46 protein-coding genes, 3 tRNA genes, 1 pseudogene and 1 riboswitch (2 of these 51 cut by a window edge) are annotated in these 56,306 nt (G+C 69.1%); of the genes and pseudogenes, 21 read left to right on the top strand and 29 right to left on the bottom strand.

Annotated features, from left to right (window positions below):
- The 7 genes from AC1DB8_RS09280 to AC1DB8_RS09250 all read right to left on the bottom strand — a co-directional run.
- Positions 1-813 carry the 5' portion of a DNA-formamidopyrimidine glycosylase family protein gene (locus AC1DB8_RS09280; RefSeq protein ID WP_476892841.1) on the bottom strand. It extends 24 nt beyond the left edge of the window, so the window shows 813 of its 837 coding nt (coding positions 1-813); the start codon lies at positions 811-813; the stop codon falls past the left edge of the window.
- Positions 806-5,875 carry an Lhr family helicase gene (locus AC1DB8_RS09275; RefSeq protein ID WP_476892840.1) on the bottom strand — a complete coding sequence of 1,690 codons (5,070 nt, stop codon included), beginning with the start codon at positions 5,873-5,875 and terminating at the stop codon, positions 806-808. Before AC1DB8_RS09275 ends, AC1DB8_RS09280 begins: the two co-directional genes overlap by 8 nt.
- A gap of 94 nt (positions 5,876-5,969) precedes the next feature.
- On the bottom strand, positions 5,970-6,632 hold the full coding sequence (locus tag AC1DB8_RS09270) for a DUF4232 domain-containing protein (RefSeq protein ID WP_476892839.1): 663 nt from the start codon (positions 6,630-6,632) through the stop codon (positions 5,970-5,972).
- A 103-nt stretch (positions 6,633-6,735) separates the two neighbouring features.
- Positions 6,736-7,413, bottom strand: coding sequence for a YcnI family copper-binding membrane protein (locus tag AC1DB8_RS09265; protein WP_476893030.1), 678 nt, complete (start codon positions 7,411-7,413; stop codon positions 6,736-6,738).
- Positions 7,414-7,623: 210 nt separating this feature from the next.
- Complete coding sequence (locus tag AC1DB8_RS09260) at positions 7,624-8,274, bottom strand: hypothetical protein (RefSeq protein WP_476892838.1); 651 nt, start codon at positions 8,272-8,274, stop codon at positions 7,624-7,626.
- A gap of 186 nt (positions 8,275-8,460) precedes the next feature.
- A complete protein-coding gene (ppsA, locus tag AC1DB8_RS09255) occupies positions 8,461-10,863 on the bottom strand; it encodes a phosphoenolpyruvate synthase (RefSeq protein ID WP_476892837.1) in 2,403 nt (800 codons plus the stop codon).
- Between the two features lie 144 nt (positions 10,864-11,007).
- Positions 11,008-11,826, bottom strand: coding sequence for a pyruvate, water dikinase regulatory protein (locus tag AC1DB8_RS09250; RefSeq protein WP_441418983.1), 819 nt, complete (start codon positions 11,824-11,826; stop codon positions 11,008-11,010).
- A gap of 115 nt (positions 11,827-11,941) precedes the next feature.
- Between AC1DB8_RS09250 and AC1DB8_RS09245 the strand changes: the two genes are divergently transcribed.
- On the top strand, positions 11,942-12,145 hold the full coding sequence (locus tag AC1DB8_RS09245; protein WP_069950597.1) for a hypothetical protein: 204 nt from the start codon (positions 11,942-11,944) through the stop codon (positions 12,143-12,145).
- Between the two features lie 19 nt (positions 12,146-12,164).
- Here the strand turns inward: AC1DB8_RS09245 and AC1DB8_RS09240 are convergent, their stop codons facing one another.
- The gene (locus AC1DB8_RS09240) at positions 12,165-12,632 is read right to left on the bottom strand and encodes a universal stress protein (RefSeq protein WP_476892836.1); all 468 of its coding nucleotides are present in this window, start codon (positions 12,630-12,632) and stop codon (positions 12,165-12,167) included.
- 156 nt (positions 12,633-12,788) lie between these two features.
- Here AC1DB8_RS09240 and AC1DB8_RS09235 point away from each other — a divergent pair, with 156 nt between their 5' ends.
- A complete protein-coding gene (locus tag AC1DB8_RS09235; RefSeq protein WP_476892835.1) occupies positions 12,789-13,643 on the top strand; it encodes a carbohydrate kinase family protein in 855 nt (284 codons plus the stop codon).
- Between the two features lie 57 nt (positions 13,644-13,700).
- On the opposite strand, the gene AC1DB8_RS09230 is transcribed toward AC1DB8_RS09235, so the two are convergent.
- Positions 13,701-14,321 carry a hypothetical protein gene (locus AC1DB8_RS09230; protein WP_476892834.1) on the bottom strand — a complete coding sequence of 207 codons (621 nt, stop codon included), beginning with the start codon at positions 14,319-14,321 and terminating at the stop codon, positions 13,701-13,703.
- Between the two features lie 432 nt (positions 14,322-14,753).
- Here AC1DB8_RS09230 and AC1DB8_RS09225 point away from each other — a divergent pair, with 432 nt between their 5' ends.
- Positions 14,754-14,900, top strand: coding sequence for a lmo0937 family membrane protein (locus tag AC1DB8_RS09225; RefSeq protein ID WP_441418987.1), 147 nt, complete (start codon positions 14,754-14,756; stop codon positions 14,898-14,900).
- Positions 14,901-15,101: 201 nt separating this feature from the next.
- Here the strand turns inward: AC1DB8_RS09225 and AC1DB8_RS09220 are convergent, their stop codons facing one another.
- Positions 15,102-15,851 carry a polysaccharide deacetylase family protein gene (locus tag AC1DB8_RS09220; protein ID WP_476892833.1) on the bottom strand — a complete coding sequence of 250 codons (750 nt, stop codon included), beginning with the start codon at positions 15,849-15,851 and terminating at the stop codon, positions 15,102-15,104.
- A 324-nt stretch (positions 15,852-16,175) separates the two neighbouring features.
- A tRNA-Ser gene (locus tag AC1DB8_RS09215) sits at positions 16,176-16,265 on the bottom strand.
- 148 nt (positions 16,266-16,413) lie between these two features.
- Here AC1DB8_RS09215 and AC1DB8_RS09210 point away from each other — a divergent pair.
- The 4 genes from AC1DB8_RS09210 (at position 16,414) to AC1DB8_RS09195 (ending at position 20,236) form a co-directional block, all read left to right on the top strand.
- Positions 16,414-17,439 (top strand): zinc-dependent alcohol dehydrogenase, encoded by a 1,026-nt coding sequence (locus AC1DB8_RS09210; RefSeq protein WP_476892832.1) that lies wholly within the window; start codon positions 16,414-16,416, stop codon positions 17,437-17,439.
- A 3-nt stretch (positions 17,440-17,442) separates the two neighbouring features.
- Positions 17,443-17,841: a 6-pyruvoyl trahydropterin synthase family protein gene (locus AC1DB8_RS09205; RefSeq protein WP_441418990.1), complete on the top strand. Its 399-nt coding sequence runs from the start codon at positions 17,443-17,445 to the stop codon at positions 17,839-17,841.
- 7 nt (positions 17,842-17,848) lie between these two features.
- Positions 17,849-18,931, top strand: a complete 1,083-nt coding sequence (locus tag AC1DB8_RS09200) for a glycosyltransferase (RefSeq protein ID WP_476892831.1) — start codon at positions 17,849-17,851, stop codon at positions 18,929-18,931.
- Between the two features lie 63 nt (positions 18,932-18,994).
- The gene (locus AC1DB8_RS09195; RefSeq protein ID WP_476892830.1) at positions 18,995-20,236 is read left to right on the top strand and encodes a DNA glycosylase AlkZ-like family protein; all 1,242 of its coding nucleotides are present in this window, start codon (positions 18,995-18,997) and stop codon (positions 20,234-20,236) included.
- 75 nt (positions 20,237-20,311) lie between these two features.
- Here the strand turns inward: AC1DB8_RS09195 and AC1DB8_RS09190 are convergent, their stop codons facing one another.
- Complete coding sequence (locus AC1DB8_RS09190) at positions 20,312-20,815, bottom strand: nucleoside deaminase (protein WP_476892829.1); 504 nt, start codon at positions 20,813-20,815, stop codon at positions 20,312-20,314.
- Positions 20,816-20,914: 99 nt separating this feature from the next.
- Between AC1DB8_RS09190 and AC1DB8_RS09185 the strand changes: the two genes are divergently transcribed.
- From AC1DB8_RS09185 to AC1DB8_RS09175, 3 genes are all read left to right on the top strand, one after another.
- Entirely contained in the window at positions 20,915-21,730 is an 816-nt protein-coding gene (locus tag AC1DB8_RS09185) for a phosphatase PAP2 family protein (RefSeq protein ID WP_441419060.1), read from the top strand.
- A gap of 24 nt (positions 21,731-21,754) precedes the next feature.
- Complete coding sequence (upp, locus tag AC1DB8_RS09180; RefSeq protein ID WP_441418994.1) at positions 21,755-22,390, top strand: uracil phosphoribosyltransferase; 636 nt, start codon at positions 21,755-21,757, stop codon at positions 22,388-22,390.
- Between the two features lie 96 nt (positions 22,391-22,486).
- Complete coding sequence (locus AC1DB8_RS09175) at positions 22,487-22,864, top strand: VOC family protein (protein WP_441418995.1); 378 nt, start codon at positions 22,487-22,489, stop codon at positions 22,862-22,864.
- A gap of 117 nt (positions 22,865-22,981) precedes the next feature.
- Here the strand turns inward: AC1DB8_RS09175 and AC1DB8_RS09170 are convergent, their stop codons facing one another.
- The 5 genes from AC1DB8_RS09170 to AC1DB8_RS09150 form a co-directional block, all read right to left on the bottom strand.
- Positions 22,982-23,710, bottom strand: a complete 729-nt coding sequence (locus AC1DB8_RS09170) for an aggregation-promoting factor C-terminal-like domain-containing protein (protein ID WP_476892828.1) — start codon at positions 23,708-23,710, stop codon at positions 22,982-22,984.
- Positions 23,709-23,889: riboswitch (cyclic di-AMP (ydaO/yuaA leader) on the bottom strand. It overlaps the preceding gene by 2 nt.
- A gap of 149 nt (positions 23,890-24,038) precedes the next feature.
- Entirely contained in the window at positions 24,039-26,075 is a 2,037-nt protein-coding gene (locus AC1DB8_RS09165; protein ID WP_476892827.1) for a glycosyltransferase family 39 protein, read from the bottom strand.
- Positions 26,076-27,509, bottom strand: coding sequence for a bifunctional glycosyltransferase family 2/GtrA family protein (locus AC1DB8_RS09160; protein WP_476892826.1), 1,434 nt, complete (start codon positions 27,507-27,509; stop codon positions 26,076-26,078).
- A gap of 112 nt (positions 27,510-27,621) precedes the next feature.
- Positions 27,622-29,166, bottom strand: coding sequence for a HAMP domain-containing sensor histidine kinase (locus AC1DB8_RS09155; protein ID WP_476892825.1), 1,545 nt, complete (start codon positions 29,164-29,166; stop codon positions 27,622-27,624).
- 21 nt (positions 29,167-29,187) lie between these two features.
- Positions 29,188-29,928 (bottom strand): response regulator transcription factor, encoded by a 741-nt coding sequence (locus AC1DB8_RS09150; RefSeq protein WP_476892824.1) that lies wholly within the window; start codon positions 29,926-29,928, stop codon positions 29,188-29,190.
- 244 nt (positions 29,929-30,172) lie between these two features.
- Between AC1DB8_RS09150 and AC1DB8_RS09145 the strand changes: the two genes are divergently transcribed.
- From AC1DB8_RS09145 to AC1DB8_RS09120, 6 genes and pseudogenes are all read left to right on the top strand, one after another.
- Complete coding sequence (locus AC1DB8_RS09145) at positions 30,173-31,024, top strand: hypothetical protein (RefSeq protein ID WP_476892823.1); 852 nt, start codon at positions 30,173-30,175, stop codon at positions 31,022-31,024.
- Between the two features lie 550 nt (positions 31,025-31,574).
- Positions 31,575-32,441: a winged helix-turn-helix domain-containing protein gene (locus AC1DB8_RS09140; protein WP_441419001.1), complete on the top strand. Its 867-nt coding sequence runs from the start codon at positions 31,575-31,577 to the stop codon at positions 32,439-32,441.
- A 321-nt stretch (positions 32,442-32,762) separates the two neighbouring features.
- Positions 32,763-32,966 (top strand): dodecin family protein, encoded by a 204-nt coding sequence (locus AC1DB8_RS09135; protein WP_146335814.1) that lies wholly within the window; start codon positions 32,763-32,765, stop codon positions 32,964-32,966.
- A 57-nt stretch (positions 32,967-33,023) separates the two neighbouring features.
- Entirely contained in the window at positions 33,024-33,551 is a 528-nt protein-coding gene (locus AC1DB8_RS09130; RefSeq protein WP_138767460.1) for a SixA phosphatase family protein, read from the top strand.
- 115 nt (positions 33,552-33,666) lie between these two features.
- Positions 33,667-34,191, top strand: coding sequence for a hypothetical protein (locus AC1DB8_RS09125; RefSeq protein WP_476892822.1), 525 nt, complete (start codon positions 33,667-33,669; stop codon positions 34,189-34,191).
- Positions 34,192-34,221: 30 nt separating this feature from the next.
- Positions 34,222-35,095: pseudogene (locus tag AC1DB8_RS09120) on the top strand (EamA family transporter); the annotation flags it as partial.
- 721 nt (positions 35,096-35,816) lie between these two features.
- Here the strand turns inward: AC1DB8_RS09120 and AC1DB8_RS09115 are convergent.
- The 4 genes from AC1DB8_RS09115 to AC1DB8_RS09100 form a co-directional block, all read right to left on the bottom strand.
- Positions 35,817-36,458 carry a TetR/AcrR family transcriptional regulator gene (locus AC1DB8_RS09115; RefSeq protein ID WP_476892821.1) on the bottom strand — a complete coding sequence of 214 codons (642 nt, stop codon included), beginning with the start codon at positions 36,456-36,458 and terminating at the stop codon, positions 35,817-35,819.
- Positions 36,455-38,500: a YhgE/Pip family protein gene (locus AC1DB8_RS09110; protein WP_476892820.1), complete on the bottom strand. Its 2,046-nt coding sequence runs from the start codon at positions 38,498-38,500 to the stop codon at positions 36,455-36,457. Before AC1DB8_RS09110 ends, AC1DB8_RS09115 begins: the two co-directional genes overlap by 4 nt.
- Positions 38,497-39,174, bottom strand: coding sequence for an ABC transporter ATP-binding protein (locus AC1DB8_RS09105; protein ID WP_476892819.1), 678 nt, complete (start codon positions 39,172-39,174; stop codon positions 38,497-38,499). Before AC1DB8_RS09105 ends, AC1DB8_RS09110 begins: the two co-directional genes overlap by 4 nt.
- A gap of 131 nt (positions 39,175-39,305) precedes the next feature.
- On the bottom strand, positions 39,306-40,763 hold the full coding sequence (locus tag AC1DB8_RS09100; protein WP_476892818.1) for a dihydrolipoyl dehydrogenase family protein: 1,458 nt from the start codon (positions 40,761-40,763) through the stop codon (positions 39,306-39,308).
- A gap of 100 nt (positions 40,764-40,863) precedes the next feature.
- On the opposite strand from AC1DB8_RS09100, the gene AC1DB8_RS09095 reads away from it, so the two are divergent.
- Entirely contained in the window at positions 40,864-41,670 is an 807-nt protein-coding gene (locus AC1DB8_RS09095) for a FadR/GntR family transcriptional regulator (protein WP_476892817.1), read from the top strand.
- A 152-nt stretch (positions 41,671-41,822) separates the two neighbouring features.
- Here the strand turns inward: AC1DB8_RS09095 and AC1DB8_RS09090 are convergent.
- Positions 41,823-41,896 (bottom strand) — tRNA-Arg (locus AC1DB8_RS09090).
- 278 nt (positions 41,897-42,174) lie between these two features.
- Between AC1DB8_RS09090 and AC1DB8_RS09085 the strand changes: the two genes are divergently transcribed.
- Both AC1DB8_RS09085 and AC1DB8_RS09080 read left to right on the top strand, forming a co-directional pair.
- Positions 42,175-44,007 carry a phosphoenolpyruvate carboxykinase (GTP) gene (locus tag AC1DB8_RS09085; RefSeq protein WP_441419009.1) on the top strand — a complete coding sequence of 611 codons (1,833 nt, stop codon included), beginning with the start codon at positions 42,175-42,177 and terminating at the stop codon, positions 44,005-44,007.
- Between the two features lie 366 nt (positions 44,008-44,373).
- Entirely contained in the window at positions 44,374-45,753 is a 1,380-nt protein-coding gene (locus AC1DB8_RS09080) for an FAD-binding oxidoreductase (RefSeq protein ID WP_476892816.1), read from the top strand.
- A 105-nt stretch (positions 45,754-45,858) separates the two neighbouring features.
- Here AC1DB8_RS09080 and AC1DB8_RS09075 read toward each other — a convergent pair whose 3' ends face one another.
- From AC1DB8_RS09075 to AC1DB8_RS09060, 4 genes are all read right to left on the bottom strand, one after another.
- Positions 45,859-47,019 (bottom strand): globin domain-containing protein, encoded by a 1,161-nt coding sequence (locus AC1DB8_RS09075; protein ID WP_476892815.1) that lies wholly within the window; start codon positions 47,017-47,019, stop codon positions 45,859-45,861.
- Positions 47,020-47,214: 195 nt separating this feature from the next.
- Positions 47,215-47,664 (bottom strand): RrF2 family transcriptional regulator, encoded by a 450-nt coding sequence (locus AC1DB8_RS09070; RefSeq protein WP_441419012.1) that lies wholly within the window; start codon positions 47,662-47,664, stop codon positions 47,215-47,217.
- Positions 47,665-47,678: 14 nt separating this feature from the next.
- The gene (locus tag AC1DB8_RS09065; RefSeq protein WP_476892814.1) at positions 47,679-48,188 is read right to left on the bottom strand and encodes a hypothetical protein; all 510 of its coding nucleotides are present in this window, start codon (positions 48,186-48,188) and stop codon (positions 47,679-47,681) included.
- 5 nt (positions 48,189-48,193) lie between these two features.
- Positions 48,194-49,612, bottom strand: a complete 1,419-nt coding sequence (locus tag AC1DB8_RS09060) for a phosphomannomutase/phosphoglucomutase (protein WP_476892813.1) — start codon at positions 49,610-49,612, stop codon at positions 48,194-48,196.
- Positions 49,613-49,735: 123 nt separating this feature from the next.
- Here AC1DB8_RS09060 and AC1DB8_RS09055 point away from each other — a divergent pair, with 123 nt between their 5' ends.
- A complete protein-coding gene (locus AC1DB8_RS09055; RefSeq protein ID WP_476892812.1) occupies positions 49,736-51,925 on the top strand; it encodes a RecQ family ATP-dependent DNA helicase in 2,190 nt (729 codons plus the stop codon).
- A 53-nt stretch (positions 51,926-51,978) separates the two neighbouring features.
- Here the strand turns inward: AC1DB8_RS09055 and AC1DB8_RS09050 are convergent, their stop codons facing one another.
- The 3 genes from AC1DB8_RS09050 to AC1DB8_RS09040 form a co-directional block, all read right to left on the bottom strand.
- Positions 51,979-53,631, bottom strand: coding sequence for a phytoene desaturase family protein (locus AC1DB8_RS09050; protein WP_476892811.1), 1,653 nt, complete (start codon positions 53,629-53,631; stop codon positions 51,979-51,981).
- Between the two features lie 119 nt (positions 53,632-53,750).
- A tRNA-Ser gene (locus tag AC1DB8_RS09045) sits at positions 53,751-53,838 on the bottom strand.
- 141 nt (positions 53,839-53,979) lie between these two features.
- The gene (locus tag AC1DB8_RS09040) at positions 53,980-56,220 is read right to left on the bottom strand and encodes a prolyl oligopeptidase family serine peptidase (protein ID WP_476892810.1); all 2,241 of its coding nucleotides are present in this window, start codon (positions 56,218-56,220) and stop codon (positions 53,980-53,982) included.
- 74 nt (positions 56,221-56,294) lie between these two features.
- On the opposite strand from AC1DB8_RS09040, the gene AC1DB8_RS09035 reads away from it, so the two are divergent.
- Positions 56,295-56,306, top strand: the 5' portion of a protein-coding gene (locus AC1DB8_RS09035; protein WP_476892809.1) for an FAD/NAD(P)-binding protein. 1,953 nt of this gene lie beyond the right edge of the window; the window shows 12 of its 1,965 coding nt (coding positions 1-12); its start codon is at positions 56,295-56,297; the stop codon falls past the right edge of the window.

The raw sequence follows: 56,306 nt of genomic DNA, 5'->3' as shown, positions 1-56,306 counted from the left end.
GCTGGGGCAGAAGTAGATGTCCCGTTCCTCGGTGCCGGTGGCCTTGGCCAGGACGCCGCGCCGGATGGGGGTGCCGCATTTGAGGCAGGGCTGGTGCTCCCGCCGGTACACCCAGTAGCCCGGCCGCCCCGCCGTCCTGCCGACCGGAACGCCGCGAGCGTTGAGCACCGTGACGCGGCGGCCCGGGCCGAGGTTGGCTGTCAGCAGGACCTTCGCGTCGGTGATCATCGCCGCCAGGTCCGGGACCGCCGAGACCGGCGACGCCGGGTGGACGTCGGACAGGAAACACGCCTCGCAACGGTAGATGTTGCCGATGCCGGCCAGGTTGCGCTGGTCCAGGAGCGCGACGCCGATCGGCACCTCGGGTGCCGCGAGCAGGCGGCGTTCGGCTTCCGCCATGTCCCAGTCCGGGCCGAGCAGATCCGGTCCGAGGTGGCCCACGACGCTGGCCTCCTCCGCCGTCGGGATGACCTCCAGCAGCCCGAGCGAAAATCCGACGGCGTCCGCCGACGCCGTGCGGAGCACACAGCGGGCGGTGAAACCGGGCTTGCGCCAGCGCCCGCCGGGGGGATAGACCTGCCAGTTCCCCTCCATCTTCAAGTGTGAGTGGATAGTGAGCCGGTCCTTCGGGGCCGGTCCCGTCACGCGCATCAGCAGGTGCTTGCCGCGGGGGACAACCTCCTGGACGGTCCAGCCGCCCAGCTTCAGCGTGGCGAAGCGCGGCACCCGGAAATCGGACGCCAGCAACTCCTTGCCGGCCAGCGCGGCGTGCAGCTGCGCCGCGGCGCGGAAAACGGAATCGCCCTCAGGCACGGATCCTCAGTCCCTTCGGGGTGGAGTAGGCGCCGGCCTGGGCCAGGGCGGCGGCAACGGGGGTGTCCAGGATGCCGTGGCCGTTGACCTTTTCCATGATGAGCTTGTCGACGGCGCCCCGGGTCACGACTCCCACGAGGGCTGCGCCGGCGGCGGCCAGGACTTCGGCGTCGGTGCTGAACGCCAGCAGGGTCTTCCCGCCGCGTTCGACGTAGAGGACCAGGGCTCCGTCGACCAGCACCACCAGGGCACCTGCCTTCCGGCCCGGCCGGTGGCCGGTGCCTGCCTCCTCATTCACGGCCGGCCACGGCAGCGCGGCCCCGTACGGGTTCGCGGGGTCCGTGGCGGCGAGTGCCAGGGCGACCGGCTCGGTCTTGTTCAGCTGGGCGTCCTCGACGTAGGAGCGCAGCCTGTCCACCGTGGCCGGCACGGCGAACTGGGCTGCGCCGAGGTGCTCGATGAAGTAGCCGCGGCGGCAGCGCCCGGCTTCCTCGAGCCGGGCCAACACCTTGTACATCAGGCCGAAGCCGCCCACGATGTTCTCCGCCATGACCGATCCGCGGGTGACCACGCCGTACCGGTCGAGCAGGAGTTCGGCGGTGGCGCGGGCGTGGATGGTGGCGTCGAGTTCGGGGGCCGGGAGTGCGGACCAGCGCCCCGCAGCCAGGGGAGGCGTGGGGGCGGCGCCGCTGACGGAGCCGTAACGGCCGCCGGTAAGGCCCGGCGATCCGAGCAGGCCGGTCCCGTGGGCGCGTCCCAGCCGGCTGAGCCTGGGCGCACGGGCCCGCGGGGCGCGCCCGACCTGCCGGTGCGCGGTGTGCCCGCCCGCGATCAGCGCCCGGACCGGAGCGAACGTATCGCCGGTGATCCGGCCCGCCCAGGCCAAATCCCAGAGTGCGGACACGACGTCCTGGTCGCTGAGCACCGAATCCATCCCGCCGGCAATGTCGGTTAGCTGCCGGAAGAAGTAACCGCCGCCGTTGTTCCGCAGGTGGTCCAGGAGCCGCTGCTGCGCGTCGCCGGGTTCGAAGTCCAGGGCCGGGTTCAGCGTCAGTTCGGCGGAATCGGCCAGGTGCAGGCTTACCCAGCCGTCGTTGCCGGGCAGTGAGCCGGCTCCGGACCAGAGGACCTCGCCGGCGGCCATGAGCTCGTCGAGCATGGCCGGCTGGTAGTTGGAGACGCGGCTGGCCAGGACCAGCGGTTCCCAGGCGGAAGCCGGAATCGGCACGCCGGAGAGCTGGTCGATGGCGGTGATGATGCCGTCCAGCCCGCGCAGCGCCGACTGCCCCCGGGCGCCGGGTGTCCGTACGTTTTGCCAGGCCGGGAGGAACCGCCCGTAGGCGGACATATCCACGGGCTCGACCTCGGCGCGCAGCGCGGCCAGGGAGCGGCGGCGGAGCTTGCGGAGCACCTCGGCGTCGCACCATTCGCTGGCGCCTGCCGAAGGCATAACGATCGCCGGGGTCGCCGGGGTCGCCGGAGCCGTCGGTGCAGGCGCGTCCGCCGTCTCCCCGGCTGACCCGCTTTCCGGTGCCGTGACGTGGGGCCGGAACTCGCCCTCGACGGCGCGCCCATCCGCGGCCAGCCGCTTGAGCGCCGTGCCGACGACGGCGACGCCGAGTCCCAGCCGGGCGGCGGCCTCGGCGGCGGTAAAGGGCCCGTGAGTCCGGGCGTACCGCGAAACGAGGTCGCCCAACGGGTCCGCGACGGGTTCGATGAACGCCAGCGGCACGCCCATCGGCAATGGAACCCCGAGGGCATCGCGTAGCCTGGCGGCGTCCTCGACAGCGGCGAACCGCTCGGCGCCGCCGATGTTGACCTTGATCGCACGGTTGGCCCGCTGTAGCGCGGCCAGATGCGCCGCGGCCTCGGGGCTGCCCGCCGCGATTTTGGCGGGCTCCGGCCCCGCATCGGGCACGCCGTCGACGGCGCCCTCTCCTGCTGCAGCGTCGGCAAGCTCCGTTCCGGACGCGGCCTTGGTTGCGGCGGGCTGGATCTCGGCCTCCAGCCGGGCGGCGACTTCGTCGGGGGTGAGCGGGCCCAGCAGCCGGAGCAGGTCGGCCACGCCCTCCAGCCCGCGCATTCGGCGGTCCGGCGCGAGGCGCTGGAGTTCAAGCTCGGTGGCCTCGATGACCTTCGCGTCGAGCAGTTCGCGCAGCTCCACCCGGCCCAGCAGTTCGTTGAGCAGGGTGGAATCCAGCGCCAGGGCGGCGGCCCGGCGCTCGGCCAGCGGCGAATCGCCCTCGTAGAGGAACTGCGCCACGTAGCCAAAGAGCAGGGACTTCGCGAACGGCGAGGGCTGCTGCGTGGTGGTCTGCAGGATCCGCAGTTCGCGCCGCTCGATCGAGGCGGCAATGTCCTTCAGAGCCGGAAGGTCGTAGACGTCCTGCAGGCATTCGCGCACGGTTTCGAGCACGATCGGGAAGGTCGGGTACTTCCGGGCGACGTCCAGCAGCTGGGCCGAGCGTTGCCGCTGCTGCCAGAGCGGCTGCCGCTTTCCGGGGGTCTGCCGGGGCAGCAACAGGGCGCGGGCGGCGCACTCCCGGAAACGGGAGGCAAACAGAGCGCTGCCGCCGACCTCTGCGCTGACAATCTGTTCCAGCTCCTCGGGCTCGAAGAGGAACAGTTCGGCGCCGGGCGGTTCGTCCTCCATCATCGGCACCCGCAGCACGATGCCGTCGTCGGCGGCCATCGCGGAGCCGTCCATCCCGTAGCGCTGTTGCAGCCGCTGGCCCACGGCGAGGGCCCACGGCGCGTGCACCGGCATGCCGAAGGGGCTGTGCAGCACCACCCGCCAGTCGCCGAGCTCGTCGTGGAAGCGCTCGACCACGAGGGTCGTGTCGCTGGGGACCACCTCGGTGGCGAGCTTCTGCTCGGCGAGGTACTGGATCAGGTTGTTGGCGGCGAAGTCGTCCAGGCCGGTGGCCTTGCAGCGCTCGGTGGCCGGGCCGACGTCGGACGCCGAAAGTTCGCGCATGAACGCGCCGAGGGCCCGGCCCAGGTCCACCGGCCGGCCGAGCGAGTCGCCCCGCCAGAACGGCAACTTGCCCGGCTGGCCGAAGGCGGGGGAGACAAGGACGCGGTCGTGCGTGATGTCTTCGATCTTCCAGCTGGTGGCGCCGAGGGCAAAGATGTCGCCAACGCGGGATTCGTAGACCATTTCTTCATCGAGTTCACCCACCCGGCGGCCGCCCTTGGCCGTGGATGCCTGGCCCGCGGCCTTGCCGTCGCCGGTGCTGCCGGGGGAGCCGGTGCCCTCCACCTCCGTGCCGATGATGTACACCCCGAACATGCCGCGGTCCGGGATGGTGCCGCCGGAGGTCACGGCCAGCCGCTGCGAGCCGGGGCGTCCTTCGATGGTGCCGGCGTTGCGGTCCCAGACAATCCTGGGCCGCAGTTCGGCGAATTCGTCGGACGGATAGCGTCCGGCCAGCAGGTCCAGGGTGGCCTCGAACGCGGAGCGCGGGAGCGAGGCGAAAGGTGCGGAGCGGCGGACGGTGGCGAACCACTCCTCGACGTCGATCGCGCCGAGCGCGGTCGCGGCAACGGTCTGCTGGGCGAGGATGTCCAGCGGGTTGGCCGGGACGTAGAGCCGTTCGATCTTGCCGTCCAGCATGCGTTCCACGGTGATGGCCGTGTGGACAAGGTCCGCCCGGTGCTTGGGGAAGAGCACTCCCTGGGAGATCTCGCCGACCTGGTGGCCGGCCCGGCCCACCCGCTGCAGCCCGCTGGCCACCGAGGGCGGCGACTCGACCTGCACCACGAGGTCCACCGCGCCCATGTCGATGCCGAGTTCCAGCGAGGAGGTGGCCACGACGCAGCGCAGCCGGCCGGATTTCAGGTCGTCTTCAATCATGGCGCGCTGGTCCTTCGACACGGACCCGTGGTGTGCCCGGGCCAGGACCGGGTCGGCGCCCGCGGTGCTGCCGGCCTGGGCCATCATGTGCGCCGGCGTCGCGGTCGAGGCGGGCAGCGAACCGTCCGGCCCCGCCGCACCGGCGGCTGCCTCGTCCCAGCCGCCGCCTTCGGCCATCAGTTGGCGCTCGGCGTAGATCTCGTTGAGCCGGGCGGTGAGCCGTTCCGCGAGCCGGCGGGAGTTCGCGAACACGATGGTGGACTGGTTGGCCAGCACCAGGTCCACGATCTTCTCCTCGACGTGCGGCCAGATCGACGCGTGCGGCTGCAGCCCGGACGCAGGGCCCGAATCGAACGCCCCGGCGGCGCCCTGGAGATCGGACATGTCCTCGACCGGGACGGAGACGGTCAGGTCCCAGGTCTTCTTGGACGGCGGCGCGACGATCTCGACCGGTGCGGAGCCCGCCAGGAACTGCGCCACGAGTTCCTTCGGTTCCACCGTCGCGGAGAGCCCGATCCGCTGGGCCGGTTTGGGCAGCAGCGCGTCGAGGCGTTCCAGCGAGACGGCCAGGTGCGCGCCGCGCTTGGTGCCGGCCACGGCGTGGACCTCATCGACGATGATGGTGTCCACCTCGTCAAGGGTCTCGCGCGCCTTGGAGGTGAGCATCAGGAAGAGGGACTCGGGGGTGGTGATCAGGATGTCCGGCGGGTGGCTGAGCAGCGAGCGTCGGTCCGCCGCCGTCGTGTCCCCGGAGCGGACCCCAACCGTGATCAGCGGCGCGGGCAGGCCGAGGCGCTTGGCGGTCTGGGTGATGCCGATCAGCGGCGCGCGCAGGTTGCGTTCGACGTCGACGCCCAGCGCCTTGAGCGGGGAGATATACAGCACACGGGTTTTCCGCTTCGGAGCCTTCCGCCGCCCCTTGGTGGCCGCGGCATCCAGCCCGGGCAGTCCGGGAAGTTCCTCGGGGGCCGGCGGTGCGGAGACCAGCAGCCGGTCCAGTGCCCAGAGGAACGCCGCGAGGGTCTTGCCGGAGCCGGTCGGCGCCACCACCAGGGCGTGCGCTCCTGAGGAAATGGCATTCCAGGCGCCGTTCTGCGCCGGCGTGGGCGCGGAGAAAGCGCCCAGGAACCACTCCCGGGTCGGCCGGCTGAACCGGTCCATGGCCTCGGCCGCAAGTGTGCCGCCGGCGAGCTCCTGCCCCTTCATTCCTCCATCATGCCTTAAGGCACCGACACTATTTTGCGGCGCGATTTGGCGGTGGGGTCCGTTGATGGGGTCCGGCGGTGCCCTGAGGCGGACGCTACATCGCGGTGAAGGCCGAGACGGTCAGGAGCTTGATCGCCGACTCGCGGCAGGCGTCCTTGGGTGCGGCGATGAACAGCGACGCCGTGTCTTCCGGCGGGTACACCCGGAAGCCGGCAGCCGGGGTGTGGGTGCAGCTGGGGTAGTTGCCGGCCTGCGTGTAGCGCAGGGTGGCTTTTCCGGACTTGCCCGGGGCGAGCAGCACGTCGGCAACGGGCGCCGAGTCGTCGCGTGTCGCCGCGGCACCGATGGGGGCGCCGCTGGCGCCGGCGGTGAGCGATACTCCGGCGAAGCCCTTCAACAGGCACGGCTCAGCGCCGGAGTTCTTCAGGATCAGCTGCATATAGACGCTTCCGGCCGCGCCCCCGCCCCGGGCGTCGAGGGACCCCTTGAGGTTGGCGGCCTTGCAGAGGGCAGGACCGGTCGCGGTGGATGTGGTGGCAGTTGCGGGCGATGCCGTAGCAGTTCCGCCGGACGCCGTCGTGGCAGGGCTGGCGGAAGCCGTCTCGCTGGCGGAGGCCGACGGCGACGTGGCGGTCGTGGCGCCCTGGGACTGGCTTTGGGGCTGGCTTTGGCCGCAGCCGCTGAGCAGCAGCGCAACCGCGGCGGCCGCCGTCACGGAAGTAATTACCAGTTTGTTCTTCATCTGCTGAGGCCTCATGGCACAACTTTGATGTTCCACGGTTGCCTTAGTCAACGACGCCACGACGAAGCGCCCGGATTGATGCCCGGATTGTGATTTCCGGGCATCAACCGGGGGTGCGTTACTTCGCGGGTGCTGGCTTGCGGCTGCGGAGCAGGGCGATGCCGCCCAGGACCAGGCCACCGACGCCGGCGACGAGGCCCGCCCAGCTTCTGGCCTGGCCGCCGTCGTCGTTTGTCGCGGACGCGCGGGCCGCGGGGGAGGACCCCGCCGGCTCGGCGCCGTGTGCGTCATGCCCGTCCGCCTCCGTGGCGGCTGCCGGCGCCGTCACCGTCAGCGACGGCGCCGGGGACTTCAGCGCGTGGGCGTCCTGGCCCGCTGCCGGGACCTGCGACCAGTCCACCCGGCCGACTTCGCAGCTCTGCAGGGTCGGGAAATAGAGGGTCTTTCCGGCAGCATCCGGCAGCTTCACCGACAGCACCAGCGCGTCGCGGAGCTCCGGGCTCAGCGGCGCCTTGGCGGTGTAGACGATCTGGCTGGTGCGCTTGGTGATCGAGGAGCCGTCGGCCAGCTTCTTCGGCGCCGCCAGCTTTTCGGTGACCTTGGCCGCCGTCCAGTTGGGGTTCACGGTGGGCTGGGCGTCGTCGAGCTCCGGCGGCAGGGTGATGGCCACCTTGGTGGTGGCGGATTCCGCGCAGCCGTGCGGGATGGCGAAGGTCAGCAGGGCATAGGAGTTAGCCGTGGTCTTGTCCGGGGAGACGCCGACGTGGGCCGAGGCGCCGCTGATGCCCGCGAGCATCAGGGCGGCGGTGGCTCCGGCGGCGGCGGTGCCGGAGAGGGTGCGGCGGAGGGCGGTGTGGTGCTGTGTGGTGGTCAAAACAGGTGCCTTTCAGGCGTGCGCGCGGCATTCAGTGCGGCGCGCGGAAACGGGGGAGGCGCGGGGCAGCTGCCCGCCGTGCCCGGGGCACGGAGACTTGGCGGGCAGGAACGGCCGCAGCCGGAAGGAAGGTTAGGAGGAAAAGACGACCACGGCGGGCGGCCCGCGGCGGCAATCGCGCCGGAGGTTGCGCCACGGCAGCGGGACGGCGCCGACGGACCGGCGCGGCAGGACGCGCGTGAGGGCCGGACGCGGCAAGACCGCCGCGGGGAGCTGGACGAGCGGGCGGAGCCACGCGGCGAGTGACCAGAGCGCATCCTCGCCCTTGGCCAGGATCAGGGCGCAGGCAACGGTTGCCAGGGCGTGGCCGGCGAGCATGGACAGGGCCAAGGCGGAGTCCAGCTCGTGGAGCCGGAGGTGGTCCGCCGGGACCGGAATCGTGGCCAGGCCCGCGTGGTGCGCCGGCGCGGCAATTCCGCCGATTACGGTGCCGGACGCTGGCCCTGACCCTGTCCAGCCGGCCGGCGTGCTGAACGCGGCGAAAGCCTCATGCAGCACCACCTGCCCCGCGCCGAGCAGGCCGGTCATCGCGGGCAGGTTGAGCTTCAGCCTGGTGGCCGTGGTGGAAACCAGTCCGGTGAGGGCCAGGAAAGCGAACAGGATGGCGGGGGCGGGAAGCTGGCCTCCGGCGACAACGTGCGCTGCGGCGGCGAGCGTCACGATCGTCGTGGCGACGATGGCCGAGCGCAACGCGTGGAAGGGTGCTCTGGCGGCGGTGCGCATGGAACACTCCCTTCACCGGCGGCGGTCATGGTTGCTCCCGCGGGCGTCCTGTCGGCAGCGGGTTGTCCCTTGATTCTAGCGGCGATTTCTACAGGGCTACGAAAAAGGACTGTCTGCTACGAAGCGGACACCCCGGTCCGGGGACCGGGGTGTCGTTGTCATGACTTCCGGCGGGTGCCGTGCGACTCAGTTGCCGACGGCGGCTGCCGACGCTTCTGCGGCCCCGGCGAGGCGGATCCAGGTTTCCACCACGGTGTCGGGGTTCAGCGACACGGAGTCGATGCCTTCCTCGACCAGCCATTCGGCGAAGTCCGGGTGGTCGCTCGGGCCCTGCCCGCAGATGCCCACGTATTTTCCGCGCGCCTTGCACGCCTTGATGGCCATGCTCAGGAGCTTCTTGACGGCAGGGTTGCGCTCGTCGAAGCTGCCGGCGACGATCGAGGAATCCCGGTCCAGGCCCAGCGTCAGCTGCGTCATGTCATTGGAGCCGATGGAGAAGCCGTCGAAGAAGTCCAGGAACTCGTCCGCGAGCAGCGCGTTGGACGGAAGCTCGCACATCATGATGACCTCGAGGCCGTTTTCGCCGCGGCGCAGCCCGTTTTCCGCGAGCAGGTCGATGACGCCGCCGGCTTCGTCCAGGGTGCGCACGAACGGGATCATCAGCTTGACGTTGGTCAGGCCCATCTCGTTCCGCACGAAGGACAGGGCCTCGCACTCCAGGTCGAAGCAGTCCCGGAAGGATGGTTCCAGGTACCGCGAAGCGCCACGGAAGCCGATCATCGGGTTCTCTTCGTGCGGCTCGTAAGCGGGCCCGCCGAGCAGGTTGGCGTACTCGTTGGACTTGAAGTCGGACATCCGCACAATCACCGGCTCCGGCGCGAAGGCCGCGGCGATGGTTGCCACCCCTTCGGCCAGGCGCTTGATGTAGTAATCGCGCGGACTGTCATAGGCGGCAATGCGTTCCCGGATCTCGGCGAGCACGTCCGCGGGCTGATCGTCCATGTTCAGCAGCGCCTTGGGGTGGATGCCGATCTGCCGGTTGATGATGAATTCCAGCCGGGCCAAGCCCACGCCGTGGTTGGGGAGCTGGGCGAACGTAAAGGCCTGCTCGGGGGTGCCGACGTTCATCATGACCTTCACCGGCGCCTCGGGCAGCTGGGTGATTTCGGTTTCCTCGACGCTGAAGTCCAGGATCCCTTCGTAGATCAGGCCGGTCTCGCCGTCGGCGCAGGAGACCGTCACGTCGAGGCCGTCGGAGAGGACGTCGGTGGCGTCCCCGGTGCCGACGACGGCGGGAATCCCCAGCTCCCGGGCGATGATGGCCGCGTGGCAGGTGCGTCCGCCACGGTTGGTCACGATCGCGGAGGCGCGCTTCATGATCGGTTCCCAGTCCGGGTCGGTCATGTCCGCGACCAGGACGTCGCCGGTTTTGAACGCGGCCATCTGGTCGATCGCGGTGAGGATCCGGACGCTGCCGGCGCCGATCCGCTGGCCGATGGCGCGGCCCTCCACCAGGACCCGGCCGGAGTCGTTCAGGCGGAAGCGGCTCAGGCTGCCGGAGGCCCTGCGGGACTGCACGGTTTCCGGGCGCGCCTGCAGGATGTACAGGCCGCCGTCGAGCCCGTCCTTGCCCCATTCGATGTCCATCGGGCGTCCGTAATGGTTTTCGATGGCGACGGCGTGCCGGGCGAGCTGCTCGACGTCGTCGTCGGTCAGGCTGAAGCGGTTCCGCAGGGACGCCTCGACCGGGACGAAGTCGATGGTGTGGCCGATTTCGCGGTTGCTGGTGTACGTCATCTGGAGCGCTTTTTCGCCGAGTCCGCGCTTGAGGATGGCCGGGCGGTCTGCCGCCAGGGCGGGCTTGTAGACGTAGAACTCGTCCGGGTTGACGGCGCCTTGGACTACGGCCTCGCCGAGGCCGTAGGAGGAGGTGACGAAGACGGCGTCCTTGAAGCCGGATTCGGTGTCCATGGTGAACATGACGCCGGATGCGCCGACGTCGGAGCGGACCATGCGCTGGACGCCTGCGGAGAGTGCCACCTCGGCGTGCTCGAACTTGTGGTGCACGCGGTAGGCGATGGCCCGGTCGTTGTAGAGGGAGGCGAAAACGTCCTTGATGGCGGCCAGGACGTTCTCGATGCCGCGAACGTTCAGGAAGGTTTCCTGCTGCCCGGCGAAGGAGGCGTCAGGAAGGTCCTCTGCCGTCGCGCTGGAGCGGACAGCCCACGAGAGGTCCTCGGAGCCGCCGTGCTTGTCCACCAGTTTCTGGTAGGAGTCGCGGATCTGCGCTTCGAAGTGCGGCAGGAAGGGCGTCTCGCGCATCAGGGTGCGGATCTCCTGGCCCGCTGCGGCCAGGGCCGTCACGTCGTCGGTATCCAGGCCCACCAGCCGGTCGGCAATCTTCTGGTCCAGTCCGGAGTCGGCCAGGAAGCTGCGGTAGGCGTCCGCTGTCGTGGCGAAGCCGTCAGGAACCTGGACGCCGGCAGAGGTGAGGTTCTGCACCATCTCGCCGAGGGAGGCGTTCTTGCCGCCTACCCTGTCCAGGTCCTTGAGTCCGAGTTCTGAGAACCACAGGATGTCCGTCGTCATGGTTGCTGCTCCTTTGCAGATGATGCCTTAATGCCGCCTGCGTGGGCGGCCGCCGTTTGATGGGCGCAAGTCCTGTCCACAGTGACAGGTCGGCGCCGGTGATTCCACACGATGTGGTCCACGCAACAGTTGTGAAGCGTGGCCTCAGTGCTTGAGGTTCATCTTCTGGAGGATGGTGGCTGCCATTTCCTCCACGGACACGCTGGCCGAATTGAGGTACGGGATCCCGTGGGACACGTACAGCCGTTCGGCGCTGCGCAGTTCGAAGCCGCACTGCCGCAGTGACGCGTAGGGCGACCCGCGGCGGCGTTCGGTGCGGACCTGGCTCAGGCGCAGGGGGTTGGTGGTGAGGCCGAAACACTTGGAAACGAACGGCCGCAGCGGCTTGGGGAGTCCCTCGCGTTCAAAGTCCTCGTCCACCAGCGGGAAGTTCGCGGCGAAGATGCCGTGCTGCAGCGCCAGGTACATGGTGGTGGGCGTCTTACCGCAGCGGGACGGGGCCACCAGGATGACCTGCGCCTTCTCAAGCGCGCGCAGGCTCTGCCCGTCGTCGTGCTCCATGGCGTATTCGACGGCGGCCATCCGGGACTGGTAGCGGGCTGCGTTGCCCAGGCCGTGGGCCCGGCCGGGTTCCCCGCTGGCTTGCGTCCCCAAGGCCTGCTCCAACTGCCCGACGTGGGTCCCGATCAGATCCACGATGATCCCCTTGCAGGTGCCCAGCGTCTGCCGGATGTCGCTGCCGACGGCGGTGGAGAAGACGATCGGCTGCTGGCCCGTGGCCGCGAGGTTGTCGATGACCCTGACGACGGCGCGCGCCTGGTCGACGGTGGTGATGAAGGGGACCGTGATGCGGTCATATTCGTTGGCGGGGAACTGCGTCAGCAGGGTGTTGCCGAGCGTTTCCGCGGTGATGCCCGTACTGTCCGAAAGGAAGTAGACCGGGCGGGGAGCGTCATTGGTCATGAACGCATTGTGCACCAGCGGGGCCCGTGCGGTCTTCCACGACGCACGCCCGCCGCCGGGGTGCCGGCCGGACTGCGGGGAGTAGGCTGTGACCCACATCGCCAAAGGAGGCTGCATGAGCTACAAATACCGGACCGTCAGGGTCCGCGGTACGGACCTGGTCGGCACCATTGCGCGCAGGCACGGGGGCGCGCCCGAAATCTACGAGACCTCGAAGGACCCGAGTACTTCTGTGGTTCCCGTGTTCTTTCCGGAAACCGGCGAGATCCGCTTCTTCGACCGGTCGGTGCTGGAGGACGTTGTCAGCCCCGCGGGCTAGGAGCAGCGGCGGGCGTGACCTAGTGCGAGTTGTCCGCCCCTGGGCCGGGCTGGTCCGCTGTGGACTCGCGGAAGACCAGAACGGGGCAGTGGGCATGGTGGACCGCCTGGGTGGACACGGAACCAAGCAACAGCCCCGTGAATCCGCCGTGGCCGCGTGAGCCAACGGCAACGACGTCGGCGTCCCGCGAAGCGTCCACGAGCACCGCGGCGGCGCTGCCCTGAACAATGCGTCCGTTGATCTGAACGCCCTGGCCCCGGACCCGGGCAAGTTCCTCATCGAGAATTGACTGGGCGTCGGTCTGGAACACCTCGTAGTCCCAGGCCTGGCCGAGGGCGTCGGTGACATAAGGGAAGTGCCAGGCCGTGAGGGCCAGCACTTCACCGCCGCGAGCCTTGGCTTCCTCGACAGCCCAGTCCATTGCCGCCCGGGACTGCTCGGAACCGTCCACGCCAACCACGATCCTGTAGCTCTCGTTTCCGGCCATATGCCTTCCTTCCGAATGCCAGGCCCGATGCCGGGCGGTGTTGTGATTCCTCATCCTGACAGCGCCGCACCCGGGCCGGCAGTGCCATTGGGCAGGGATCCCGCACGCGGTCCCGGTCTTGGGTGACAGTGGAGGCCGGCCGGATAGGCTGAGGACATGCCCGCTTCTCCGCCGGTCGCTGTCTGTGGCCCCGCCTCGTGGAACCACCTCATCCTCCTCGACCACCTCCCGGACCCTGTTCCGCACATGCAGTTCGCCCGCCGCGCCTGGCACACGGTGGGAGGCACCTCGGCGGGCAAGGCCTTGCACCTGGCGGATCTCGGCGTCCAGGTGCGCTTGTGTTCGCCCTTGGGCGCGGACGACGCCGGCGGCCGGGTGCGCGACGCCCTCGCCGCGGCCGGCGTCACCATCGAAGCGATTGCGTCGGACCGCACCGAGCGTCACGTCAACCTCATGACCGACGGCGGCGGCCGGGTATCGCTCTACGTTTCGGTGCCCTCGCCGCCGGCGGACGACGACCTTGACGCTGCCGCGGCAGTAGTGGCTGCAGCGGATGTTGCCGTGATTGACCTGAGCGAACTTGGCTTGTTGTTGCTCGAACGCGACGAGGTCCGGCAAACACCGTTGTGGGTGGACCTTCATGACTTCGACGGATCGTCCGCGTTCCATCAGCCGTTCCTGCGGGCGGCCAATACCGTCTTCATGAACGACGACCGGACCGACGATCCCTGGGAGCTGATGCGCTCCTGCCTCGCCCGGGGCCCCCGCCTGGCTGTGTGCACCCGCGGGGCAGCGGGTGCGGTAGCGCTGGAAGCGGACGGGACGCGGCATGAGGTCGCTGCTGTTCCCGCGGATGTGGTGGACACCAACGGTGCCGGCGATGCCTTCATGGCCGGGTTCCTGGGCGCGAGCCTGCAGGGCGCGTCCGTGGCTGAGTCCCTCAAGGCGGCGGCCGTCCAGGCCCGCGTCGCCATTGAGAGTGAGCATCTGCACCCGGTCCTCGGGGGCTGATTCGCTGGCGCCCGATCCCGGGTTGGCAGCGGCCAGATGCCTGCCAGCGGGACCGGGTTAGAGGCCGGTCGGGAACTTAAACGTTGTGGGCATCGGCTCCGGGGCCGTCCCGTGGAACAGGACGACTTCATCGTGGGCTTTCAGGACGACAGCTTGGGCCGGCCCCGCCTGCTTGGCGCCGTTCACAGCGACGGACCAATCCGAGATGGGTGAATGCGCGGTCCCGGGCTTGCCGGTGCCGTCCAGGACACCCCATTCGGTCAAGAGCTGGCCAAGCGTGTAGGTAGCCCCGGCGACCGGCGCCTCAACGTGGATGATGCCGGTCTCGTCATGTGTGTGCAGCGCCGAGATGCCGTTGGGTTGGCCGGCCGCGGTGAAGCTGAAGCCGATGTCCGCCGGGACAGGAACGGGCTTGCCGTCAACAAAAACGTCCAGATGGGCGTGGAAGTGCTCGGCTGCGCCCTCCTCGTTGAGGACCGCCAGGCCTGCCGCTTTGATCCGTTCGGCTCCGCCCTTGGGGTTCAGTTCCCAGCCCGCGGACGGAGCCGCGGCTGCGGCGGATGAGGTGGCGCTCGCGGCCGGGGCGGTCGGGCTCGGAGCAGGGGCGGCGGTCGAACATCCCGAGACGGACAGGCAGGCAGCGCCCAGCATCACGGAAAGCGGGAGGAACTTCTTCACAAGGGCTTCCTTCATTCGGGAGCAGGGGCACAGCGGATGTGCGCGGGGGAGGCGGGAGGTGTTCGTGACTCCTAAGCCTACGTGGCAGGATCTTCCAGTCGTTTGCCATGGCAGGGGGCGGCCCCCGGGACGGGTCTGGCCGGACGAGGCTGGACAACTCGACGCCGGTGCCTCCGCCAGTCACGTTTGTCGAGGTCCGGAACGGTGACGCCAACGTGGTCGAACCGCACGATTCGTGTCATGAGCGGCACCCCCAAATGATCGCTTCTGGATGGTCTAGGCCGGCGTCTACGGCGAACTTTGCGGCGGATTCGCGGTGCGAGGAAAGGCCCTACTGCGGGGGTGAGGTTATCCCTTGCCTTGGGCCGCGGGAGGTACGAAGATGAGCGCAGAATCAGCATTTCATCCGCAATCAATTCAAGGGAGATTCTCATGTTGCTTTGGATAGCCATCATTATTGCTGTTCTCTGGCTTCTGGGCTTGATCGGGAACATTGGCGGCGGGTTCATTCACCTGCTTCTGGTGATCGCCGTCGTGGTCCTGATCTTCCACTTCATCCGCGGTAGGTCGCGCACGTAGAGGCGGATCCCGAGCAATCCTGCCCGGGGCGTCTTGCTGCCCGGAAACTTAACAAGCCTCACGTCTACTTCAGCCGTGGGCAGATGCACGCACCTGCCACACCGAGCAAGTACGCCGCGGCTGATCCTGGTGTTGGCGCTGCTCGGCCGCGAGCTTCGCCGGAAAGTCGCAGGCAATATTGAGAGCCTGCCGGGCGGCCATCTAGTGGATATGGAACGTGGCGAGTCTCCAGTAGATGAGGGCGTTGCGAACGCCGGTCAGGGCCTGGAGCGTATGGGGTCCGGTTCCGTGCATCAGGATGACGCCGCCCGCACGAACCCGCGGGGTGGTGCGGTCGCCGAATTGCACGCGGCGGATGATGGTGCCGGCTGATGAGCCGTCCCAATCGCGCGTGTCAACGGTCCAATAGGCGGGGCGGCATCCTGCACGGGCCAGGGCGTTGTAAACCCTGAGGCTGAACGCGCCGGCACCGTAAGGTGGCCGACAGAGCTTGGGTGACGTGGTGGGTACGACGCTGCCGTGCCGGCGGACCTCGGTATAGATCTGGTTGGCGGTCATGCGTGAGTAGTCGCGGTGGTCAAAGCTGTGATTGCCCAGCAGTTGACCGGCCTTGGTTATCTGCGTGCGATAGGTCGGGTGGGCGAGCATGCATTGGCCGGTGAAGAAGAATATGGCTTGGACGTTATAGTGACGCAGCCAGTTCAGGAGTCCGGTGAGACGAACCTGGGTGGCGCAGTCGTCGAAGGTAAGTCGCACTCTTGGCCCGTGATAGTACAGATGCAGGATCTCGGAACGCTCGGCAGATGACATCTGGGATGCAAATGGTGCCGGCGGCATGGGGTTGATGACTTTCTGGATCACATCCGGTTGTGCCGCGGCCCAGCTCGGCGCCGGAGCGCTGAAACCGACAATGACCAATAGGGCTACGACGATCGGTCGCCAAACCTTCATTTGGGCAGTCCCCTTTTCCGCAACTGGGAATGAACTGCGATGAGCACGAGGCAGAGATCGGAGCATTCCCGGATTTGAGTGTCCCCCCGTCACCGACGCCGCAATAGGGTCAAGGGTCCTTTCCCAGGAACTGAGGCCCGGGTAGCGCCGAAGGGACGGCGGCCCGGAGATCGGCTTTTGAGTCGGAGCTGAAGCGCAAAGTCGGCGTGCGGCCCGGGCCTGCGGAATCAAGTTTTGGCCTAATCATTGCCAATGAGTCAGTCGCGGGCAAAGCAAAGGCCCCTGGTTCCCTTGTAAACAAAGGGAACCAGGGGCCTCGCTACGTGGCGGTGACGGTGGGATTTGAACCCACGTTGGCTTTTACACCAAACAACATTTCGAGTGTTGCACCTTCGGCCGCTCGGACACGTCACCAACCTGACTAGGGTACCGGAGCAAGGCGCCCAACCCCAAAACGGCGCCCAGACGGCCTCGCAAAACGCCCCGCCGCGCCCCGCCCGCGCCCCGCCCGCGGCCCCGAAGCTTCCCCCTGTCCCTCCCCGGCACTAGATTCGTAAGCAAGATGAGCAACTCGAACAAGGTCAACCAGGCAACAACCACCGCAACCGCATATTGGACCGTCGGCCCGGAGCAGGGCGAACTCCGGCGCGAGCAATTGCCGGCACCCGGACCCGGCGAAGCGCTCGTGCGCTCGCTCTACTCCGGCATCAGCAAGGGCACCGAGATGGTGGTGCACAACGCCCGCGTGCCGGAATGCATCGCCGAGGAAATGGCCGCACCGCATCAGGAAGGCAGCTTCCCGTCGCCGGTGAAGTTCGGCTACCTTTCCGTCGGCGTCGTCGAGGAGGGCCCGGCCGAGTGGCAGGGCAAGACGGTCTTCTGCCTCTACCCGCACCAGGACCGCTACATCGTCCCGGTCGACTCGCTCACCCAGGTCCCGGACGACGTTCCCGCCCGCCGCGCCGTCCTCACCGGCACCGTGGAAACAGCGGTCAACGCCCTCTGGGAGGCCGGTCCCCGCCTCGGCGACCGCGTGGCCGTGATCGGCGCCGGACTGGTCGGCGGCATGGTCGCCAAGCTCCTCGGGTCTTTCCCGCTGGGCCGGCTGCAGTTGATCGACGTCGACCCCGCTAAGCGCGCCTTCGCCGACACCCTCGGCGTCGACTTCTGCCACCCCGACGACGCACTGCCGGACTGCGACATCGTGATCCACTGCTCCGCCTCGCAGGCCGGACTGCAACGCGCCCTGCAGCTGGTGGGCGACGAGGGCGAGATCATCGAGATGTCCTGGTACGCGGACCGCCTGGTCACCCTGCCGCTGGGGGAGGACTTCCACGCCCGGCGGCTCTCCATCCGCGCCAGCCAGGTGGGCGTGGTGGCCCGCGCCCGCCGCCACCGGCGCACCAACGCCGACCGGCTCCAGCTCGCCGTCTCGCTGCTGGCCGACCCAGTCTTCGACACCTTCCTCACCGGCACGTCCGACTTCAGCGAGCTGCCCGACGTCGTCCAGCGCGTCTCCGACGGCAGCCTGGACGCGCTCTGCCACGTCATCGAATACCCCGCCCCCGCAACAGAAACCACGAGGTAATCCGTGTTCAGCCTGACCGTACGTCGCAATTTCATGATCGCCCACAGCCTGCCGCGCCCTGCCTTCGGCCCCGCCCAGGGCCTGCACGGGGCCACTTTTGTCACGGAAGTGACTTTCCGCCGTCGGACGCTGAACGACGACGCGATCGTGCTGGACATCGGCGAGGCCGGCGACGTGCTGGACGCCGTCCTGGCGGGCCTGAACTACAAGAACCTCGACGAGCACCCGGACTTCACCGGCAAACTCAGCACCACCGAAGCCCTGGCCCAGTACATCGCCGACGCCGTGGCCGGCCAGATCCGCGGCGGCCAGGACGGGAAGGCCCTTGCCGGCATCGAGGTCACCCTGCGCGAAACTCCCGACGCCTGGGCCAGCTACTCGCTCGAGTTCGACGCCGGCTAGCAGCCCCGTGGATGCCCCCGGCCTCCGCCTCCTGGTGCCCGGCAACGTGCGCCACAACTCCGGCGGCAACGCCTACAACGCAGCGCTGCTCCGCGCCCTCGCAGACCTCGGGGTCGCGGCGTTGTCCTGCGAGGTCGACGGCGACTGGCCGGTCGGCAGCCCAGCGGACCGGCAGCGGTTCGGCCGCCTGCTTGCCGAGTCCGACGCCGGCCATCTCACGCTCGTGGACGGTCTGGTGGCCTGCGGGGCGCCGGACGAGCTCGAAGCCGCGGCGGCTGCCGGGGCGCCGGCCTGGATCCTGCTGCACATGCCGCTGGGGACGCATCCGGAACTGGAACACCGCGCGCTGCAGGCCGCGGCCGGCGTTATCTGCACCAGCACCTCCGCCGCGGCGGCCCTGCAGGAACGGCACGGCCTGGGCGGCTTGGCTCGAATCAGCGTCGCGCTTCCCGGCACCGAGCCGGCACCGTCCGCGGCCGGTTCCGAGCCGCCCCACCTCCTCGCACTGGCCGCGCTGCTGCCCAACAAGGACCAGCTGCTGCTGCTGCGCGCCCTCTCGGAGCTCATGGACCTGGCCTGGACAGCATCCCTTGCCGGTTCGGACACCGCGGATCCCGCCTACGCCGCCCTGCTCCGGCAGGAATCGGAGCGCCTCGGCCTGACGGACCGCGTCCGGCTACCCGGCGAGCTGCGCGGAGCCGACCTGGCCGCCGAATGGGAGGCCGCTGACCTCAGCCTGCTCATTTCCCGGGCCGAGACCTATGGGCTGGTGGTCACCGAATCCCTGGCCCGCGGCGTGCCGGTGATCGTCCGGGAGGGAACCGGCGCCGTGGAGGCGCTCGCGGCCGGCACAGCCGGAGCTGGAGCAGGGGGCGCCCCCGTAGCCGCAGCGCCGGCCCTGCCGGGCGCCGCCGTCGCACTCGGCGAAGATCCGGCACCGCTGGCAGCCCTGCTGCGCCGCTGGCTCACCGAACCGGCCCTCCGCGCCGAATGGCGGGCCGCCGCCCGGGCCGCACGGGAGCACCTTCCCGGCTGGGACGCCACGGCGCGGGCCGTGCTGGCCGTCCTGGCCGCGCGCCTCACGGAATAGCGGCGGAAAACGGAACCCCGGGATCGATACCGTCGCCGGGCCAAGCGGGTGGAGAATGACCCCATGACTACCGAGCCCATGACCGTGCAACTGCCGCCCGCGGAAAGCCTCACGCCCGAGCGGCTCCGCGCCTGGTCGTGGCACCGGCAGGGCCTGGACGGCTCGCTGGCGGGGTGCACTGCGGAACAGGTGTTCGCCCGGGCCGGCTGGGCACGGTCCGTGGGCGGGGCCAACCCGTACCTCACGCTCTTCGCCCGGGCCGGCATCCGGCGCTCTCAAGTGGACCGGGACGTCCTGGCGCACCGGATCCTGGAACTCCCGACGGCGCGCGGCTGCACCTATGTGCTGGGCGCGGACGACTTCGCCTGGGCGCTGCGGCTGGGACGGGACGCCGCCGAGGCCGGCTTCAAGGTCGTCGGCCGGCTCGGCGTGGACCGCGGCGAAATTGCCCTGCTTGAGGAGCAAGTGCTGCACGCCCTTGCTGAGGCCGGGGTGCCGCTGGACCCGCGGCAGCTCAAGGATGAACTCGGCGATTCGGTCCGCAACCTCGGCGAGGAGGGCAAGAAAAAGGGCGTCACCACCACGCTGCCCACGGCGCTGGGCATCCTGCAAGCGGACGGGCGGATCCGCCGGGTCCCTGCCAATGGCCGGCTGGATCAGCAGCGCTACGCCTACGAGCCCTGGGGGCTGCCGCCGAGCACGCTCAGTGACGATGACGTCCGCGCCGAGCTGATCCGGCGGTACCTTGGCTGGACCGGAGGAGCCACCTTCAAACAGTCGCAGTGGTTCACCGGCTTCACGGTCGCGCAGAGCAAGGCGGCGCTCGCCGCCGTCGACGCCGTCGAGGTCCCCACCGCCGCCGGCGGAGACCCGCTCTGGATGCTGCCCGACGACGTCGAACGCCTCGCCGCCTTCGAAGAACCGGCCGAGGAACAGATCCAGCTGCTCGCCGGAACTGATTCGCTGGTGCTGCTGCGCCGGAACGCGGGGGAGCTGCTGGCCGCGGAGGACCAGGATAAAAAGGCGCTGGGCTCGCTCGCGCTGCAGGCCGACCTGCCGGACCACCCCATCTTCGACCGCGGCAGGATCATCGGTTTGTGGCAGTACGACCCGGGCCGGGAGAAGATCGCCGCTTGGGTGTTCGGCACGCCGACGCGGGCCGTGACCCGGCGGATCGCCGAGGTGGAGGCCTGGATCAAGGAGGACCTGGGCGATTTCCGCGCCTTCAGCCTGGACTCGCCCGCCTCCCGGCAGAAGCGGATCGACGCGCTGCGGGCGTCCACGGCGGCCACCGCCGAGCGGTAGCTCACCGCGGCGTTGAGGGGGCCGGCGCCCTATGGGGGCCGGCGCCCTATGGGGGCCGGCGCCCGAAAGGCAGCGTCAGGCGCCGCGGTGGCCGGCGAAGAATTCCCGCAGCAACCCGCCGCACTCCTGCTCCCGGACCCCGGCGTACACCTCCACCCAATGGTTCAACCGGCGCTCGCGGAGAATGTCGAACACGGACCCGGCGGCCCCGGCTTTCTCGTCCCACGCGCCGAAGACCACCCGCGGAATCCGCGCCAGCACCACGGCGCCGGCGCACATGGCGCACGGCTCCAACGTCACCACCAGGGTGCAGTCTTCCAGCCGCCAGCCCTCGTCGGCTGCGCCCTCCAGCGCCCGCCGCTCGCGCAGCCGGGCCGCGGCCTCCCGGATCGCCACCATCTCGGCGTGCGCCGTCGGGTCCCCGAGTGCCTCCCGCTCGTTGCGCCCGGCACCGAGCACCGAGCCGTCCGGTCCGATCACGACGGCGCCGATCGGCACGTCCTCGGTGGCCAGCGCCCGGCGCGCCTCGGCAAGGGCCAGGCCCATCCAGTCCGCATGGCGTGGCTCGGGGGTAGTCATGGCTCAATGATAGTTTCGACCCTAAGCAAGCTGTGCACTTAAGCGGGTGCACCGGGAAGTCGGGAGAGGGCATTGAGCACCAAGACTGAGAGCTGGCTGATGCGGCGCTGGGGAAAGTGGGTGGTGCCCTATGCCGCACTCTGGATCACCATGCTGATCGGCGGCGTCGTCGTCGTCGCTCTGGCGCTGACGAGCGCGGAAGTCTACGACAACGTCGTGGACGACGCCGGCCTGGCAAGCCTCGACAAGCCCACGCTGGGGTTCATGCAACAGCTGCGCAGTCCCGGCCTGGACGCGTTCGTCACCGGGTTCACCAATATTGGCGGTGGAATCGGCATGCCGATTCTGGCCAGCATCCTGACAGCATGGCTGATCTGGGTCTCGCGGACCTGGCGGCCGCTCATCCTGATCGGCGGAGCCGCCGCGGTGTCGATCACCGCCACAACGGTGGGCAAGAAACTGATCGGCCGGGCCCGCCCCGACTTCGCGGACGCGGTGCCGCCTTACGAGACGTCGCCGTCGTTCCCCAGCGGCCACACGCTGAACACCACCGTGGTAATCGGGCTGGTGGTCTACCTCGCCTGCCTGCAGGTCAGACGCACCATAGCCCGCGTCGGTTTGATCACCGCGGGTGCGATCTTCATCCTTGCGATGGGCATGAGCCGCGTCTTCCTGGGCCATCACTGGATGACCGATGTGATCTTCGGCTGGGCCCTGGGGCTGGGCTGGGTGGGGATCGTGATCCTGGCCCACAGGCTGTTCCATGTGCTGCGGCACCGGGAACACACCGGCCCCGCGCCGACGTTCGACAACGATGCGCACCTGCGCGACGGCGCCCCCGCCCGCGGCCGCAAGGGCAGCACCGCGGAGCGGACCGCCGACGCCGATACCCCGGACCCCGCGGGACGGTCCTGAAGGTCCGGGTGGTAGTTTTGACCCATGCGCACTCTCGTTGTCGACCACCCGCTGGTCGCCCATAAACTCACCGTTCTGCGGGACAAGAACACCCCGTCCCCGGTCTTCCGCCAGCTCACCGAGGAGCTCGTCACGCTCCTGGCCTATGAGGCAACCCGGGACGTCCGCACCGAGCCGGTGACCATCGAGACGCCGGTCAGCACCACCGTCGGCACGGCTTTCACCAAGCCCACCCCGCTGGTGGTTCCGATCCTGCGCGCCGGTCTCGGCATGCTGGAGGGCATGACCAAGCTGGTGCCCACCGCCGAGGTCGGCTTCCTGGGCATGGCCCGGGACGAAGAGACCCTGGACATCATCACCTACGCCGAGCGCCTCCCGGAGAACCTGACAGACCGGCAGATCTTCGTCCTGGACCCGATGCTCGCCACCGGCGGCACCCTGCGCGAGGCGATCAAGTTCCTCTTCAAGCGCGGCGCGTCGGACGTCACCTGTATCTGCCTGCTGGCCGCCCCGGAGGGCCTGGCCAAGCTGGAAGAAGAGCTCTCGGACGCCAACGTGACCATCGTGCTGGCCTCCATCGACGAGAAGCTCAACGAAAAGTCGTACATTGTGCCCGGGCTGGGCGACGCCGGAGACCGCCTGTACGGCATCGCGGTCTAGCCGCCGGCATGCACTGCTGCCCTCGCGGGTAGGGCGGTTGAAACGTCCCCGCGGTCAAGGGTTCCGGCGTAAGGCGTCCGGGACTAGCCTGTGCCCATGGACTGGAAACTTGAACTCGTGTTTGTCCCCGTGTCGGATGTGGACCGGGCCAAGGACTTCTATGTGAACAAGGTCGGCTTCAACGCCGACTACGACGAACGGCCCACGCCAGGCATCCGTTTCGTCCAGCTGACCCCGCCGGGTTCCGGGTGCTCGATCGCGATTGGCGAGGGCCTCAACGACGCCCCGCCCGGCACCGCCCCCGGCCTCCAGCTGGTCGTGAGCGACATCCAGGCGGCGCACCAGCAACTCAAGGACAACGGTGTGGACGTCAGCGACATCGATGTCCAGGACTGGGGGCATTTCGTCTACTTCGCCGATCCCGACGGCAACAAGTGGGGGGTGCAGTACATCCCCAACCGTCCGAACGGCTAGCGCGGCCGCGCGGTTCCGTAGCGCGGCCCGTATTCCGCAGGCGCGGCGGCAGGCGCACGTGAGGCCCCGGATCCCAAGATCCGGGGCCTCACTCATGGCATGCAGCCTCGGCCGCGCTTAGTACCAGTTGTTCGCGTAGTGGAAGTTCAGGGCGCCGCACGGTGAACCGTAGCGGTCCTGCACGTACTGCAGTCCCCAGTTGATCTGGGTCCGGTAGTTGGTCCGGTAATCGGCGCCGGCGCTGGCCATCTTTTCGGCGGGCAGCGACTGGACCACGCCGTAAGCGCCGCTGCTGGCATTGGTAGCCGTGGTCTTCCAGTCGGACTCCCTGGTCCACAACTTCATCAGGCACTGCATCTCGCTCGGGGCCCAGCCGTGGGCGGGCAGCTGAGAGGCGGCGTAGGCCTGCGCACCGGCGGGGTCGTCAATGGCGACCGGCTTCGCGGGAGCAGGCGCCTTGGCAGCCGGAGCCGGCGCCTTGGCCGCCGGGGCCTTGGCGGGCTTGATTTTGGAGGCCTGGGCCTCCACGCTCATCGGGGCGGGCGAGGTGGGCGTGTTGCTGCCGACGCGTTCGAAGTCCAGGGTCTGCAGGGACGCGGCCGTGTCTTTCGACGCTTCGGCCGTATGCGCGGCAGTGCCGGAGGCCTGGCCCGCGGCCCCTGCCCCCAGCAGGACGGCGAAAGCGGTGGCTACGACGGCGGCGCGCTTGCCATTGGTCCGGGCACGGGCACGGGGCCGGGACGGGCTCGAAGTGTGCTTCGCCGGCTCGGCGCGGTGGCGCGCGCGCTCGGCGTCGGACGTGCGTTTAGCGCCTTCTGGGCGCGTGGGTGCCTTGATTTCAGTCATGTTCGCCTCTCAACGCCTACGGAGTTAGCTGTCGGGTTCGGATGCGAAATCCGGCCGCACGGAATCTCGACGTGGCGGCTTAACCCCAAGGGTGCATGGATGCAGAATGCCCGGGAACTCTGGGTTCCCCGTCTCTGCCTGGTCCATGGGAATCCGGGTAGCGGCAGAGTTTGGCGTCAGCCCGGACACGCGGCCAGATCGATGGCCGCACCCTAAAACGGTACCGGACTTTCAATCAGATGTCACAGCTCGACGCCGGTAAGCATCGAGCGGGCACGGAACCGTCGAAACGGCGCGGCGGAGACGGAGGCAAGCGGGGGAGAGGAGCCTACTTCGCCAGCTTGTACACGGTGGCGTTCCCCACGGTCTGGGCCTGGTAGTTGGCCGCGACCCAGCTGGCGACCTCGGAGTTGCCGCCGCGGCCCCCGCCCAGGCCGCCCATGCCGCCGGAGATGAAGTAGCCGATCTCGCCGCGGTCCACCATCGCTTGGAACTGCTCGAGCGTGGGGTACGGGTCGCCGCCGTTCCAGCCGCCCAGCGCGATCACATTGGTGCCGGTGGCGAGTTCCAGGCTGGCGGCCTGGGTGGCGCCGGAGACAATCCCGGACCATTTGGCGCCGGAGGACTTCAGCAACGCTGTCAGCTCGGCCGACGCCGTATCCGCGCCGGGTCCGCCGGGCCCGCCGGCGGCCGCCCCGCTGGAACCGAGGATCCCGCCGTCCGGCCTGCCCGCCGCCCCGAAGCCGCCGCCCATCGCGGACGCGGTGGGCCCGGAGGTGGGGATTGACCCCGAATGCGCCTGGGCCGCCGTCGCCAGCGTCCAGGCGGTGGTCCCGAGCCCGCCGGCCAGCAGTGAAAGGACCACGACGCCGGCCGCAGCGGCTTTGCGGAGCCGGGCCGGGAGCGCCGCCAGGCTGTCCACCCGGAGCAGCAGCGCCGCGGCGGCCAGCACGCCCAGGACGACGGCGATCACCCGGAGCCCGGGCAGCCATGCCGGGTCGCGGCCCAGGAGCACGGCGGACCAGACCGAGGCAGCCAACACCGTCACGGCCAGGACCATCCGAGCGGGCCAGTGGGTCCGGCCGCGCCACAGTTCCGCCGAGCCGATGCCCACCAGGGCCGCGACGGCGGGGGCCAGTGCCACGGCATAGTACGGATGCACGGTGCCGCTCATGAAGCTGAAGATGCCTGCCGTGATCAGCAGCCAGCCGCCCCAGAGCAGGAGCGCGGCACGGGTGGCGGAGCTCCGGGCCTCGCGCCGGGTGAACCACAAACCTGCCACCAGCAGAACCAGGGCCGCCGGCAATAGCCAGGACACTTCGCCGCCGAAACTGGTCCCGAACATCCGGGTGATCCCGGCCGCGCCGCCGAAGCCCACGTTGCCGTTTCCGCCCGGGCCGCCGGCATTTCCGAAAGCATTTCCACCGGGCATCCCGCCGCCGGACCCGGTGATCCGGCCCAGGCCGTTGTAGCCGAAGGTGAGTTCCAGGAAGCTGTTGGTCTCCGACCCCGCCATGTACGGCCGGGCCGAGGCGGGAGTGAGCTGGAACAGCGCCAGGTAGCTGCCGGCCACGACGGCGATCCCCGCCGCGGCGGCGAGGAGGTGCAGGAGCCGGCGGCCGAGGGTGGTGGGTGCCGCCCACAGGTAGGCTAGGGCCAGTCCGGGCACTATCAGGAAGCCCTGCAGCATCTTGATCAGGAACGCCAGGCCGATTACCGCGCCGGCTGCGGCGAGCCATTTCCAGCCGGCCTTTTCGATGGCGCGGGTGGTGAGGTAGGCGGCCAGCACCAGGCACAGGGTGAGCATGGCGTCGGGGTTGTTGAAGCGGAACATCAGGGCTGCCACTGGGGTCAGCGCCAGGGCGCCGCCGGCCAGTAGGCCCGCCGCGGGACCGGACACGCGCTTGACGGTCAGGTACAGAAGTCCAACGGCGGCCACCCCCATCAGCGCCTGGGGAATGAGCATGCTCAGTGCCGAGAAACCGAAGATCCGCCCGGCGAGGGCCGGGATCCAGAGCGCGGCCGGTGGCTTGTCCACCGTGATGGCGTTGCCCGCGTCGAGGGAACCGAACAGCAGCGCGGTCCAGTCCTTGGTGCCGGCCTGGATCGCTGCGGCGTAGAAGGAGTTGGCGTAGCCGGTGGCTTCCAGGTTCCACAGGTACATCACTGCGGTGAAGACCAGCAGCAGGGCCGCCGAGGGCCGCACCCACCACCGCTGTGGTCCGAACAGCAGGCGTGCCCGGCGGTCCTGCGCGGCGGGCGCTCGAGGAGCTGCCGGGCGGGTCGCCGTCGTCGGGTGTGCGGGCGCCGATGCGGGCGTGCTGCCGGCCGGGCCGCCGGTGGCGGGGTCGAGGGTTGCGGTCATTTACTTGGCCGTTTCTGTGTGGGGGAGGGCTGAGGCGTTGGCGTTGGCGTCGGACGCCGGAGCATAGGGAACGGCGCCGGGGGCCGGAGGAATGGGGGCGCCCCGACGGCGGAAGACCACGTGCCGGAACAGCAGGAATTTGATGGCGGTGGCGGCCAGGTTGGCGGCGGTCACTGTGACCAGTTCCAGCCAGCGGTCAGGGGTTCCGCCGGACGTGCCGTGGACGAAGGCGAGCGCACCGGAGGTCAGGGCCAGCCCGATCCCGAAGACCAGCAGCCCCTCGAAATGGTGGCGGGCCGCCTGGCTGCTGCCTTGGATGCCGAAGGTGAAGCGCCGGTTCGCCGCGGTGTTGGCCACCGCGGTAGTGAGCAAGGCAAGGAAGTTGGCCAGCTGCGGGTCAATGATTCCCCGGCAGAGCACGAAGATCAGCAAGTACGCGAGGGTCGAAGCCACCCCGATGCTGCCGAAGCGCACGAGCTGGCCGAAGAGGCTTCCGCCGGGGCTTTGTTCCTGGGCCCGGGACGAAGCCGGCAGCGGTCCGCGGGCCAGGGCGGACCGGAGTTCGGGAACCGGGATCCGGCCCGAGAGCAGGTCCCGGCTCAGCCGGGCCATGCCGCGCAGGTCCGCGATGGCCGTCTGGACGATGTCCACGCTGGAGTCCGGGTCGTCGGTCCAATCGACCGGGACTTCGTGGACGCGCAGGCCGCACCTCTCGGCGAGTACCAGCAGCTCGGTGTCGAAGAACCAGGCGTTGTCCAGCGTGTGCGGGAGAAGCTGCCGGGCCACGTCCGCCCGGATGGCCTTGAAGCCGCACTGGGCGTCGCTGAAGTGGGCGCCCAGGCACGACTGCAGCAGCAGGTTGTAGCTGCGCGAGATGAATTCCCGTTTGGGTCCGCGGACCACATGCGAGTTGTGGGTCAGCCGGGTCCCGATCGCGAGGTCCGAGTGCCCCGAAATGAGCGGGGCCAGCAGGGGGCCGAGCGCCGCCAGGTCGGTGGACAGGTCCACGTCCATGTACGCCAGGAGCGGCGACGGCGAGGCAAGCCACACCTTGCGCAGCGCATTCCCGCGGCCTTTTTCGGCCATGTGGACGACGTTGATCTCCCGGAGCTCACGGGCGACGCGTTCCGCCGTCTGGAGTGTTCCGTCGGTGCTGGCGTTGTCCGCCACCGTGATCCGAAAGGAATGCGGGAAGCAGCCGACAAGGTAGGCGTGCAGCCGGCGTAGGCACGCTTCGAGGTCACGTTCCTCGTTGAACACCGGAATGGTGATATCCAGGACCGGTGTGGTGGTGCGGGTGTCGATGGCTGAACGCAGCCTCCCGGGGCCGGTGAACGCCGGGGTCAACGGGCCCGGCCCGGGCGGCGCGGCCGGGCCGGGCGGCGTCGCCGTGGAGTGGGGCTGTGGTCCTGGGGCCTGGTCTGTGAACGTCATGGCTCAACTTTCCCGGCGCCCCATATGAGGGCTTTAGGGTCAAGCTGTGCGGGGGCTGTGGAAGTGAGGACCGGCGCCGCCGTGCCGGCGTCCGGACCAGAGCGGCGGCCCGCTACGCCAGCGGAGGCGCCGCGGGCAGCCGGACGGCGAACTCTGTCCGGCCCGGCCGGGACGTGACCTCGACGGTCCCGCCGTGCGCCTCCACAATTGACTGCACAATCGACAAGCCCAGGCCGCTGGTGCCCTCGGAAGCCGCGGCCGCTGTCGCGACCGCCGACGTGCCCTCACGGCTTCGCACCGGACGGGCCGCGGGACCGGCGGCCGGGTTGGTGCGCGCGGCGTCGGCCCGGGCGAACCGGGCGAAGACCCGGCCGAGGAATTCGGGAGCGATGCCGCTGCCGTTGTCCGTCACGGTGACCACGGCGCTGCCGTCAGCCGAACGCGTGACGCCCGTGACCACCTTCGTCCCGGGGGCCGTGTGTTTGCGGGCATTGGACAGGAGGTTGGCGAGGACCTGGTGAAGCTGGGTCGCGTCCCCGCGCACCACCACGGGTTCGTCCGGGAGCTCCAGCTGCCAGAGGCGGTCGGGTGCCATGACTTTCTCGTCGCTCACCGTTTCGACGGCCAGCTGGGTGAGGTCGACGTCGGTGACCTTGAGCGGCTGCCCCTCGTCCAGCCGTGCCAGCAGCAGCAGGTCCTCCACCAGGGTGGTCATCCGCTCGGACTGGCTTTGGACGCGGGCTAGTGACTTCTCGCCGTCGGGCGTGAAATGCTCGGTCATCCGCATCAGCTCCGTGTAGCCGCGGATCGCGGTGAGCGGGGTGCGGAGCTCGTGCGAGGCATCGGCGACAAACTGCCGCACCTTCATCTCGCTCTCCTGCCGCGCCTCGAGGGCGTTGGAGACGTTGTCCAGCATCTGGTTCAGCGCGTAGCCCACGCTGCCCACCTCGGTGCCCGGATGGGCAGCCGACGCCGGGACCCGCACGCCCAGCGCCACCTCGCCGGCGTCCAGCGGCAAACGCGAGACCTTGGTGGCCACCTCGGAGAGCTGTTCCAGCGGCTTCATGGTCCGCCGGATGAGAGCGGTGCCGGCGAGGCCGATCAGCACGAGGCCGCCCGCCGATACCACCCCCAGGGTCCAGACGAGCGAGGCCAGCGTGTTCTGCTTTTCGTCCAGTGGGAGGCCGGTGACGATCACGTCGCCATAGGGTGCGCGCACAGCCGTCAGTCGGTAGTCGCCGGCCGAGAGCGTCCGGTCCACGGGCACGCCGTTCGGGGTCAGGGCCAGGAGGACGGCGTTGTCATCGGAGGACAGGCTCTTTCTGGTGGCGTCCCCGGCCAGGAAGCCTGCGCTGGCCACCGTGCCGGCCAGCAGCCGGGCGTTGAGCGTCCCGATGCCCTGACCCCGGGCTTCGAGCGGGTCAGGGCGCCTTCCCGCATCGTCCGGGGAGGGCCTGCCGAACTCGCTCGACCGGTGGGATGCCTGCTCCAGCTGGGTGTCGAGCTGCCGGGTGAGGAAAGCGTCCATGGAGGCGTAGCTGAAGACTCCCACGGCGCCGCAGATGGCCACGAGCAGCGCCATGGCGACGAGGACCAGCCGGGTACGCAAATGCCACGTGGCCGGGTTGCGCCAGTCGCGCCCGGGTACGGGTGTCACGCCGGAAAGAGCGGGCACGGATCAGTCCGCCGGTTTCAGCACGTAGCCGGCGCCGCGCACCGTGTGGATCATCGGTGCGCGGTTGGCGTCGATCTTCTTGCGGAGGTAGGAAATGTAGAGTTCCACGATGTTCGCCTGGCCGCCGAAATCGTAGTCCCAGACCCGGTCCAGGATCTGGGCCTTGCTGATGACCCGTTTGGGGTTTTCCATGAGGTAGCGCAGCAGCTCGAACTGGGTGGCGGTCAGATGGATATCCTCACCGGCCCGGGTAACGTCCCGGGTGTCGACGTTGAGCACCAGGTCACCCACCACGAGTTCGGCGGTGTCCATGGCGGCCACCCCGGAGCGCTGGACCAGCCGGTGGAGCCGGAGCAGCACCTCTTCCATACTGAAGGGCTTCGTGACGTAGTCATCGCCGCCGGCCGCCAGCCCGGTAATGCGGTCCTGGACGGCGTCTTTGGCCGTGAGGAACAGCGCGGGAACTTCCGGCGCGAACGCGCGGATCCGGCTGAGCAGTTCGACGCCGTCGAACCCGGGGAGCATCACGTCCAGCACGAGCACGTCGGGGCGGAAATCCTTGGCAAGCTTGACCGCTCCGGGGCCATCCGCCGCCACAGCCACGGACCAGCCAGCCATCCGGAGCCCCATGCTCATGAGCTCCGACAGGCTGGGCTCATCGTCCACCACCAGCGCGCGGATGGGCGAGCCGTCCGGATGCGTGAGCTGGGGCAGGATATTGGTCATGGAGTGCGAAGTGGCCATGGGACGACTCTCCGATCTGCCGTTGAGGCGCGGCTTTGGGGACCCTGTGCGGCACCTGTGAATCTCAGACTACCGAGCTGGAAGCCGCCCCGGGAGCGGGAGGCCTGGTTCGGTACGGCTGCCGACCGGACGCCCGGTCCCGCTGAAAGGTCACAGGCGCGGCTGTTGGCCCGCACAGCCCCGGCACAGGACCGCTTACCACGCTGGGGTGGACACAAATCCGCACCCCGACAGGAGAAACACCATGAGCGGTCAGCAGCCCGAATCCGGTTCCCGCCCGATCCCCGAACCCGTCTCCGACGCCCCCACCCCGGCGGCGCCCGCGCCCGTCACCACGCCCTATGCCGCCGCGCAGCCTGCCGCCGGGCAGCCGGCGGCCTCGCCGGCGGAAGCCGGACAGCCAGCTGACGGTGGGGCCCCCGGCTGGGGTGCGCCGGCCGCCCCGGGCTGGGGTGCGCCGTCGGCCGCAGCCCGGCAGACCTCGGCGGGGAAGCCGTGGACCCTCAAGCGGGGACTCGCCGTCGCGGGCGCTGCTGTTGTGCTGGCAGCCGGCGCCGGCGTCGGCGTGTATGCGCTCAGCTCAAGTTCGGCGGCGGCCAGCGGGACCGGGGTCGGGGCAGCCGGCGGGCCCGGCAGCGCCAGCCAAGGCTCCTTCCCGGGGATGCCGGACGCCCCGCAAGGAGGGGTCGCGGGAGGCGGAATGTCCGGGCAGGGCGGTCATGACGACTTCGCAGCGGGCATGGGCGGCCTGGCCGGCGGGCTGTCCGCAGCTGTGCACGCCGAATACGTCGTGCTGAACGGAAGCGAGTACACCGCCATGGCCGAGCAGCTGGGAACAGTGAGCCAGGTCAGCGCGTCCTCCGTCACGGTCAAGAGCAGTGACGGGTTCACCCGGAGCTATGCCCTCGGCAGCAACCCGGTGGTGAGCAACATGGAACAGCGGCGCCAGCAGGCCGGCGGCACAGGCTCCCAGATGAGCGTTGCGGACATTGTCGCCGGCGGGACCGTGCGGGTCGTCGCCGCGAAGGACGGATCCGGTTACACGGCCTCGTCGGTCCAGATTGTGGCGGCCACCGCCACCGGCCAGACCAACTGACTTCCGCAAACTTCCGCACCGGGCACACTGCCGGGCCACGCGGCCCGGCAGCGTGCCCACTCCTTGGACTACTGGCGGTGGCGGAACTCTTCCGGATGGATTCCGCCATTGATGCCTAAAGTGAACGTTTTCCGGCCTGAGGGCCAGAATGGCGAAGAATCTTCGGCAAGGAGCGCCAAAGAGCCGTTCGGTCGGCAAAACACATATTGATTCGCCTGCTTATCAAAATTGTGATTTACACTACAATCGCCATTTTCGTCTCACGATGCGGACTTTGGAGTCCATTGTTACTTGCTAGTTCTTATTGTTACGTTGCACACTTCAATTGTGAACAAGAACTCAACAGCACCTGCAGCCGCAGCTTCCTGGATCAGCGCACCAGCTGGTACTGAGATGCCCTGTTGTCGAATGCACGCCTAACTTCTACACCCCAGAACGTTTCTAGGCATTCGCCCCCAGCCCAGCGTCGGGCGCCCCTCCCCAGTTCTCATTGCGGGGAAATTAGCATTCGAGCCGCGATGACGGCCATTCACATTGAGGTAAGCATTCCATGTCAGTTGCATCCGGATACGTCCACATCTCCGTCCGTAACGCCAACAAGGCCGGCCAGAACGGCCTCCGCCAGGGCTTCGGCGGCCGTCCGAGCTTCCCCGCCGGATCCGGCAACAGCTTCCCCGCCCCCGGCTATGCCGCGCAGGGCTACAACCCCAGCTCCTACGGCCAGCTCCGAGCCGTCCCCGCCGCCGAGCCGGCCCCGGCCACCGCACCGACCCCGGTGATCGCCTCCGGCAACGGCAGCCCGGTCCGCCCCGTGCCCAACGACAACGTGGCCCGCGGCTTCGTGCTCTACATGGGTATTGACGAGGAGACTGCAGCCGCTGCCGGCACCTCGATTGCCAAGCTGGCCCAGGAAATCCGCGCCTACGCCCAGTCGCTTGTGGCCGGCGCCGAAAGCTATGCCGCCGTCGCCGTCGCCCCGGCGTCCGCGCCGGGTTCCGCGCTCGACGTCGTCCGGTCCACCTTCGGCGATCCCACCGCCGGTGCCCGCCAGCGCGCCGAGAACGCCCGGCTGCAGCAGCCCCAGGACCCGCGCCCGTCCGGCGTGCTGATCGACCTCGCCCGCCGCGAAGTGGCGCTCGACGGCGAATCGCTGAACCTCACGTTCAAGGAATTCGAGCTGCTCAACTACCTCGTGGAGAACGGCACCCGCACCGTGGGCCGCGACGAACTCCTTGAGGGCCTGTGGCGCAATGCCGAAGAGGTCCCCAACGAGCGGACCATCGACGTGCACATCCGCCGGCTGCGCTCCAAGCTTGGCCGCCTGGCCAATACCGTGCGGACGGTGCGCGGCCAGGGCTACCGGTTCTACGAGCACCCCGAAGTCGTAGTCTGGGCCGCTCCGGAATACTCCATCTAGCTCTTAGCTTCACGCAAAGCGCCCGCCCCTCCTTTGGGGCGGGCGCTTCCGCTTTCGCGGCACGATAGTCACGCGCGCCCGACGGCATTTTGCCGTGCCTTAGACACCTCCCTCGTTCCTCGGTCGGCGATGCGGCACTACGCAAAACGCCGCCGTCCGCGCTGTCGGGATGCGCCGCTGCGCTGCAGCGCCCTCGCAACACGAACTGACATTCCGGAGCACGGATCGACGGAGTATGTGCCTCCGCGGGGTTTGGACTCTGTTGCGTTTGGGGGCTTCGGCGTAGTCTCGGTCCCGTCGATCCGACTATTGGGAGGAAACATGTCCGTTGCACGCATTACTACCCTGAGCTCCAACTCCAAAACCTCGTTTGACGCCGCCATCAAGGAAGGCGTCGACCGGGCCAACAAGACCTTGAGGAATGTCACCGGGGCATGGGTCAAGGAGCAGAAAGTTGAAATCAGCGACGGCGCCGTCGTGGCCTGGCATGTGGTGCTGGAAGTGACCTTCGTCCTGGACGACTGACAGGTCGCCCGCTGTGGAGCGCGCTCGTGGCCAAGCCGGCCGCACTAGGATTGAGCCATGAGCGCGCATCACATCAAACGTCTGGTGCTCATGCGGCACGCCAAGGCGGACTGGCCGGGCGGCGTCGCCGACCACGAGCGGCCGCTCGAAGAGCGCGGGCACCGGGAAGCGCCGCTGGCCGGGAAGTGGCTCCTTAAACACGGTGTGGTCCCCGACTTCATCCTCTGCTCCAGCGCCCTGCGGACGCGGCAGACCTGCACCTGGGTGTGCAGCGAACTGGGGGACAAGGCCCCGACGCCGAAACTCGAGGACGGCCTTTACGGCGCCTCGGCCCTGCGCATGTTGGCGGTTATTAACCATGTCCCGGACACCGTCACGACGCTCATGGTGATCTCGCACATGCCCGGTGTGCAGGACCTGGCCATGCATCTGGCCTCCCGGGACTCCAACCATGACGCCTACATGGACGCGGCCACGCGCTATCCCACCAGCGGCCTAACGGTCTTCGAGACTGAGAAGTCCTGGGCAGAGCTGGACGGCCAGGACGCACGGCTGACCCACTTCAAGGTGCCCCGCGCGAAGTAGCAGGCCAGTGCACCGGCCAGCCGATGGTCAGCACTCTCATTGTGTTGTTTACTGATGCTGTTATTGCTTTTACTGCCGGTGTTTTCTTAGCGACCGAGGGAAAAGGTGGATCACCGTGGATTCAGGACAGCTCGTAGGAATCATCGTCGGCATCGTAGTGGTGCTCGCGATCATCGCCGTGGCAATGTATCTCAGCCGCAAGCGCAAGACGGAGGCTGACCGGAACCGGGCCGCCGAGATGCGCGAAAAAGCGGAGGCCGACCAGCTGGCTGCGAGGGACCATGAGGCCAAGGCGGCGCGGGCGGAAGCCGACGCAAAGGCCGCCGAAGTCGAAGCCGAGCGCCTCCGCATGCAGGCCCGCGGCACACAGCAGGAGGCAGAGACCGTCCGTGCCGGTGCCGAGGAGCAGCTCCGCCGGGCCGACGATGTCGACCCGGATGTCGTAACGACCGAACGCGGCGATGACCAGGCCCAGGAGACACGCACCCACGATGCCCACCCGCACGAGGGACTGCGCCGGGACCGGGGTGACCGCGATCGCACGGCAGAAACCGGCGACGCCGCAGGGTTCCGCGAGGAAACGGTGGCGGAGCGCCGCGACACCGAGGACCCGCACGGCGAACGGCCGCGCAATCTCTGAGGCGCGGCAACGGCGACGGCCGCGGGTGCGATGACCCCTCGACATTCCGGGCTTGCCCTGCTCGTCGCCGTCTTGTGGGGCGTCAACTTCGTTGCCATTGACCTTGGCCTGCACCCCGACGGCGCGCAGATGCCGCCGCTGCTGTTCGTGGCCATGCGCTTCGCCCTCGTGGTGTTTCCCTGCATCTTCTTCATCCGCAAGCCGGACGTCAGCTGGAACGCCATCATCGGCGTCGGGCTGCTGATGAGCGCAGGCCAGTTCGGCCTGCTCTACCTGGCCATGGCCCTCGGCATGCCCGCGGGCCTGGCCTCGCTCGTTCTTCAGGCCCAGGTCCTGCTGACGGTCCTGCTGGCGGCGGGAATCCTGGCCGAACGGCCAACCCGGAGGCAACTCGCCGGCGTCGTGCTGGGGATTGCCGGGCTCGCCGTGGTGGCCGTAGGCCGCAGCCTCGTGGCCCCGCTGCTGCCCCTGCTGATCGTGCTGGCCGCGGCCCTGTCCTGGGCCGGGGGCAATATCGTGGCGCGGAAAGCGAAGGCCGCCTCCGGGCTCGGGCTGGTGGTGTGGTCCGGCGCGGTGGTGCCGTTGCCGCTAACCGGACTCTCGCTACTGGTGGACGGGCCGGCGGCGGTGTCGGATGCCCTGGTGCAGCTGCAGCCGGTGACGATGCTCAGCGCGCTCTACACTGCCGTGTTCGGTTCCCTCGTAGGGTATGGCATCTGGAACCGCCTGCTGGGGCTCTACCCGTCCTCCGCCGTCGTTCCCTTCACCCTGCTGGTCCCGGTGGTCGGCATGACAACGGCCTGGCTGGTGCTGGCCGAGGTGCCCTCGGCGGCGGAAGTTGCCGGCGGACTGCTGCTCCTGGCCGGCGTGGCGATCGCCGTGCTGCGGGGTGGTCAGCGCCGGGTGGGGGCTTTGGCGGCGGGGCGGGCCGGGGCCTTGACCGCCGGTTTCGCCGGCGCCTTGGCAGCCGGCTTGGACCCCGACGACGCCGCCGGTGACGCCGGCCGCTTGGCGGCCGGCACGGCGGAACGTGGCGCCGAAGCCCTCGGAGCGGCGGAGCGCGGTGTTGCGGGCCGTGCCGCGGAGGCGCGCGGCGTCGCGGACAGTGGCATCGACGCGCGGGCGGCAGGGCGGGCAGCGGGTCTGCGGGGCGCCGCCCCACTGGACGCCGAAGCCGGGCGCCGGGACGTGTAAGGGGCGCGGGGTGCGGGTCGGCGGCCGGGCAGGACGGTGCCGGCGAGCAACAGGACCAGCGTGAGCGCTCCGGCGGCTGCCGAGAGGTAGAAGTACAGGTCTGGATGCTCGGTATCAACGTTGGTGGACAAGGCGTTCGGATCCGGGTTGAAGGCCAGCCCCCACTGGCGCAGGAACGCGATGCCAAACGCGATGAAGAGGATGCTGCCGACGCCGCTTGCCAGCAGTGTCTTGTACCGCCGTCGGACCAGCACCTCGGCCACGGACGCCACATAGGCGACGGCGGAGGCGGCGAGGAACCAGAGCCCCACCGTTTCGTGCAGGGTGACGCCGGTGACGGCCAGCAAGGCCAGAGCGGCAAGGGATGCTCCGATGGCAGTCTTGCCGCTGTTACCCATGTGGTGCATGTGACTAATCATCCCCGAGTGCGACTACTTCACAACGTAGCCACGCATGATCGCCATGATTGCGGCGACACTTTGCGCCCGGGTGCGTTCGGGGTTGTAGGTCTGCCGGTCCAGCCCCACGACAAAGCATGCCCCGAAGATGGCCGTCTCCAGGCTGCCGCGGGACAGCGCGGGATCCACCGGGTACTTGGCGGCCACGGCCTCGATCGCGGCGCCAATCACCCCGAGCAGCAGGCCGCGGAGCTCGGTGAAGGTGTCCTGCCACTCGCTGGGCGTCCGCCAGTTCTCGCTGACCCACAGCCGGGCGAAGGAGGGGTATTCGGCCATGAAGTCCATCGCCTGGCCGATCATCTCGTCCATCGCCTCCAGCGGATCCGCCGACCCGTCCTTGACGCTCAGCAGCCGTGCCATCAGGATGTCCACACCGTGCCGCAGCAGTTGAGCGATCAGATCCGACTTGCTGCCAAAGTTGTAGTACACCGTGCCCTTGGAGACCCCCGCGGCCGCGGCGATTTCGTCGACCGTCACGCCGGCGGCCCCGCGCTCGCCGATCAGCTCCATCGACGCCTCGAACAGCTTCTGCTTGGTGGCGTTGGTGCGTCCGGGCCGCAGCTTCTTCCCTGCGTCGGCGTCGGTCGCCACGTCCACGCGGGGCTTGGTGCTCATACGGCAATCTCCGGCTTCAGGGTCTTGAGGGTCCAGAACTTGTGTTTCCGGACGGCGACGGCGGACATGGCCAGTCCCAGCAAAGTGTAGCCAACCAGGCCCAGCATGGTGGGCAGGATGCTGGCCAGATCGGCTCCGTAGATCAGGTGCCGCATGCCATTGACCACATAGCCCATTGGCAGCAGCTGGTGCACCACGTGCAGTGGCTCCGGTGTGGTCTGCCAGGGGAAGGTGCCGCCGGAGGAGACCAGCTGCAGGACCAGCAGGATCAGCACCACCAGCTTGCCGGGCGAGCCGAGCAGCGCCACCACACCCTGGATGATCGCGCTGAAGGCCATGGCAGCTGCCAGCATCAGGACCCACATCAGCACGGGATGGGCGGGGTCGAGGCCCAGCCCCACATCCACCACGAGGGTCAGCAGGCTGGCCTGGACCGCGGCAACCGCCAGGAACGGCAGCCAGCCCCCGACGGCGATCTTCCACGTCGGGGCGTTGGACGCCAGGGCACGCTGGGTGACCGGCCGCATCGCCTGGATCAGCATGAAGACACCGATCCACAGGGCCAGGGTCAGGAAGAACGGAGCCAGTCCGGCCCCATAGGAACCCGCCTTGGCCTGCGAGACGTTGCTGACGGCCACGGGGTCCGCCATGACCTTGGCGAGGCTGTCCTTCTTTGCGTCGTTCGGGTCGGGTACCTTGCCCGCGCCCTTGGCCAATTCGGTTGCGAGGGTCCCGGCACCGTCGGACGCTTTCGCCGAACCGCTCTCGAGCCGCGCTGCGCCGTCGTCGAGCTGCCGGGCGCCCTGGGCGAGTTTTTCTGCGCCAGCCAGGGCGTTTTGCTGCCCGGCAGCGAGTTCCGCGGTGCCGCCGGCGAGCTGATCCGCCCCGGCGGAGGCCTTCCCGACGGCGTCGCTCAGGGCCGGGGCCGCGGCCGCCAGCTGCGCGGCACCCGCGCTGACTGCGGCGGAACCGTCCGCCAGCTGCTGCACCTGCGCCGCCGCGCCCTGGAAAGCGCCCGCCGCTCCGGAAGGCGCCGGCGCGGTGTTGGCGTCGTAGTCGGCCAGGATGGCATCGGCCTGGGCCTGGGTAATGACGCCGGCGGCGACCAGGCGGCCATTGGAGGCCACGACCCGGCCGCGCTGGGCCTGCGCCGCGGCCTGTTCCGCGGACGCGAGCTGGCCCGCCATGCCTTGCAGCTTCGTGTTCAGTGCGGCGTTTCCGGCGGCCACCTGGGCGGCGCCGTCGGCCAGCCGCTGCGTATCCGCGGGCAGCGTGGACGTCTTGTCGTTGAGCTCGCGCAGGCCGCCGGCGAGCTGCCCGGCCCCGGCGTTCAGGGTGTTGGCCCCGTCGAGGAGTTTGCGCTGCCCGGCCACCAGTTCGCCGGTCCCGTTCCTGAGGGAGGAGGTGCCCTGGTGCAGGCTGGTCGCGCCGTCGTGGAGCGAGGACACCCCGCCGGCGAGGTCCCGCGCGCCGTCGGCGGCTTTGAGCATCTGGGAGTGGATGGTGCCGAAGCCGGTGAGGAGCTGGTTGGCGGTCTCCTGGCCCACTTCTTTCGCCACGGTCGAGTGGACGGCGGTGGTGAGCTTGTCCACGATCGTGCCGAGCAGGTAGTTGTTGGCGTCGTTGGTGGTGACGTTCAGCATGGCCTGGTTGGCGGCGTCGAAGCTGCCCGGCGAGACCAGGTTCGCGGAGAAGTCCCGGGGGATCTTGAGCGCGAACGCGTACTGGCCGCTGCTCACGCCCTGGTCCGCTGCCTCCGCGCTGGAGACGGTCTGCCAGTTGAAGACGTGGCCCTCGACGAGGCTGTCGGCGACCTTCCGGCCGGCCTCCAGCCGGGTGCCGTCGGCGGAGCTGGCGCCGGTGTCCTCCACCACCAGGGCGGCGTCGATCTGGTTCAGCTTGCCGTAGGGATCCCAGTTGGCGTAGAGGTACACCGCCCCGTAGAGCAGCGGCACCAGGGTCAGCGCCAGGATGGTCAGCTTCGGCAGCAGGCCGCCGGTCATGCGCTTGAGTTCGGAACGGGCCAGCCGCAGCACGGTCATCGGGCATCCTCGGTTTCGCGGTCGTGGTGGACATCCGCCGTTTCCGGCGCGGGGACGGCGTTGCCGATCTCCGCGACTGGACCGGTCCAGTCCGGCGGGAGGCTGCCGATGGTGGCGACGACGGCGAGCGGACGGCCGCCGTCGTACGCCAACTCCTGAAGCCGCGGCAGCCAGTCGGCCGGATCGCCGCTGTGGCGGTCCGGGGAATCGACCACCAGCAGGTCGGTGTGCGGATTGGCCAGGGCCAGCGCCGTCAGCAGCTCGAGACGGCGGTCGGCGGGCAGCTCCTCGGCCCAGCGCCCGGCGATGTCCTCGAAGCGGTTGACCTTAAGCCACGGCGTGCTGAGCAGCGCGCCGCGGTAGCGGCGGGGGATCAGGGCGAGGTCCTCGGTGACCAGGTCGCGCACGCTCAGGTGCTGCTCCGGCTCGTTCACCCCGGGGGCGTCGACGACGGCGCTCGCCTGCCGCAGCTGCTTGATCCGGCCGCCGCCGTCCCACTCGAGGCTTCCGGCCGAGGGCTTCATGCGGCCGCTCAGGGTCAGGGCCAGGGCGGTGCGCTGGTCCTGGCGTTGGCCGGTGACGAGCAGGAGTTCACCCCGGGCCGCCTGCAGCGAGGTGGGCGGGAGCAGGTAGTCCCGCCGGCCCTTCACGTGAAGCTGTTGAACGCAGAGCAAGGAAAGCCTTTCGCAGAAATGATCTACTCCAAGGCTAACTAAACTGACCGGTCAGTTCAAATAGATGTGGGCGAACAGACACCTGGGGCCCCGAAACCGACGGTTCCGGGGCCCCAAGTGTCCGCTCGCGCTTAGAGGCCGTACTCCTCGAGCAGCCGCAGCCACACCTCGCTGATCGTGGGATAGGACGGGACGGCGTGCCAGAGCCGGTCCAGCGGGACTTCGCCGACGACGGCGATGGTCGCCGCGTGCAACAGCTCGGCAACATCCGGCCCGGCGAAGGTGGCGCCCAGCAGCACTTTGCGGTCCTCGTCGACCACCAGCTGGGCCCAGCCCTTGTAATGCTCGGAATGCAGTGAGGAGCCGGCCACCTGGATGGGGAGCTGCACGGAGGTGGCCCGGTAGCCGTCCCTCTCGGCCTGTTCCAGGCTGCGCCCGACTATTGCCAGCTCGGGGTCGGTGAAGACCACATTGGGGACGGCGTGCTCGTCCGCGGTGTGGGCGTAGCGGCTCCAGGCGGCCGGCTCGCCGGTGAGCGTGCCCTTGGCGCGGGCGGCAATCGCGTCGCCGGTGGCCCGCGCCTCGTATTTGCCCTGGTGGGTGAGCAGGACCTTGCCTGCGGCGTCGCCGACGGCGTAGAGCCACGGGCTACTGTCGTTGCCGTCGGCTCCCCGGACGAGCCCGCTAGCGTCCGTCTCGAGCCGCGGGGCCTTCCCGTCGTCGGCGGACAGGCCCACGCTCTCCAACCCGATGCCCTCCACGGCGGGGTGCCTGCCGGTGGCGACCAGGAGCTTGTCCACCGTGACGCTGCCGCCGCCGTCGAGCGCCAGGGTCAGGGACCCGTCGTCGTTCTCATGGACGCCTTGGGTGCCGGTGCGGAGGTGGAGTTCGACGCCGTCGGCGCGCAGCCCCGCCTGGACCAGCTCGGCCGCCGGGGCCGGAAAAGCTCCCAGCAGCCCGCCGCGGGCCACGACCGTCACGGTCGACCCGAGCCGGGCGAAGGCCTGGGCGAGCTCCGTGCCGGCCACGCCGCCGCCGAGCACACCGAGCCGCGCCGGGATCTCGTGCGCGGAGGTGGCCTCGCGGGTGGTCCAGAAGTCGACTTCCTCGAGGCCTTCGATGGGCGGGATGGTGGGGCGCGACCCGGTGGCCAGCACGATGGCGTGGCGCGCCACGAGCTTGTAGCTGTTGCCGTCCACCCCGGCCACCTCCGCCCGGCGGGCCCCGGTGATCCAGCCGTGGCCGCGGAGCAACTCGATCCCGGTGTCCTCGACCCATTTGACCTGGCTGTCGTCCTGCCAATTGGAGGTGAAGTAGTCCCGCCGCTTCAGCACGGCCGCGGCGTCGAGCACCCTGGTGACCGCCTCCCCGGCGCCCGGCACGGTCTGGGCGCTATGGAGTGCGGTGCCGGGCCGGAGCAACGCCTTCGATGGCATGCAGGCCCAGTACGAACACTCGCCGCCCACCAGCTCCGCCTCCACCAGGACGGCCGTCAATCCGCCCCGGACCACGCGCTCGGCCACGTTCTCGCCCACCGCGCCTGCCCCGATCACGATGACATCGAATTCACGCTCAAAGTGTGCCGTCATGGCAACAGCCTAACCCCGCCGGGAGGGGCTTTGACGGGACACTGGGCAGGAGGTGGGACGTCCGCTACCCTGAGGATCACCTTTGGGGAGGAGTCCAGCCGTGTGCGCAGCCAATTCGGACGCGGGCGAAGCCGGGCCGCCGCGCCGGTTGGGCGCGCAGGCCCGGCTGCGCGCCCTGCAGGCCGGCATCATCGAGCTGATCCTTGAGCGGGAGCTGGAACCCGGCGACCCGCTGCCTACCGAAAATGAACTCGCCGCGCTGCTGGGGATCGGCCGGAACACGCTGCGGGAGACGCTGAAGGTGCTCCAGGCCCTGGGCGTGATCGAGATCCGGCACGGCTTCGGCATGTTCGTGGCCGCGAGCAACTTCGAGGCTATGGTTGGCGGGCTCAGCTTCCGGGCGCGGATGTCGCTGCGGCACCGGGGGCGGGAGGCGCTCGAGCTTATCGAGGCGCGGCGGCTGCTGGAGTCGGGGCTGATCGGCGCGTCCATGGCGCGCATGACGGCGGACCACCTGGCGGGACTCGAGGCGGCGGTGCTGCGGATGCAAGAGCTGGCCGGGTCCGGGGAACACTTTGTCGAAGCCGACGCCGACTTCCACCGCAAACTGTTCGAGCCGCTGGGCAATGAGCTGCTGCTGGGCCTGGTGGACGCGTTCCAGGCGGTCTACCGCCGGATCCAGCTGGAACTGGGCGGCGACGCCCGGCCGGCTGCCGCCGAGGTCGAACCTGTCCGAGCCGACACCGCCGACGTTGGCACCGCCGACGTCGGCACTGCCGCGGGGGCTGCGCTGCACCGGGGCATCTACGAGGCCGTGGCGGCGGGCGACGCCGTCCTCGCCGCGGAACGGCTGGGCAGCCACTTCGACGGGATACGCCGGCGTATCGCGGCTGCCGTGGCGGAGTAAATCGCCGGGCCGTGGCCCGTTTTCCGCTACCGTTTGAGACCGGTGCGGCCCGGATCGGACCTGCCTCTGTCCGGAACCGCCGCGGATTTCTGAAACAAGCCGGGAAAACAAAAGATCCGCACCGGCGGACCGGTGCGGATCTTTTCTATCTGTGCGCCCAAAGGGATTCGAACCCCTGACCTTCTGTTCCGTAGACAGACGCTCTATCCAGCTGAGCTATGGGCGCATTCTCGGCTCTTCGGGAACTTCTCGCTCCCCGAACCTCGAATTACTTTACGCGAGAGGGGCCCAGAGTTCCAAATCGAGAGCCATGTAATCTGCCCGACTAGACCGGTCTACGTGACCTTGATCACAAAAAGACCAGTGCTCGGAGATATTAAACCTTGATTTTCCGGGGATTTTTGATCTCGGCTCCATCGTCAACCCGTATTTGGGCCTGAAACTGAACCACCCGCGAGACCTAGCATTTAGGACACACCACTGAACCCGAGGAAGGGAACCGTAATGGGCGATCTGGCGCGACTGCCGCTGCTTGAGAAAGCACCCACCACACATGCTGGACTGCTGGCATGGGTTGAAGAGGTTGCTGAACTGACCCAGCCGGACCGGATCCACTGGGTTGATGGCTCGGAAGAAGAGAACACCCGGCTCACGGACGAGCTCGTGGCGGCCGGCACCCTGACCCGGCTGAATGAGAAGCTGTTCCCGAATTCCTTCGCGGCATTCTCAGATCCCGCCGACGTCGCCCGCGTCGAGGAGCAGACCTTCATCTGTTCCGAGAACGAACGCGATGCGGGCTTCACCAACAACTGGATGGCTCCGGCGGAGATGAAGGAGAAGCTGCGCGGCCTGTTCAGCGGCTCCATGCGCGGCCGCACCATGTACGTCATCCCCTTCGTCATGGGCCACCTCGACGCCGAGGACCCGAAGTTCGGCGTGGAGATCACGGACAGCGCCTACGTTGTCGCCTCCATGCGCATCATGGCCACGATCGGCACCGACGTGCTGAACAAGATCACCGCCACCAACGCGTTCTTCGTCCCGGCCCTGCACTCCCTGGGCGCCCCCCTGGCCCCGGGGCAGGCTGACGTCGCCTGGCCGTGCAACCCGGACAAGTGGATCGTGCACTTCCCGGAGGAGCGTTCCATCTGGTCCTTCGGCTCCGGTTACGGCGGCAACGCCCTGCTCGGCAAGAAGTGCTACGCCCTGCGCATCGCCTCGGTCATGGCCCGCGACGAGGGCTGGCTGGCCGAGCACATGCTCATCCTCAAGCTGACTTCGCCGGAGAAGAAGAACTACTACATTTCCGCGGCGTTCCCCTCCGCCTGCGGCAAGACCAACCTCGCCCTGCTCGACCCCACGATCGAGGGCTGGGACGTCGAAACCCTCGGCGACGACATCACCTGGATGCGGATCGGCAAGGAAGGCGAACTGCGCGCCACCAACCCCGAGGCCGGCCTGTTCGGCGTCGCCCCGGGCACCGGCTGGGGCACCAACCCCAACGCCATGCGTGCCATCGCCAAGGGCCACAGCATCTTCACGAACGTTGCCCTCACGGACGACGGCGGCGTGTGGTGGGAAGGCATGACCGACGAGGTCCCCGCGCACCTGACCGACTGGCAGGGCAACGACTGGACCCCGGCGTCGGACCAGCCTGCCGCGCACCCGAACTCCCGCTTCTGCACCCCGATTTCGCAGGTCGACATGCTGGCCGAGGAGTACTACAGCCCGGAGGGTGTGGAGCTCTCCGCGATCCTCTTCGGCGGCCGGCGCAAGACCACGGTGCCGCTGGTGACCCAGGCCCGCAGCTGGACCAACGGCATCTTCATGGGCTCGACGCTCTCCTCGGAGACCACGGCCGCCGCGGCCGGACAGGTCGGTGTGCTTCGCCGTGACCCGATGGCCATGCTGCCGTTCATCGGCTACGACGCCGGCGACTACCTGAAGCACTGGATCAGCGTCTCCGGCAAGGCCAACCCGGAGCGGCTGCCGCACATTTTCCTGGTGAACTGGTTCCGCCGCACGGCTGACGGCGGTTTCGCGTGGCCCGGCTTCGGCGACAATGCCCGTGTCCTCAAGTGGGCCATTGAGCGCATCGAGGGCAAGGCCGACGCGGTGGAGACTCCCATCGGCTTCGTTCCGACCGGCCATTCGCTGGACCTCACCGGCCTGGACCTGACCCACGCCCACGTCGAGGACGCCGTCCGCGTGGACCGCGAGGAATGGGACGCCGAGCTGGCCTCCATCGAGGAGTGGTACGCAAAGTTTGGCGACTCGCTGCCGGACGCGCTGCGCGCCGAGCTCGACTCGCTCAAGGAACGGATGTCCGCGCACTAGCAGGCGGTTGATCCAACGACGGCGGCCCCGCACCTTGGATAAGGTGCGGGGCCGCCGTCGTTCCCTCATCGATTGTCCCCACCGGTTCTCTAGCCTCACAAGTTCGGCTGGGGAACCCTCCCGGCGTGGCCCCACCGCGGATGCCCTTTTGAGGCCTCAGAACGGCCGTTGCGGAGCAGCCGATGAGTCATGGCGGGGCCGGTGGCTGCCGGGACCAAGGCCCCTAGCCTGTAGTCGGGAGCGGCCGTAGGCTCGTCGCATTCATCAGCCGGGCCTGACGCTGACTGCCAGGGATGCGGGGAACATCCCGGGCGCGCGGCGGCGTGCCCTCCGCCTGCCCCGGCAGGCGAAACCCCAGGAGCACTCATGCTTGTCACCGAGGATATCCAGGCCCTGTCCGAAGCTGTCAGCGGAACGGTCGCTTTGCCGGACAGCCCAGAATTCGCGGCCGAGACGTTCGCGTTCAACGCCGCTACCGTCCACCGGCCCGACGTCGTCCTGGGCGCCAGCACCGCCAAGGACGTCGCGGCCGGGGTCAAATGGGCGGCGGAACGCCGGCTGCCGGTGGCGGTCCAGTCCACCGGGCACGGCGCCGACTCAGTGGTCGAGGGCGGCCTGCTGATTAACACCAGGCGGTTGCAGGAGCTGCACATCGACCCGGTGGAGCGCACCGCGAGGGTGGGGGCAGGAGTGAAGTGGCGCAGCGTCCTGGAAGCAAGCGTTCCGCTCGGGCTGGTGGGACTGCACGGCTCGAGTACCGACGTCGGCGTCGTGGGATACACCGTCGGCGGCGGGCTTCCAGTGCTGGGCCGCGCCCACGGCTTTGCCGCTGACCATGTCCGGAGCATGGAAGTGGTCACCGCGGACGGTGCATTGCGCCGGATTGACGCCGAGGCCGAAGCCGAGCTGTTCGCGATGATGCTCGGCGGCAAGGGCAACTTCGGGATCGTGACCGAACTCGAGTTCAGCCTTTTTCCGCTGGGCGAGTTCTACGGCGGCGGCATCATCTATCCGGGTGCCGATGCCGCCCTCATCCTGGCGGCGTTCCGGGAGTGGTTGCCTACGCTGCCGGAGGACGCCTCGCCCTCGATTTCGCTGCTGCGGCTTCCCGACATGGAGTTCGTCCCCGCGCCGCTCCGGGGCCAGTTTGTGGTGCACCTCCGCTTCGCCTTTCTGGGGAACCGGGAGGCCGGCGATGCGCTGCTGGCCCCGATGCGCGCCGTTTCGAGCCCGTTGATGGATACGGCCGGCCCCATGAGCTACCTGGACGTTGACCAGATCCACATGGATCCGGCGGATCCGCTCCCTTTCACAGCCGGCGGAGCGCTGCTGAAAGATCTCGGCGACAGGACCCTGGCGGAGCTGCTGAAACACACCGGCGAAGGCTCGGACTGTCCGCTCCTCCTGGTCGAAATCCGGCCGCTGGGTGGCGCCTTGGCCCGTGCCGGGGCGCTGCCGAACGCCGTGTCGGGGCGGGACGCGGCATTCCTGCTCTTCCTGCTCGGGTTCAAGATGCCCCCGGTCGCCGAGGCCGTCTCGGCAGCCATCCGCACGGTCCTGGCCGCGATGGCTCCGCACTCGACGGGTTTTACCCTGGTCAACTTCCACGGCGAACCCGGCGATGAGGCTGACCGTTCCAGGGCATGGTCGCCCGCCGTCTATGAACGGATGAGGGCCGTGAAGTCCAGCTACGACCCCGGCAATCTCCTGCGGTTCGGCCACGCGATCACCGGTGTGCCGTCGTGAGGTGAGGCCCGGGCCAGGGCTCCTGGCCCGGTTATCCACGACGGCGGCCCCGCACCTTGCGCAAGGTGCGGGGCCGCCGTCGTTCTTTCATCGATTGCTCGGGACTCAGTTGGCGAGCCAGATGTCCGGCCCGAAGACCTCGTAGTGGATCTTGGTGGCGGGGATGCCCGCATTGATGGCCTCGTTGCGGATGTTCTTCATGAACGGCAGCGGACCGCACAGGTACAGCGAGGCGTTGGCCGGCAGGTCCACGTCGCGCAGCGACATGAAGCCTTCCTTCGCCCCCGCCTCCGGCCGCTCGAGCCAGAGCTGCAGCTCGGCTGCTTCCAAGCGCTCGACGTCGTCCGTCATCTGGGAGCGCAGCGCCCAGCTGTCCAGGGTGCTTTCCGCGTGCAGGACCAGCACCTGTCGGTCCGAACCGGCCTCGGCAAGGGCGCGCAGGATCGAAGCCGACGGCGTGCAGCCGATGCCGGCCGACGCCAGGACCACGGGGCCCTCGCTCTCCTTGAGCGTGATTTCGCCGTAGGGGTTGGAGATCTCGAGGATGTCCCCGACCTCGACGTGGTTGTGCAGCACGGGGGAGACCTCGCCGCCGTCGTCGAGCTTGGTGGTGAAGCTACGGCTGGTGCCGGCGTCGCCGGAGAGTGAGTACTGGCGGACCTGGCGCAAGCCCTCCGGCAGGGTGACCTTGACGCTGACGTACTGGCCGGGGAGGGCCGGGGTGATGGGGGTGTCGTCGGCCGGTTCCAGGGTGAACGTCATCGAGCCGGTGCCGGCGGGGGTCTTCGCGGCGACCTTCCACGGGGACCACATCTTGCCGTTGGCCTGGCCGGCGTAGAGGCCCTTCTCGAGCTTGATCAGCGCGTCGGCCATAAGCCAGTAGACCTCGGTCCAGGCCTCGGCGATTTCCGGGGTGATGACCTCGGCCAGGTCTTCGGCGATGGCGGCGAAGAGGTGCTCGTAGACCACCTGGTACTGCGGCTCGGTGATGCCGAGCGAGGCGTGGCGGTGCGCGATGCGCGACAGCACGGTCTCCGGCAGGGTGCCCGGGTTGCTGACAAGGTGGCTGGCGAAAGCGGCGATGCTCCCGGCCAGGGCCTGCTGCTGGTTGCCGGAGCGCTGGTTGGAGCGGCTGAACAGCCCGTCCAGCAGCTCGGGGTGGGCGCCGAAGAGCCGGGCGTAGAACTTGGGGGTGATATCGCCGATCCGGGAACCGACCAGCGGCAGGGTGGCCTCGATGACGGGGAAGGACTTGTCCGAGAGCATGCTGACTCCTGAGATAGTGGCCCGGGGTCTTCAACCGGACCGTTTCTGAAATACCCGCATTTGAAATACGAGTATTTATGCCTCAGTTCTACACGGCGTAGAAAAAGGTTGCAAATCGGGTGACGCCCGGGCGGGGCGGACTCCGGAGGGGGATCGCGGCCTCGGATGCCGGGGCCGCGCCTGGTTAGAGGCTGGCTACAGGCCCGGGCGCAGGCCGATGGCCTGGAAGACCGGATTCATTTGCCGGGAGGTCGGCAGCGAAGCGACGACAATGTCATCAAGCTCACGGTAGAACGCCTCACGCGCGCGGCCCAGGGCGCTGCGCAGCCGGCACTCGTTGATGAGCGGGCAGGCGCCCGCGGCAGCCACGCAGTCCGCCGGGTCGGTCCGGGTGTCCAGTGCGCGCAGCAGCTGCCCGACGGTGGCGGCCCGGCCGGCGCCGCTGAGCCGGGACCCGCCATTGCGGCCGCGTTCGACGTCGATCAGGCCGAGTTCGCGCAGCTTTGCCATTGCCTTGCTGACGTGGTTGTAGGGCGTGCCGACGGCGTCCGCGATGCTCTGGGTGGTGAGCAGTTCGCCGTCGGCTGCGGCCGCGAGCACCATCATCGCGCGCAGGCTCACGTCCGCGAAGGCGTTGATCTTCATGGCACCGGCTTGGTCTAGTCCACCCAGACGGCGGGTTCGTTGGTGTCGGCGGAAAGCTCGCCAAACTCCAGCTCGTGCGTCGCCGGGTTCGCGCCGTAGGGCAGTACCGCTGCGAAGACGGAGCCGTCCTGGTGCTCGGCGGCCACGTGGATCGCGTCCGAGTCCTCTTCCAGCAGGGTGATGTCACAGACGATCGCGGCGGCGCGGAACTCGTCCCGGTGCTGCCGCAGCAGCTCGGTGAGGTCGTTGATCATGGCGTCGGCGTCGAAATCGGCGTCGCTGTCCCCGGCTGCGTCCGCCGGGGTGACAGCCACCAGGCGGACTTCGCCGTCGTTCTCCACCACCAGGGCGAATGGCAGGAAGCCGCCGTTGCGCTCGAGCTGCTCCTGGGCCGCACCCACTCCGGTGCCGAGCAGGTTCTCCAGGTCGGTGGCGCTGGCATCCGGCACCGAGCCGCGCCAGGAGTCCTCAGCCGGATCCGCCGGCTGCAGGACGGCCCCCTGGGCCTCCGGTGAATCGGTCATGGCGATCAGCCCCGGACCAGGGCCAGGACCCGGTCGCGGACGCGTTCCATGGTTTCCTGGTCCGTGGCCTCGACGTTCAGGCGGAGGAACGGCTCGGTATTGGACGGGCGCAGGTTGAACCAGTAGCTTCCGTCGGCGGCGATGAAGGTGCTGCCGTCTAGGTAGTCCACCTCAACGTCTTCGTCGTAGAAGTCCACGCGGACACGCTCCACGGCGGCGGCCTTGTCCTCGATTTCCGAGTTGATCTCGCCGGAGGACTGGTAGGGCTCGTATTCGCGGCCGAGCTCCGACAGCGGGCCGTCCTGCTCGCCGAGGGCAGCCAGGACGTGCATGGCGGCCAGCATGCCGGTGTCCGCATTCCAGAAATCGCGGAAGTAGAAGTGGGCGGAGTGCTCGCCCCCGAAGATCGCACCTTCGGCCGCCATCACAGCTTTGATGAAGGAGTGTCCCACCCGGGTGCGGAACGCGCGGCCGCCGTCGTTGACCACCAGTTCGGGCACCGCCCGCGAGGTCAGCAGGTTGTGGATAATCGTCGGCGTTTCCTCGCCGTTGGCCTTGGCGCGGGCGATCTCGCGGCGCGCCACCATGCCGGTGACGGCCGACGGCGAGACCGGCTCGCCCTTTTCGTCGATCACGAAGCAGCGGTCGGCGTCGCCGTCGAACGCCAGGCCGATGTCCGCGCCGTGCTCGACGACGGCGGCCTGCAGGTCGCGCAGGTTTTCCGGCTCCAGCGGGTTGGCCGGGTGGTTCGGGAAAGATCCGTCGAGCTCGAAGTAGAGCGGGATGATCTCGAGCGGCAGCTTGGGCAGCAGCGTGTCACCCAGCACGGCGGGGGTCGTCATGCCGGCCATGCCGTTGCCGGCGTCCACCACGACCTTGAGCGGTCGGGATCCGCTGAGGTCAACCAGGCTGCGCAGGTACTCGGAGTAGTCCTTGAGGACGTCCCGCACGCTGATCAGGCCGCGGGGGCCGTTCGCGGGGATGGTGCCGGCGTTGAGGTATTCCTCGGCCAGGGCCTGGATCTCCTTCAAACCGGTTTCGGAGGAGATCGGCACGGCGCCGGCCTTGGCCATCTTGATGCCGTTGTACTCGGCCGGGTTGTGGCTTGCGGTGAACGTGGCGCCGGCAGCGTTCAGGGCGCCGCAAGCGTAGTACAGCTCGTCCGTGGAGATCAGGTCGAGCAGCTGGACGTTGGCGCCGCGGGTTGCCGCGCCGTTGGCGAAGGCCCGGCTGAACTCGGGGGAGGAGGGGCGCATGTCGCCGCCGACCAGTACTGTCTGTCCGGCCAGGTCCAGGACGTCCACAAAGGCAGCCCCGACGGCTTCGACGATTTCCGCGGTGATGGATTCGCCCACAATTCCGCGCACGTCGTAGGCCTTGAAGGAAGCCGAGAGGTCAAAAGTCTTTGTCTGGTCGCTAGTCACGGCTCCCATCTTACGTGGAAGCCGCCGGGGACCGTCCGCGCCGGCCGCGTATGTGGATACGGATTGTCCACATACGACTCCGCCCGCTTCGTGGCTGTCGGAGGGGACTGGGATACTGAAGCAATGGCCAATAACCAGAACGCTGCAGTCCTTTCCGCCCCCGAATCACCCTCCGCCGGGGGTACCGGGACGCGTGAGCAGGCCCAGGCGGTGCTGCGCGAACTTGTGGGGCACCCGGATGCTGAGTTCCACGACGGCCAGTTCGAGGCTATCGAGGCCCTCGTGGACGGCGGCCGGCGCGCCCTTGTCGTGCAGCGCACCGGCTGGGGCAAGTCGGCCGTGTACTTCGTCGCGTCCTTGCTGCTGCGCCGCCGCGGAGCGGGCCCGACGCTGATCGTGTCCCCGCTGCTGGCGTTGATGCGGGACCAGGTCGCCGCCGCCGCGCGGGCCGGGGTCCGGGCCGTGGCCATCAACTCGGCAAACCAGCTCGACTGGGACACCGTCCGCGAACAGCTCGCGGCCGACGAGGTGGACGTGCTCCTCGTGTCCCCGGAGCGGCTCACCAACCCGTCGTTCCGGGAGAACCAGCTGCCTGAGCTGGTCCGCCGGACCGGGCTGCTGGTGATCGATGAGGCGCACTGCATCTCGGACTGGGGCCACGACTTCCGGCCGGACTACCGGCGGATCGCCGACCTGATCACCCAGTTGCCGGACAGCGTCCCGGTCCTGGCCACCACCGCCACCGCCAACTCGCGGGTGGTGCACGACATCGAGGAACAGCTCGGTGAGGGCGTGCTGACCATCCGCGGCGCCCTGGGCCGTGAGTCCCTGCGGCTGGGCGTGCTGCGGCTGCCCGACTCCCGGGAGCGGCTGGGCTGGCTGCTTACCCACCTGAAGGACCTTCCCGGCAGCGGCATCATCTACACCCTTACCGTGTCGGCGGCGGAGGACACCGCCCGGCTCCTGGCCGAGGCCGGCCACGAAGTGCTCGCCTACACCGGCCGGACCGACCCCGCGGACCGGGAACGCGCCGAGCAGCTGCTCAAGGACAACCAGGTGAAGGCGCTGGTGGCCACCTCCGCCCTCGGCATGGGCTTCGATAAGCCGGACCTTGGCTTCGTGGTGCACCTCGGGGCGCCGTCGTCCCCGGTGGCCTACTACCAGCAGGTCGGCCGTGCCGGCCGCGGCGCGGCAAACGCCGACGTGCTGCTCCTGCCCGGCTCCGAGGACCGGGACATCTGGCAGTATTTCGCCACCGCGTCGATGCCCTCGGAAGAAAAGGCCTCCGCGGTCCTGACCGCGCTGGCCGAGGCCGGCACCGCGGTGTCCACCGTGGCGCTTGAGGCCCGGGTGGACCTGCGCCGGACGCCGCTGGAGCTTTTGCTGAAGGTGCTGGCCGTGGACGGGGCCGTCGAGCGCGTGGGCGGCGGATGGCGTTCCACCGGCCAGCCGTGGACCTACGATGCCGAGCGGTACCGCCGGATTGCGGAGGCACGCGTTGACGAGCAGGACTCCATGGTGATCTACCAGGACACCGCCGGCTGCCGGATGGAGTACATCACCTCGGTGCTCGACGACGAGACCGCCACCGCCTGCGGCCGCTGCGACAACTGCGCCGGCCGGTGGTTCCCCGCCGACATTGCCGCCGACGCCACCGAAACGGCGGGCGCGACACTGAACCGGGCCGGCATGGTGCTGGAACCGCGGCTGCAGTGGCCCAGCGGTATGGACCGCCTCGGCGTGAACGTAAAGGGCAAGATCAAGCCGGAGGAAAGCCTGGCCAATGGACGGGTGCTGGCGCGGCTGACAGATCTGGGCTGGGGCGGCGCGCTGCGCGAGACCTTCGCCGCGGGTGCCCCCGACCGGGCCGTGGACCCCGGCATGCTGCGGGCCTGCGTGCAGGTCCTCCGCGAATGGGGCGGCGGCGACGCGCGCAACCCCGGCTGGAGCGGCGCTGGCCGTCCGGCCGCGATCGTCAGCGTCCCGTCCCGGGGCAAGCCCGAATTGGTGGAGTCGCTGGCCCGCGGTATCTCCGAGATCGGCCGCATCCCGTACCTGGGCCAGCTGCAGCTTGCCCACGGCGGCCCCACGGGCGGCCGCGGCGGAAACAGCGCCTACCGTCTCGCCGGGGTCTGGGACCGGGTCGTGGTGGGGCCCGAGCTGGCCGCGGCGCTGGACGGCATCCAGGGCCAGAGCGTCATGCTGGTGGACGATCTGGTGGACAGCCGCTGGACCGTCACCGTGGCCGGACGTGCCCTGCGGCTCGCAGGCGCCGGGGCAGTGCTGCCGCTCGTGCTCGGCCAGGCGGGCTGAGCCGAGGCCATCCCGGGCAGCGCTTTTAGCAGCGCGCGCTTCGTTGCACGCGCTCAGCTGCTGCGCGGCCGCCCGGACTCCAGCACGGCCATGGCGGCGTTGTGGCCGCCGATGGCGCTGACGGCCCCGCCGCGGCGGGCCCCGGAACCGCAAAGCAGGAGCTGCGGGTCGTCCGTAGCGACGCCCCAGCGCTGCGCCGGGGTGTCCAGGGGTGCGTCGTCGTCCACGAATGGCCAGTCGAGGCCGCCGTGGAAGATGTTGCCGCGCGGCATGCCGACGGCGCGTTCGATATCCAGGGTGGTCTTGGTTTCGATGCACGGCCGGCCGTCCGGACCTGTCAGCAGCAGCTCCTCGACCGGCTCGGCGAGGACCCTGTTAAGCGAACGCAGCACCGCGGCCTGCAACTCCGCCCGCCGGGCGTCGTTGTTCTGCGCGGTCACCAGCCGGTCCGGGACGTGCAGGCCGAACACTGTGAGGGTATGCGCGCCGGCCGCCTGAAGCTCCGCGGACAGGATGCTTGGATCGGTCAACGAATGGCAGTAGATCTCGCACGGCAGGGGATCCGGAACAGCCCCTCCCGCGGCGGAGACGTACGCCGCATCCAGCTGGGACCACGTCTCGTTGATGTGGAACGTGCCGCCGAAAGCCGCTTCCGGACTGACGGCGTCGTCCAGCGGCCGGGGCAGCCGCTTGAGCAGCAGGTTCACCTTGACCTGGGCGCCCTCGCGGAGATGGTTCGGGTTCTGCGTGGCGTGCTTGGCGGGTGCAGTCCCGCCCTGCGCGGCCGCAATCGGACCGCCCGACGCAGCGTTGCGCAAGCGGTCCAGGACCACGGGGGCCACATTGGACAGGACCCACGGGGCGGAGACGGTGTGGTGTGCGCCGTCGTGCCGGTAGCTGACGACGCCGCCCGGGCGGACGGAGGTGGCCTCCGCAGAGGTGAGGATGGTCGCGCCCGCGTCCCTGGCCGCACGTTCCAGCTCCCCGGACACCGCGCCCATCCCGCCCACGGGCACATCCCAGTCACCGGTCCCGCCGCCGATCAGGTGGTACAGGAAACAGATGTTCTGCTGGAGGTCGGCGTCGTCGGCGCGGGCAAAGGTGCCGATCAGGGCGTCGGTCAGGACCACGCCGCGGACCAGGTCGTGCCGGAGTGCCTCGGCGATGGCGTGCCCGACCGGCTGCTCAACCATGGCCTCCCACGCCTCCGCGGCGCCGGCCCGGCGGGCGAGTGACTTCGCTGCCGACCGGGTGGGCAGCGGGGCCGTCATGGTGGGCCAGAGCGCCCGGGTGAGCTTCCCGCAGCTGGCGTAAAACTCGTTGAAGGCGCGGAACTCGTCGTCGGACGCCCCGATCGCACCGAACGAGGCGGCCGTGGACTCGGCGTCCTCATTGTCGATCAGGAGCGCCCGTCCGGGATTGGCCGGGTCCGGGGTGTACGAGGAGTACCGCCGCCGCGCCAGCGTGATCCTCAGACCAAGGTCGTCGATGATCTGCTGCGGCAGCAGGCTCACGAGGTAGGAATAACGCGAGAGCCGTGCCCCGACGCCGTCGAACGCCTGCGCGGACACCGCGGCGCCGCCGGGCTGGTCGAGCCTTTCGAGCAGCAGGACCTTCCGGCCGGCCTTGGCCAGGTACGCCGCCGCGGCCAGGCCGTTGTGGCCGCCGCCTACGATGATCGCGTCAAACGCGTGGTTGGTCGACATGCGCCCATCCTGCCATCCGGCCGGCCCGTCACGGACGAAGCTCGCCCGGGTGGAGGCGCAGAGCGGGACCAAGGGCCCCGGGAACGCAAAAGGCCCCGGTCCAGGACCGGGGCCAAACGCGGAGACGGGGGGATTTGAACCCCCGGTGGAGTTGTGCCCCACACTTCATTAGCAGTGAAGCCCATTCGGCCGCTCTGGCACGTCTCCAATTGCTATTACTAGCCAACCAAGGATACGCAGAAGGGGCCATGCAGTGCAAAACGGTCGACGCGGGGTCACTTACGGCCGGTCCAAGCGCCCGGGATGGGTCGTAAGTGACCCCGCGTTGCCCGTCCGTGGGAATTACACCTAGGCCGCCCGGCCCGCCAGGGCGCGCCAGAGGAAATGCTGGCTGCGGCTCTGCAGGGCTGCGGCCTGGCGGTTGTCCGAGGCGCCGGCGTGGCCGCCCTCGAGCGCTTCGTGGAACCAGACATTGGGGATGCCCATGGCCTGCATCCGGGCGGCCATCTTGCGGGCCTGCACGGGACCCACACGGTCATCCGAGGTGGCGGTCCAGATGAAGGTCTCCGGGTACTCCACCCCGTCGCGGAGCAGGTGGTAGGGCGAGAAGGTCCGGATGAACTCCCACTGCTCGGGCACATCGGGGTCGCCGTATTCGGCAATCCAGGAGTACCCCGCGGAGAGCTTGCTGTACCGGCGCATGTCCAGCAGCGGCACCCCGCAGGAGACGGCGCCGAACAGGTCCGGGTACTGGGTGAGCATGTTCCCCACCAGCAGGCCGCCATTGGAGCCGCCCACGCAGCCCAGCCGCTGGCGGGACGTCACGCCACGCGCGATCAGGTCCTGCGCCACGGCGGCGAAGTCCTCGTAGGCGCGGTGCCGCTTGTCCTGCAGCGCGGCGCGGTGCCACGACGGCCCGTACTCGCCGCCGCCGCGGATGTTCGCCACCACGTAAACGCCGCCCCGGCTGTGCGGCACGTCGCCCACGGCGCCCGCTGATTCCTCCGTGCGCCGCTCCAGCCAGGCCCGACCGACGGCGCCGCTGTAGGCAGGGGTGCGGGAAATCTCGAATCCGCCGTAGCCGGAGAGCTGCGTAGGGTTCTGCCCGTCCAGCACCAGGTCCTTCGCGGCGATCTGGAAGTAGGGCACACGCGTGCCGTCCTTGGACACGGCGAAGTGCTGCTGGACCTCGTAGGCGTCCTCGTCGAAGAACGACGGCGCAGTCCGGACCACCTCGTGCGTGCTGACGACGCCGTCCGCACCGGCGCGCGTGAGCGTGCCGCGGGTCAGCGTGCTCGGCGTCGTAAATCCGGTGGCGACCAGCCAAAAGTCGTTCCCGGCCCCGCCACTCCCGTCGCCGTCGTCGCCGCTGCCGTCTTCATCGTCCACGGCGTAGGCGTTGACGTCATGCAGCGGCGGGCAGGCATCGAGCACGCTGGAGGCCCAGGCGACGTCCGCGCCGGGCCGTTGCGGATCGAGCACCCGGATCTCGGAGGAGACGTCGCGGAGCAGGTTCAACAGCAGGAAGTCCCGGGTCCAGCTCCAGGACTGCAGGGAGGTGTGCGCATCCGGGGTGAACAGCACGGACAATTCCCGGCTGCCGGCCAGGAAGTCATCGAAGCGCGCCGCCAGCAGGGACCCGGCCGGGTAGCTCGTTCCGTCCAGGGTCCACTCGCCCTGCGGACGGAAAAGCAGCCATTCCCGGTGCGAGCTAAGGTTCACGTCCTCGGGCACGTCCAGCTCGACCCAGACGCCGTCGCACAGTACCGAGGTGCGCTTTTCGAAGAAGCTGATCCAGTCCACCGCGAAAGTCCGCTCGAAGCCGGGGGTGGAGTCGTGCGCCAGGAGCGCCATCATGTGGTCTTCCGGGATTTCGAACAGCCGCTCGGCCGAGGCCAGTGACTCGCCGCGGCGCAGGACCACGCCGGTCCGGGCGTAGGAAGAGGTGGTTGTCGGCAGTCCCGCGGCCGTGCTGGCGACCAGCAGGGTGTCCGCGTCCAGCCATGAAACGTTGCCCTTCGCGGTCGGGAGGTCAAAGCCGCCCTCGGCCGGGTCGACAAAGCTGCGGGTCTCGACGTCGAACTCCCGGTAGCGGTTCGCGTCGCCGCCGTCGGGGGAGAGCGCCAGCAGGGCCAGCCGGTGCGGCTGCCCGGCCGCGGGGCGGAGGAAGCTGGCGCCGTGGAAGACCCATTCCTCGCCTTCGGCTGCGGCCAGGGCGTCGACATCGAGCAGGGTTTCCCACGCGGGGGAACCCGCCCGGTAGCTCTCCCAGTCCGTGCGCCGCCACAGGCCCTTGGGATTCTCGCGGTCCTTCCAGAAGTTGTAGTACCACTGGCCGTGCTTGCCCACCATGGCGATCCGGTCGGTGGAGTCCAGCACCTCCAGGATCCGGTCTTCGAGTTCGCCGTACTCGGCATCCTCCAGCAGTTCCTCGGTGCGGGCGTTTTGTTCCCGGACCCACGCCAGTTGTTCCTCGCCGTAGATTTCCTCCAGCCAGATGTTCTCATCGACGGGTTCGGGGGCGGTCCCGGAAAGCGCGCCGGAGGGTTCGCCGGGCGCGGTGGGGTACTCAGCTGAAGTGGTGGTCATGGGCCCATCCAAGCAACACCGGTGCCGGGCAGGCAAGTCAAGGCGGCAGCGCGGATGCGGATACGCTGGATGCCGTGGGTAAATCG

Source organism: Arthrobacter sp. 10N410, from assembly GCF_056394945.1.
This window is presented reverse-complemented; position numbering and strand designations above follow the sequence as displayed.

Excerpts from the sequence above, each read along its gene's own strand:
- AC1DB8_RS09165 (WP_476892827.1), bottom strand. The coding sequence starts at position 26,075 with ATGACCGCAACCCTCGACCCCGCCACCGGCGGCCCGGCCGGCAGCACG.
- AC1DB8_RS09175 (WP_441418995.1), top strand. The coding sequence starts at position 22,487 with ATGGACTGGAAACTTGAACTCGTGTTTGTCCCCGTGTCGGATGTGGAC.
- AC1DB8_RS09150 (WP_476892824.1), bottom strand. The coding sequence starts at position 29,928 with ATGGCCACTTCGCACTCCATGACCAATATCCTGCCCCAGCTCACGCAT.
- AC1DB8_RS09275 (WP_476892840.1), bottom strand. The coding sequence starts at position 5,875 with ATGAAGGGGCAGGAGCTCGCCGGCGGCACACTTGCGGCCGAGGCCATG.
- AC1DB8_RS09195 (WP_476892830.1), top strand. The coding sequence starts at position 18,995 with ATGACTACCGAGCCCATGACCGTGCAACTGCCGCCCGCGGAAAGCCTC.
- AC1DB8_RS09130 (WP_138767460.1), top strand. The coding sequence starts at position 33,024 with ATGAGCGCGCATCACATCAAACGTCTGGTGCTCATGCGGCACGCCAAG.
- AC1DB8_RS09225 (WP_441418987.1), top strand. The coding sequence starts at position 14,754 with ATGTTGCTTTGGATAGCCATCATTATTGCTGTTCTCTGGCTTCTGGGC.
- AC1DB8_RS09100 (WP_476892818.1), bottom strand. The coding sequence starts at position 40,763 with ATGACGGCACACTTTGAGCGTGAATTCGATGTCATCGTGATCGGGGCA.
- AC1DB8_RS09235 (WP_476892835.1), top strand. The coding sequence starts at position 12,789 with ATGCCCGCTTCTCCGCCGGTCGCTGTCTGTGGCCCCGCCTCGTGGAAC.
- AC1DB8_RS09075 (WP_476892815.1), bottom strand. The coding sequence starts at position 47,019 with ATGCTCTCGGACAAGTCCTTCCCCGTCATCGAGGCCACCCTGCCGCTG.
- AC1DB8_RS09080 (WP_476892816.1), top strand. The coding sequence starts at position 44,374 with ATGCTTGTCACCGAGGATATCCAGGCCCTGTCCGAAGCTGTCAGCGGA.
- AC1DB8_RS09065 (WP_476892814.1), bottom strand. The coding sequence starts at position 48,188 with ATGACCGATTCACCGGAGGCCCAGGGGGCCGTCCTGCAGCCGGCGGAT.
- AC1DB8_RS09190 (WP_476892829.1), bottom strand. The coding sequence starts at position 20,815 with ATGACTACCCCCGAGCCACGCCATGCGGACTGGATGGGCCTGGCCCTT.
- AC1DB8_RS09260 (WP_476892838.1), bottom strand. The coding sequence starts at position 8,274 with ATGCGCACCGCCGCCAGAGCACCCTTCCACGCGTTGCGCTCGGCCATC.
- ppsA (WP_476892837.1), bottom strand. The coding sequence starts at position 10,863 with ATGACGACGGACATCCTGTGGTTCTCAGAACTCGGACTCAAGGACCTG.
- AC1DB8_RS09055 (WP_476892812.1), top strand. The coding sequence starts at position 49,736 with ATGGCCAATAACCAGAACGCTGCAGTCCTTTCCGCCCCCGAATCACCC.
- AC1DB8_RS09040 (WP_476892810.1), bottom strand. The coding sequence starts at position 56,220 with ATGACCACCACTTCAGCTGAGTACCCCACCGCGCCCGGCGAACCCTCC.
- upp (WP_441418994.1), top strand. The coding sequence starts at position 21,755 with ATGCGCACTCTCGTTGTCGACCACCCGCTGGTCGCCCATAAACTCACC.
- AC1DB8_RS09220 (WP_476892833.1), bottom strand. The coding sequence starts at position 15,851 with ATGAAGGTTTGGCGACCGATCGTCGTAGCCCTATTGGTCATTGTCGGT.
- AC1DB8_RS09270 (WP_476892839.1), bottom strand. The coding sequence starts at position 6,632 with ATGAGGCCTCAGCAGATGAAGAACAAACTGGTAATTACTTCCGTGACG.
- AC1DB8_RS09140 (WP_441419001.1), top strand. The coding sequence starts at position 31,575 with ATGTCAGTTGCATCCGGATACGTCCACATCTCCGTCCGTAACGCCAAC.
- AC1DB8_RS09115 (WP_476892821.1), bottom strand. The coding sequence starts at position 36,458 with ATGAGCACCAAGCCCCGCGTGGACGTGGCGACCGACGCCGACGCAGGG.
- AC1DB8_RS09265 (WP_476893030.1), bottom strand. The coding sequence starts at position 7,413 with ATGCTCGCGGGCATCAGCGGCGCCTCGGCCCACGTCGGCGTCTCCCCG.
- AC1DB8_RS09245 (WP_069950597.1), top strand. The coding sequence starts at position 11,942 with ATGAGCTACAAATACCGGACCGTCAGGGTCCGCGGTACGGACCTGGTC.
- AC1DB8_RS09135 (WP_146335814.1), top strand. The coding sequence starts at position 32,763 with ATGTCCGTTGCACGCATTACTACCCTGAGCTCCAACTCCAAAACCTCG.
- AC1DB8_RS09070 (WP_441419012.1), bottom strand. The coding sequence starts at position 47,664 with ATGAAGATCAACGCCTTCGCGGACGTGAGCCTGCGCGCGATGATGGTG.
- AC1DB8_RS09110 (WP_476892820.1), bottom strand. The coding sequence starts at position 38,500 with ATGACCGTGCTGCGGCTGGCCCGTTCCGAACTCAAGCGCATGACCGGC.
- AC1DB8_RS09085 (WP_441419009.1), top strand. The coding sequence starts at position 42,175 with ATGGGCGATCTGGCGCGACTGCCGCTGCTTGAGAAAGCACCCACCACA.
- AC1DB8_RS09250 (WP_441418983.1), bottom strand. The coding sequence starts at position 11,826 with ATGACCAATGACGCTCCCCGCCCGGTCTACTTCCTTTCGGACAGTACG.
- AC1DB8_RS09050 (WP_476892811.1), bottom strand. The coding sequence starts at position 53,631 with ATGTCGACCAACCACGCGTTTGACGCGATCATCGTAGGCGGCGGCCAC.
- AC1DB8_RS09210 (WP_476892832.1), top strand. The coding sequence starts at position 16,414 with ATGAGCAACTCGAACAAGGTCAACCAGGCAACAACCACCGCAACCGCA.
- AC1DB8_RS09160 (WP_476892826.1), bottom strand. The coding sequence starts at position 27,509 with ATGACGTTCACAGACCAGGCCCCAGGACCACAGCCCCACTCCACGGCG.
- AC1DB8_RS09145 (WP_476892823.1), top strand. The coding sequence starts at position 30,173 with ATGAGCGGTCAGCAGCCCGAATCCGGTTCCCGCCCGATCCCCGAACCC.
- AC1DB8_RS09170 (WP_476892828.1), bottom strand. The coding sequence starts at position 23,710 with ATGACTGAAATCAAGGCACCCACGCGCCCAGAAGGCGCTAAACGCACG.
- AC1DB8_RS09185 (WP_441419060.1), top strand. The coding sequence starts at position 20,915 with ATGCGGCGCTGGGGAAAGTGGGTGGTGCCCTATGCCGCACTCTGGATC.
- AC1DB8_RS09240 (WP_476892836.1), bottom strand. The coding sequence starts at position 12,632 with ATGGCCGGAAACGAGAGCTACAGGATCGTGGTTGGCGTGGACGGTTCC.